This is a genomic window from Brevundimonas aurifodinae (assembly GCF_040195595.1).
Taxonomy (GTDB): Bacteria; Pseudomonadota; Alphaproteobacteria; order Caulobacterales; family Caulobacteraceae; genus Brevundimonas; species Brevundimonas aurifodinae.
On sequence record NZ_JBEGDD010000004.1, the window covers coordinates 220,935 to 265,092 of the forward strand.

Consider the following 44,158-nt stretch of genomic DNA (forward strand, 5'->3'; position numbering starts at 1 on the left):
CCGCCGTCTCGACCCGCACCACCTCGATCGCCGGGTCCGCCGCGAAGGTCAGGCGGGTGGTCTTGTCCGCGCCCCGCTGACGGTAGGCGATCTCCACCGTATCGCCGGGTTTGCGCGCCGCCACCACGGCCGCCCAGTCGGCGTCGGCGTTCATCTCGACGCCGTCGACCGAGACGATCTCGTCGCCCCGGCTCAGCCCCGCCTCGAACACGGGCGAGCCCCGGGCGGGCACGTTCGTGACCATCAGCGCCGTCCCTGTGGCGCGGATGGGCGGCCCCCCGATCCAGGCCGCCTCCGGCCGCGCGGGTCTCAGCACCAGACCCGCCTGTCCCAGCAGGGGTCCGAAGTCCGGCAGTTCGCTGGCCTCGACGTGCCGGGCGAAGAAGTCCTCGGCGAAGGCCCGGTCGCCCGTGGTCACCGCCAGGGCCTCGACCAGGTCGTCGGGCGTGAACGGCTGTTCCGTCACCCCGTGAACCCGCCACATCCGGCGCATGTAGTCGTCCAGGGTCACGCCCGGGAACCGCTGGCGCAGCGTCAGGTCCAGGGCCAGGGCGATGATCTGGCCATAGGGGTAGTAGGAGGTGAAGATGGTCGGGTTGGTCGGATCGATCGCCGTCGCCGCATCCACGAACGGCGCGCGCAGGCTCATCTCCTGCGGCGAGCCATAGGCCCGGCCCGGGTTGTTGACGATGAAGCCCAGCGTGCCGCCCAGGTCCGCCAGGAACCCGTCGACCGACTGCTCGCCCGCCCGCCGGATCGTCAGCGGCCCGTAGTAGCTGGTGAACCCTTCCGCGAACCAGAGCGACGGCGTCGGATTGGCGTCCGTGAAGTCGAACGGCTCCAGCTCCGCCGGCCGGATCCGCTCCACGTTCCAGGCGTGGATGAACTCGTGGCTCAGCGTGCCCAGCTGGTCGAAATCCGCCTGGGCGAAGGACCGGGTGTCGGTCAGGATGGTCGAGTTCCGGTGCTCCATGCCGTCGCCTGAGACATAGGGCAGGTAGTCCGCGATGAAGGTATAGGTCCCGAAGTCGAAGTCCGGCACGTCGCCGAACACCGCGATCTGCTGATCCACCACCTTGCGCGCGCTGGCGGCGAACCGGTCCAGCTCGGCGTCGGTGCCCGCGTGATGCACCGCCAGCCGGATGGTGCGCGGCGTGCCCGCGTCATCGACGGTCCATTCGCGCACGGCGTGGGCGCTGACCTCGGTCGGGCTGTCCATCAGATACTGCAGGTTCGGCGCGGTGAAGACATAGGGGTCCTCGGTCGGCCGCAACTGGGTCGCCACCCGCCAGTCCGGGGCCACAGGCCGGAACCGCACCGTGGCGGGCCGCGCCTCCTGCCCTTCGGCCCACATCAGCGACGCGGGGATGTTCAGATGGGCGTGGGTCGCGTCGATCTGGGCATAGGTGCCGTCGGCCCGATCGCCGAACAGGGTGTAGGTCACGCTGACCGTCCCGTCGTGCCCGGGGATGGTCCAGCCATAGGGATCGGTCCGCCCGATCGTCAGCGCCCGGCCCGCCCCGTCGACCGCCGAGACCGAATAGACGTTCTTGGCGAATTCGTGGATCGCATAGCGGCCGGGCGAGGACCGCGACATCCGCACCCGCAGCGGCTCGGTCCCCACGTCGCGCCAGGTCACGGTGATCCGCGCCTCGTGATGCACCGCGTCGTCGAAACGCAGGTCGTACTCGACCGGGGCCGCCGTCTGGGCCTGGGCCAGCCCCGCCGACAGCGCCAGAACCGACGCGGCCAGAGCCAGCGTCGCGCTCCGGTTCCGCCTCACACCGCCCCCCCTCACGCCGCCACCTGCGCCGCGGTCCATTCCGTCATCACCCGCTCCAGCACGGTCAGAGGCACCCCGCCGGTGTTCATGCCCGCATCGTGGAAGGCGCGGATGTCGAACCGGTCGCCCAGCGCCGTCTGGGCGTTGGTTCGCAGCTCAGCCCATTTGGTGTGACCCAGCTTGTAGGAGCAGGCCTGGCCGGGCCAGACGCAATAGCGTTCGATCTCGGTCGTGACCGCGCTCTCGGCGTCGCCCAGGGCGTCGACCATGAAGCGGATCGCCTCCTCGCGGCTCCAGCGCTTGGCGTGCATGCCGCTGTCGACCACCAGGCGCGTGGCCCGGAACATCAGCGACTGCAGATAGCCGATCTGACCGACCGGGTCGTTCTCATAGACCCCCATCTCGTCGGCCAGCTGCTCGGCATACAGGGCCCAACCCTCGGAATAGGCCGAGAAGCCCAGCACCTTCATCAACAGCGGCACGTCCGGCCGTTCCTGCGACAGGGCGATCTGATGGTGATGACCGGGCGCCGCCTCGTGATAGGTCAGGGTCGGCAGCTGGAACTTGGGCCACTCCGCCGTGTCCCGCAGATTGATGTAATAGGCCCCCGGCCGCGACCCATCCAGCGACGGGCTGTTGTAGTAGCCGCCCGGGGCCCCCGCCTCGATCGCCACCGGCACCCGCCGGATCTCGACGCCGGCCTGCGGGATCCGCCCGAAATATTCGGGCAGGCGACGCGCCATGTCCGCCATCTGGGCGTTCAGATCGGCCAGCAGCTGTTCCTTGGCCTCGTCCGTGTTGGGATAGAGGTATCGCGGATCGTCCCCCAGCGCCGCGATGCGGGCCCCGACCGACCCTTGCGTCAGGCCCTGCGCCCTCAGCAGCACATCGGCCCGCGCCGACAGCTCGGCCAGCTGCGCCAGCCCGATCTCGTGGATCTCGTCGCCCGACAGATTGGTGGTGGTGTAGCTCTGGATGCCGAAGCGATAGAAGGCTTCGCCGTCCGGCAGCCGCCACACGCCCGCGTCGTGGGTCGCCCCGGCCTGCCGCGCCCGCAGCGCCTCGGCCTGACGGCTCAGCGCGGGGAAGACCGCGTCATTGACGATGGCCTCGGCCCGGCTGCCCCATTCGCCGGCGAGCGACTTCTCGGCCGTCCGCCGCGCGACGGACTGGACCAGCGTCGTGCCCGTGGCCCCGCCGGCCATCAGACCGTCCATCTGGGCCAGGGTCCTGGCGATGACGAAGTCCGGCGGCACGGCCCCGGCCTCGAAGTCCAGAAGCATCCGCCCGGTTTCCTGATCCAGCGCCGTGGCGAAGGCGGACACCCGGCTCAGATAGGCCTCGGCGTCCTCGGCCGTGTCGATGGAATGGACGCTGTCCAGGAAGTCGGGGATCGACTGGTACGAGCCGGTCAGCTGGCTGATCGTATAGGGCGCGGGCCCGAAGCCGTTGCCACCGTAGGGAAAGGCATAGCCCGCGATGGCGGTGTCGCCGAAATACTCCAGCGAATCGTACCAGACGGCCTCGTCCGCGCTCAGCCCGGCGCGATCCACGGCCTTCAGCTCGGCCATCTGGCTTCGGAAGATGTCGCGGTCGGCCAGGACCTTGGCCTGGGACCGATCGTCCAGCCGCGCCTTCATCGCCGCGTTCGCGCCCCGGTCGAAGCCCAGCTGGGTCAGGGTCTCGGGCGAGGTCATCAGGGTCTGCTGCACGACCTTGTCCATCACCGCCCGCAGCGCCGCGCCCGCGGCCGTCGGCGTGGCACCCTGCGGCGCGGCCAGGGTCTGGCCGGACGCCATCAGCCCGGCTCCGGCGGCGGCGGTGAACATCAGGCGGCGACGATCGATCATGACGGGACTCCAAAATCAGATTCGGCGCATTGGCCATCAAGTTCGGAGCCGGGGCAAGACCACGCCTCTCCCTCCCCCTGCGGGGGAGGGTCCTCGCGCAGCGAGGGGGTGGGGGCGGCAAGGCAATACAAGCCGATGCCCGCGCCTGGCCCACCCGGCCGACCCCACCCGGTCTCCACTTCGTTCCGACCACCCTCCCCGTTCCGGGCAGGGAGAAACTCCGCCCGCGCGTGCTGCCTGCGACCGATCCTGACGCAACCCGCCCCTACAGTGGCTCAACACCCTCGCGCCACTGATCAACCCATCCGGATTTCGCACTATTCAGACGGTTCGCACCATCTTTCGTCCCGACGAAGCCAGGCCTAAGAGACGCCCCATGAACGCCCCTGTCTCGTTGCCGCTCGCGTCCTCCAGCCTGACCCAGGATTGGGAGACGCTCGATCACGGCAAGTTCGCCGACGAGCCGACGGTGGTCCGTTCCCTGCTGGCCGCCGCCCCGCTCGACGCCGCCGCCCGCCCCGCCGTCGTGGCCGAGGCGGTCGCCCTGGTCGAGCACGCCCGCGCCAGCCAGAAGAAGCAGGGCGTGGTCGAGAGCTTCCTGCAGGAGTTTTCCCTGGGCACCCGCGAGGGCCTGGCCCTGATGTGCCTGGCCGAGGCCCTTCTGCGGACGCCGGACGAGGATACCCGCGATCGCCTGATCGCCGAAAAGATCGGCTCGGCCGACTGGGCCAGTCACCTGGGTCAGTCTGACAGCCTGTTCGTCAACGCCTCCACCTGGGGCCTGATGCTGACGGGCAAGCTGGTCGACGCCGACGACGAGGCCAAGTCCGACCTGCCCGGCTTCCTGAAGCGCATCGCCGGCCGTCTGGGCGAGCCCGTCATCCGCCAGGCCGTCGCCACGGCGGTCAAGATCATGGGCGAACAGTTCGTCGTCGGACGCACCATCGAGGCGGCCCTGAAGCGCGCGAACCGCGAGGGCTGGCTCTGCTCCTTCGACATGCTGGGCGAAGGGGCCCGCACCGAGGCCGACGCCGTCCGCTATGAAAAGATCTACGCCGACGCCATCACCGCCGTCGGCAAGACGGCGGGGGGTCAGGGCCCCGAGAGCGGCCACGGCGTCTCGGTCAAGCTGTCGGCCCTGTCGCCCCGCTATGAGGCCACCCACGAAGCCCGCGTCTGGACCGAGCTCTATCCGCGCGTCCTGCGGCTGGCGAAGATCGCGGCCGACGCCGACATCAACTTCACCATGGACGCGGAAGAGGCCGACCGGCTGGCTCTGTCGCTCAAGCTGCTCGACCGGCTGGCGCACGAGCCGTCGCTGGGCGACTGGCAGGGCCTCGGCCTCGCCGTTCAGGCCTATCAGAAGCGCGGACCGGAGGTCATCGCCCGCGTCGCCGAGCTGGCCCGCACGTCGGGTCGCCGCCTGATGGTCCGACTGGTCAAGGGCGCCTATTGGGACACCGAGATCAAGCGCGCCCAGGTCTTCGGCCGCACAGACTACCCCGTCTTCACGACCAAGGCGGCGACGGACCTGAACTACCTCGTCTGCGCGCGGGCCATGATCGAGGCCGCGCCGCACCTCTATTCCCAGTTCGCCACCCACAACGCCCATTCACTGGCCGCCGTCCACCGCATGGCGCGCGACAAGGCGGTGAAGATCGAGTTCCAACGCCTGCACGGCATGGGCGAGGCGCTCTATGACGCGGCCAAGGAGACCTTCGGCGAGGTCACCGTGCGGGCCTATGCTCCCGTCGGCGGGCATGAGGATCTGCTGCCCTATCTGGTGCGTCGCCTGCTGGAAAACGGCGCCAACTCCTCCTTCGTCCACGCCCTGCTGGACGAGCGGGTGCCGGCTTCCGCCGTCGCCGCCGACCCCATCGCCAGCGTCGAGGCCCACCCCGACCGCCACGCCAAGATCCCCACGCCCAAGGACATCTACATGGATCGCCAGAACTCGCTCGGCCGCGACTATTCCCAGAAGGCCGACCGCGAGCGCCATGCGGCCGCCCTGGCCCGTGTCGATGCCGAGAAGCTGACCAGCGGCCCCCTCATCGGCGGCAAGCTGCGGGCGGGAACGAACCCCCAGGCCGTGACCAATCCCTTCGACACGAGCCGGGTCCTCGGCCACGTCTTCGAGACGACCGCAGCCGACCTCGACGCCGCGATCGACGCCGCCGCCCGCGCCCAGGTGGCCTGGGATCGCAAGGGCGGCGCGGGTCGCGGCCCGGTGCTGCGCGCCATGGCCGATGCGCTGGAAGCGGACCTGGATCGCCTCGTCGCCCTGCTCTCCCGCGAGGCGGGCAAGACGCTGAACGACGGCGTCGCCGAGGTGCGCGAGGCCGCCGACTTCTGCCGCTACTATGCGATGCTGGCCGAGCGCGATTTCGGCGGCCCCCAAACGCTGAAGGGCCCGGTCGGAGAGATCAACCAGCTGGTCCTGCACGGCCGGGGCGTGTTCGCCTGCATCAGCCCCTGGAACTTCCCGCTCGCCATCTTCACCGGCCAGATCGCCGCCGCCCTGGCCGCCGGCAACGCGGTGCTGGCCAAGCCCGCCGAACAGACGCCCCTGATCGCGGCGGAAGCGGTCCGCCTCTACTACAGGGCCGGTCTCGATCCCGACCTGCTGGCCCTCGTGCCCGGACGCGGCGAGACGGTGGGGGCCAAGCTGGTCGCCCACCCCCGCATCGACGGCGTCGCCTTCACCGGCGGCACCGACACGGCCACGGCCATCAACCGGTCGCTCGCCGCCCGCCCCGGCCCGATCATCCCCTTCATCGCCGAGACGGGCGGTCTGAACGGCATGTTCGTGGACACCACCGCGCTCAAGGAACAGGTGATCGACGACGTCATCCTGTCGGCCTTCGGCTCCTCGGGACAGCGGTGCTCGGCGCTGCGTTTGCTCTACGTCCCGCACGACGCCGCCGACGCCCTGATCGAAGGCCTGAAGGGCGCTCTGGCCGCCCAGGTCGTCGGCGATCCGTCCGATCCGTCCACCGACATCGGCCCGGTCATCGACGCCGACGCCAAGGCCATGCTGGAGGCCCACCTGAAGCGCCTGGAGAGCGACGCCAGGATCATCGCCCGCGCCGCCCTGCCTGCCGGCGCCGACAAGGGCCACCTGTTCGCCCCCACTATCGCCGAGGTGCCGACGCCGGACTATCTGGAGCGGGAGGTCTTCGGTCCCATCCTGCACGTCTGCCGTTATGAGCCTTCGAGACTGAGGGAGACGGCATCGAAGCTGGCCGCGCGGGGCTACGGCCTGACGCTGGGCGTCCACTCCCGTATCGAGGCCTTCGCCGAGGAGGTCGCGCGCCTGGTCCCGGCCGGCAACGTCTACATCAACCGCTCGATCATCGGCGCGGTCGTGGGCGTCCAGCCCTTCGGCGGCGAGGGCCTCTCGGGCACCGGTCCCAAGGCAGGCGGTCCCTGGAGCCTGATCCGCTATGCGTCGGAAAAGGCCATATCCAACAACATCTCGGCCCAGGGCGGCGATCCGGCCCTGCTGAATTTGTAAGGATTACCTTACGTCTTCAGGATCCCGGCCACGATCCGCTCCGCCGCCTCGACGGCGCTGACGGTCGTGGTGTCGATGACGATCTCGGCCTGTTCGGGGGCCTCGTAGGGGCTGTCGATCCCGGTGAAGTTCTTGAGGGTCCCGGCCCGCGCCTTGGCGTAGAGGCCCTTCACGTCCCGCGCCTCGGCGAGGGCCAGAGGCGCATCGACGAACACCTCGATGAACTCGCCTTCGGCCATCATCTCGCGCGCCATCCGCCGCTCTGCGCGGAAGGGCGAGATGAAGGCGGTGATGACGATCAGGCCGGCGTCGGCCATCAGCCTTGCCACCTCGGCGACGCGGCGGATGTTCTCGACCCGATCCTCTTCGGTGAAGCCCAGGTCGCGGCTCAGGCCGTGCCGGACGTTGTCGCCATCCAGCAGATAGGTGTGGCGCCCCATCGCGTGCAGCCGCCGATCGACCAGATTGGCGATGGTCGACTTGCCCGCCCCCGACAGGCCGGTCAGCCAGACGACCCGCCCCTTCTGCCCCTTCATCGCCGCCCGCGCGTCGCGGTCCACGTCGATGGCCTGCCAGTGGATGTTGTCAGCCCGGCGCAGGGCGAACCGGATCATGCCCGCCCCCACCGTCCGGTTGGTGATCCGGTCGATCAGGATGAAGCCGCCCAGATCGCGGTTCACCTCATAGGGCTCGAACGCGATGCCCCGATCCAGCGACAGATTGCAGACGGCGATGTCGTTCAGCTCCAGCCGCGTCGCCGCCAGCTTCTCCAGGGTGTTGACGTTGACCCGGTGCTTGATGGTCGTGACCTGGGCCGTCGCCGTGCGCGCCCCGGTCTTCAGCAGATAGGACCGCCCCGGCGACAGGGCGTCCTCGTCCATCCAGACGACGGTCGCCTCGAACTGGTCGGCCACGGCGGGCGGGTCCTCGGCCGAGGCGATGACGTCGCCGCGCGACACGTCGATCTCGTCGGTCAGGGTCAGGGTGACGGCCTGTCTGGCGCGGGCCTCGGTCAGGTCGTCCGGCATGGCCACGATGCGCGCGACGCGGCTCTCGCGGCCCGACGGCAGGACGCGCACACGGTCCCCCGGCCGCACCGTGCCCGCCGCGATCAGGCCGGCGTATCCCCGAAACTCCGAATCCGGACGATTGACCCACTGAACCGGCATGCGGAAGGCCCCGCCGTCGGCCAGGGCATCGATCTCGACGGTCTCCAGCCAGTCCAGCAGGGTCTGGCCCGCCAGCGGCGACGGGGCCACGACACCCTCGCCCGTCAGGCCGGACAGGGCGATCGGCGTCACCGAAGTCAGGCCGATGCTCTCGGCGAAGGCGGCGAAGTCGGCGGCGATGGCCTCAAAGCGGGCCTTGTCCCAGCCCAGCAGGTCCATCTTGTTGACGGCCAGCGCGACCTTGCGGATGCCCAGCAGGGCGCACAGGAAGCTGTGCCGCCGGGTCTGGACCAGCACGCCCTTCCTGGCATCGACCAGGATCACCGCCGCGTCGGCGGTCGAGGCCCCGGTCACCATGTTGCGGGTGTACTGCTCGTGGCCCGGCGTGTCGGCGACGATGAATTTGCGCCGTTCGGTGGCGAAGAACCGATAGGCGACGTCGATGGTGATGCCCTGCTCGCGCTCGGCGGCGAGACCATCGACCAGCAGGGCGAAATCAAGCTCGGACCCTTGCGTCCCGACGCGGGCCGAATCCGCCTCCAGCGCCGTCATCTGGTCGTCCAGCACGGCGCGAGTATCGTAAAGCAGCCGCCCGATCAGGGTCGATTTGCCGTCGTCCACCGACCCGCAGGTCAGGAAGCGCAGCAGGGTGGAGTCCACCAGAGGCACCATCAGAAATAGCCCTCCGCCTTCTTCTTCTCCATCGAGGCGGACTGGTCGCGGTCGATCATCCGGCCCTGGCGCTCGGAGGTGGTGGAGGCCTTCATCTCGGCGATGATGTCGCCGACGCTCGCCGCCTGGCTCTCGATCGCGCCCGACAGGGGATAGCAGCCCAGGGTCCGGAACCGCACCGACCGCATCTGCGGCACCTCGCCGGGCAACAGCCGCATGCGGTCGTCGTCGATCATCAGCAGGGTGCCGGCGCGCTCCACGACCGGTCTCGGCCGGGCGAAATACAGGGGCACGATCTCGATGCCTTCCTGCTCAATGTATTGCCAGACGTCGAGCTCGGTCCAGTTGGAGATGGGGAAGACGCGGATGCTCTCGCCCGCCCCGATCCGGGTGTTGTAGAGCCTCCACAGCTCCGGTCGCTGGGTCTTGGGGTCCCAGCGGTGGCCGGCGGCGCGGAACGAGAAGACCCGCTCCTTGGCCCGCGACTTCTCCTCGTCGCGCCGCGCGCCGCCGAACGCGGCCTGATAGCCGCAATGGTCCAGCGCCTGCTTCAGCCCTTCGGTCTTCCACAGATCGGTGTGCAGGCTGCCGTGGTCGAACGGATTGATGCCGCGGGCTCGGGCGTCCTCGTTGATCCAGACCTTCAGGTCCACGTCAGGCGCGGCGGCGACCTTGTCGCGCAGGGCGTACATGGCCCGGAACTTCCAGGTCGTGTCGACATGCAGCAGCGGAAACGGCAGGGGCCCGGGCCAGAAGGCCTTCTTCGCCAGATGCAGCATCACGGCCGAATCCTTGCCGATCGAATACAGCATCACCGGCCGTTCGACCTCGGCCACCACCTCGCGCAGGATGTGGATGGCCTCGGCCTCCAGCGACTGGAGATGGGTCAGGCGGGGCGAGGTCGACGTGATCATGCAAGCGCGGGCGTAGCACCCAACCCCAGACCCGTCATCCTCGGTCCGTCCGAGTCGTCCTTCTCCCCTTGAGGGAGAAGGTGGCAGCCGAAGGCTGACGGATGAGGGGTGACACTCGGTTCTGCCGATGAGGGACCGACCGATCAGCGGATGTGTATCTCCGTACCCCTCATCCGGCCCTCCGGGCCACCTTCTCCCGCAAGGGGAGAAGGAAACTTGGTGACGCCCATCTCCCTGCTGGCTACGGTCCGGGTGCGATGCAGCATCCTCCCGCAACCTATGTCTCCACGCGCGGCGCGACGGCTCCGACCGACTTCGCCGAGGCCCTTTTGCGCGGCATGGCGCCGGACGGCGGTCTCTACATGCCGGTCGCCTGGCCGTCGCCGTCGCCCGAGAGCTGGGCGCCTGACCGGACCTATGCCGGGATGGCGCGGACGGCGATGGCCCCCTTCATCGGTGACGCCCTGCCCGACGGTGCCCTGGACCGCGCGCTCGATCGCCTCATCGCCGGCTTCGCCCCGCCCGAGGTCACGCCGCTCCGCCGGCTCGAGGACGGGCTCTATCTGCTGGAGCTGTTCCACGGCCCGACCGCCGCCTTCAAGGACCTGGCGATGCAGCTGGCCGCCGCCCTGTCGGCCGAGGCGCTGGCGGCGTCCGGTGAGCGGCTGACCCTGGTCACGGCCACCAGCGGCGACACCGGCGCGGCCGCCGTCGCCGCCTTCGCCGACCAGCCCCGCATCCGGCTGATCGTGCTGCATCCGCACGAGCGGGTCTCGCCCGTCCAGCGTCGTCAGATGACGACCACCTCCGCCGACAACGTCCTGAACCTCGCCGTCCGGGGCGACTTCGATGATTGCCAGCGTCTGGTGAAGGGCCTGCTGGCCGACGAGAGCCTTCGCGCCCACGGCCGCTTCAGCAGCGTCAACTCGATCAACTGGGCCCGGCTGGCGGGACAGATCCCCTACTACCTCTCGGCGGTCTCGCAGCTGGCGGCGCAGGGCGACACCCGGCCGCCCGTGTTCGTCGTGCCCACCGGCAATTTCGGCGACGCCTTCGCCGGCATCGCGGCGTCGAAGATGGGTCTGCCGATCCGGGGCTTCGTCGCGGCGGTAAACGCCAACGATGCCCTGGCCCGCGCCATCAACGAGGGCGTCTATGCCCGCCGCGCCGCGGTGGAGACGGCCAGCGTCAGCATGGACGTCCAGGCCCCGTCCAACTTCGAGCGGCTGGTCTATGAGGCGTCGGGCCGGGACGCCGACCTGACGCGCGGCCTGTTCGCCGACTTCGCCCGCGAGGGCCGGGTCGTCTTGCCCGACGAGCTGCTGAGCGCCCTGCGCGCCGAGGTCTCCGCCGTCTCGGTCGACGAGCCCACCACGCGGGATCAGATCGCCCACGCCCACGCCACCTGGGGCGAGGTCGTCTGCCCCCACACCGCCGTCGCCCTGTCCGCCGCGCGCGGCATCGACCGCGCCACCAACCCGGTCGTCGCCCTCGCCACCGCCCACCCCGCCAAGTTCGGCAAGGACGTCGCCCCCGTCATCGGCTTCGACCCCGACCCGCCGGAAGTCATCCGCGCCCTCGGCGACCGGCCGGAGCGGTTCGAGGTGATCGGAGCGGATGCGGGGGATGCGCTGGCGGCGGTGCGGGGGTTCGGGGGCTAGATCAGCGTCTCCTCCCTGTCGCGAAGCGATGGGGAGGTGGATGCGAGCCCTTGCGAGCAGACGGAGGGGTTCTTGACGCGGCGACATCGCCTGCGCGTCACCTCATCGGATCGCTGCGATCCTCTCGACCCCTCCACCCCTTCGGGGTCCCCCTCCCCATCGCCAAGCGGCGACGGGGAGGAGACGGCTAGGCCTCCGCCCACCACGCCGCGCGCCTGAGAAACGCCGCCGGGTCCTTGGGTGTCACCAGCTTGGTCGGGTCGTGGAAGATGCGGTCGTGCAGGCGGGTCAGGGTGAACCGGACGGCGGCGGCCTGGCCCAGGCGCGGCAGGGCGGCGGACTCGGCGGGGGTCAGAGGGCGGACGCTTTCGTAACCCCGGCGGAAGGCCTCGACCGCGCCGGGGATCGGCCTGCCCGCGCCGTCGAAGCCCCAGGCGCTCAGCGCGACGGCGAGGTCGTAGGCCAGGACCCCTGTGCAGCCGAAATAGAAGTCGATCACGCCGGACACTGCCCCGTTCGCGAACAGGACGTTGTCGGGAAAATAGTCGGCGTGGATGGGGCCGGTCAGCAGGTCCTCCGCCCACGGATCGAGACGGGCCAGAATTGCTTCGACCTCGTCCAGGATGGCGTGGTCCTCGCCCGTCGCCACCGTGGCGCAGCGATCGGCCAGCGTTCGCCACGCATCCGGGCCGACCGGGTTCTCGCGTGGGACCGGGAAATCGGCCGCCGCCAGATGCAATCGCGCCAGCATGGCCCCCGCCGCCTCGACCTCTGACGCGGAAGGGTCGCGCAGCCACGCCCCGCCCAGCCATTCGATCACCGCCGCCGGTCGCCCATTCAGCGTCCCGACCCAGCCCCCGTCCCGCCGCCGGACCGGCCGGGGCGCGGGATAGCCTCGCGCCGCCAGATGATCGGTCAGGCCGAGGCAGAACGGCAGGCTGCCCGCATCGGTCCGCGCCTCGAACAGCGTCAGGACATGGCGCGCCCCGACCGTCTCCAGCCGGTAGTTGGTGTTCTCCACCCCCTCGGCGATCGGATGCAGCGCCACGAGATCGCCGAGGTCGTAGTCCGACAGGAAGGCCTCGGCCTCCCCGTCCGAGACCGGAGTAAAGACGGCCAATCAGTGATGCCCCAGCGACGCGTGCCGCGCCCGGACGATGTCGTTCAGGTCGGCCAGCACGCTCTCGGTCGTCGGCCAGCGGCCCGCGCCGCGCCCGCCGCAGGACCAGACCCGCCCGTCCTCGCCATAGACCTTCACGCCGTTCCGCTCCCCGTTCAGGGCGAGGAAGAACGGGTCGTCGAGGCCGACGTCAAGCGAAACCGACGCCTTCAGCGCCTCGCCCTCGCGGAAACAGGCCCCGATCTGGCGCACGGGGCCCGAGGGGTTGAAGTCCTCCGACAGGGCCGCGCAGGGCACCTCGTCCTCGGGCGTGCGGCCGAAGGCCTCGAAGGCCAGCAGCCGCACCTTGGCCGCCGAATCGCGGCCTTCCAGGTCCGACGACGGATCCTCCTCGGCGAAGCCCGCGACCCGCGCGTCGGCCAGGGCGTCGGCGAAGTCGGCGCCCGCCTGGATGCGGCTGAGCATGAAGTTGACCGTGCCGTTCAGGATGGCCTCGAACCCCTTGACCGGCCCGGCGGCGCGGGCGGCGCGCACCGTCTCGATCATCGGGGCCCCGCCGCCGACCGCCGCCGAATAGGCCAGGCGGGCCCCCTTGGCCCGGGCCAGATCGGCCAAGCCTTGCGGGTCCCGGCTGATGGCCTGTTTGTTGGCGCTGGCGACGTCGACGCCCCGTTCCAGCGCGGCCCGGATCAGGTCATGGCCCGCCCCACCCTCGGACAGGGCCTCCAGCAGGATGTCGGGCTGGAGCGCCAGCAGGGCCTCGCGGTCGGCTGTGAACAGCTCGGCGGGGGCCTCGACGTCACGCGGCTTCTGCGGATCGCGGACCAGGACGCCCACGACCTGGAACCGGTCGTCGGCCAGCAGCCGTTTCAGCAGCCCCCCGCCCACCACGCCGCATCCGGCGATGGCGACCTTCAGCGGGGCGTCGGGCACCGAGGGCCCCGGAGGCGCCGACTGTTCGCCCACCACCGTGCAGTCCGACCGACCCAAGGCGGCGACCTCGATCTCGACCGACCGCTCCTGTCCCAGGTCAATGGCGTCGTGCTGGACCAGGGCCCCGCCATGGCGGCGCGCGTCGTCCCAGTTGGCGCGGCGAAACCGCAGGGGCTTGCCAGACGCGGAGGCCGGGTCGCGGTCGTAGAGTCCGTCGACGTCCTTCACCAGCCGGGCGCGTTTCAGCCCCAGCTCGGCCGCCAGAAACACTGCCGTCAGGTCCGATCCGCCCCGGCCCAGCAGGACGACGCGGCCGTTCGGGCGCACGGCGCCGAAGCCTGGCACCACCACGACCTGATGCGACGCCAGGGCCCGGTTCAGCGCCTCGGCGTGCAGCGAGACCGGGTGCGCGTGCTCGACCGGGCCCTCGGCCACGATGCCGAGCTCGCGCACCGACAGTGCGCAGGCGTCCAGCCCGATGCGGTCGCAGGCGATCGCCACCAGAGCCGCCGCCTTTTCCTCGCCGAGGGCGACATAGGCCGGGAGCAGGTCGTTCTCGTGATCGAGGCCCAGTTCACGGGCATCAGCGAGCAGCCGATCGGTATGGCCGCCGAGGGCGGAGACCACCGCAACGACCTTCCGCCCGGCACGGACGTGGCCATAGAGTTCCGACGCCACGGCAGGAGCGCAGGACTGATCCTTGAGGATCGAGGAGCCGAACTTGAGGACCACGACCTCGGGTGCCGGCGCGGGCGCCGGAAGCGGTTTTTCGACGACGGCGAGATGGGCCTGGGAGAGGGGCATCGGAGTGTTCCGTGAACTGAGAGGGTGGATTTCGGGCGAAAGAAAACCCGCCGGGCCGGGGCCGGGCGGGTGGGGTTTGCTGGGCTGTCTGTTCGACCGCGCGTGCTAACCTGTCCCCGCCCGCGAGGGGCCGGTGGTGGTCATACCGGTGGTGGTCGAAATAAGGGTCGCAGGCGTCATCGACCGCGCCGCTAGGGCGGAGGTCGAGGTCGAAACGGCGATGCGGCCGAGACGGGACACGGGCGAGACCTTGTGAATAACGTCGATGCAAGGGTGTCGAGCCGGGATGCGCCCGTCAACCCGTCTGCGCATTTTTCTTTCGTCGAAGGGGCAGGCTGAGGCTCCTTGGTCACGCATTTGGTGCGAGGCGGGCGCATCGAGGTGAATTTTTCCTCTTGACCGGCGGTCTTCGCAACCGCAACGTAACTCCACTCATCAAGACCGGCGGAGGGATAGGCCCTTTGATGCCGGGGCAACCATCGGGTTCCGCCCGAACGGTGCCAACTCCTGCGGGGAGGGTTCCGACCTTCCGCGAGAGATGAGTGGAGCGTCGATGAGGCGGCGTCTCCACGGTCTGTCACCGTCCGGGGTCTTGCATGAGCAGGACGATGCGGACGACGATCATGGCCTTCGACATCCAGACCCTCCCCGACCTTCCAGATTCCCTCTGTCGCCACCCAGCGCTCGACGCCAGGACGCGCGTGCCGAAGATCGCACGTGGCGGCGTCGCCGTGGACCTGCCTGTCCAGATCCCGGCCGATTTCCGGCTCCAGTCCGGCGAGCGGCTGGCGCAAGGCCGCCTCGTCGGGCGGCTGCACGGTCGCGAGGGCGCGCCGCTGGTCGTCGTCGCCGGTGGGATCTCGGCCGGGCGGTTCGTGCACCGGACCGAGACCAATGGCCTCGGCTGGTGGTCGGGTGCGGTCTCGATCCGCGGCCCCATCGACCTGAACCGGTTCCAGGTCCTGGCCTTCGACTATGCGCCCGAGGCAGCGGACGGCGGCCGGCCGGTCACCATCACCACCCACGACCAGGCCCGGCTGCTGGGGCTGATCCTCGACGCGATCGGCGATCCGGTCGTTTCGGCGTTCGTGGGTTGCTCCTATGGCGGCATGATCGCACTGGCCTTCGCCGAGCTGTTCCCCGAGCGGGTCGAACAGCTGGTCGTGGTCTCGGCCGCCCATCAGGCACACCCCCAGGCGACCGCCTGGCGCGGCATCCAACGGCGCATCCTGCAGCTGGCCGAGGCGGCGGGACGCCCCGAGGATGGCGTCGCCCTGGCCCGCGAACTGGCCATGACCACCTATCGCACGGCCGAGGAGTTCGGCGAGCGGTTCGAGAGCGCCGCGCCCAAGTCCGTCGGCGGGGCCTATCCGGTCTGTGATTATCTGACGGCGCGGGGCCGGGCCTATCGGACGCACACCACACCCGCGCGCTGGCTGTCGCTGTCGGACTCGATCGACCGTCATGCCGTGACGCCCGAGGCGATCCGCACGCCCACGACCCTGGTGGGCTTTTCCTCCGACCGGCTGGTGCCGATCGAGGACGTCCGCGAACTGGCCGCACGGCTGCCGACCCTGTTCCGCTTCGTCGAGGCCCCGTCCCTGTACGGCCACGACGCCTTTCTGAAGGAGGACGAGGCGGTCGCCGCCATCCTCCGCGCCGCCCTGAAGGAGATCGATCAATGACGATCGCGCGCCGCCCGCATCACGCCCACACCACCTGCGCTCGCTCGGGCGTCGACACCGACACGGCCCACGGCGCCGTCATGCCGCCGCTGTATCTGTCGTCGAACTATTCCTTCGCCGGCTTCGAACAGAAGCGGAAATACGACTACAGCCGGTCCGGCAATCCGACCCGCGACGTCCTGGCCGAGACCCTGGCCGAGCTGGAGGGCGGGGCGGGCTGCGTCGTCACGGCGACCGGCATGGCGGCGGTCGATCTGCCGCTGAGCCTGCTGGAGCCCGGCGACCTGCTGATCGCGCCGCACGACTGTTACGGCGGGACCCATCGGCTGCTGTGCGCGCGGGCCCGGAAGGGGCATTTCGAGGTGCTGTGGGTCGATCAGGGCGATCCCGCCGCGCTGGAGGCGGCCCTGGCCCTGAACCCCAAGCTGGTGCTGGTCGAGACGCCGTCGAACCCCCTGCTGAGGGTCGTCGACATCGCCGACATCTGCGCTCGGGCGCACCGGGTCGGAGCCAAGGTGGTGGCCGACAACACCTTCCTGTCGCCCGCCCTGCAGCGGCCCATCGAACTGGGCGCCGACATCGTGGTCCACTCGACGACGAAATACATCAATGGCCATTCGGACGTCGTCGGCGGCGCGGTGATCGCGGCCGATCCGGCGGACCATGCGGAGCTGGCCTGGTGGGCCAACTGTCTGGGGGTCACGGGATCGCCGTTCGACGCCTATCTGACGCTGCGCGGGGTGCGGACGCTGTTCGCCCGGATCGAGCGGCAGCAGACGACGGCCGGCAAGGTGGCGGCCTTGCTGGAGGCCCATCCGGCGGTGTCGGCGGTGCATTATCCGGGCCTGGCCTCCCACCCCGGACACGCCCTGGCGGCGCGCCAGCAGCGGGGACCGGGGGCGATGCTCAGCTTCGAGCTGGCGGGGGGCGTCGAAGCGGTCCGCCAGCTGGTCGAGACGCTGGACACCTTCACCCTGGCCGAGAGCCTGGGCGGGGTCGAAAGCCTGATCGCCCATCCGGCGACCATGACCCACGCCGCCATGACGCCGGAAGCGCGGGCCGTGGCCGGGATCACCGAGGGGCTGCTGCGTCTGTCCGTCGGACTGGAGCACGAGGACGACCTGATCGCCGACCTGGTTCAGGCACTGGATGCGTTGGTGCTGGAGGAAGCGGCGGCGGCCTGATTGGACTCGGGAGGGACCGGGTGCAATGAGTCCAATTCGTAAGAGGTTACTGTTAGAGTCTTCAACAAGTTATTGGATCTAGGAAATAACTCCTAGAGATGGACTTTTGGTGTTCATCTGGCACCTACTCCAAAGTGCTGGCTCGGGACGAGGGTTGAAGATTTGTGAGCCGGCTATTCGGTCCGCAACTTGCCTTTCAAGACAAGCAATAGGCAAAGCGCGTGCTTGAAATCGCGATCCGCAGCGGTCCGAGCAGTGGACCAATCCGATATGGCTCGCTCCACGCGGGTCGCAAGCACCAGGGCATCTGTCTCGCTCAGCGAAGCATTCATATCGTAGTCGGCATCGTGGCGTTTCGCCTGAGAGTCAGAAAACGCGGCCGCCATCGTTCGAATGAACGGCGGAGCGACAGTGACGGGCGCGGCTGCATGCTGAAAGAATCCAGACACGTTCGCTTCAATCTGACCACCGCGGCATTTGGACAAGGCCGACAAAAGTCCTGCATGGGTCAGCACGCGAGAGAACATCCGTCGTCTCACCGATAATGCGCCGCCCGTTCCCACAATCCGATCAGACACTTCCTTCATCAGGAAGCTGAAAAGCGCATAGTACGATGTCGATATCGAGCGGCGAACTCTGGCGCCGCTCAAGCGGCCGCGTTGCCCAGGTTGCCGAGCCAGCAATTGACGGGCCGTATCCAGAAGCTCGACATGATGGGCCGCCATTAAGCGGCTTCGGCCAATCTGACACTCGCAAACCGTTCGTCGATTTCCGCGACCGCGTCTTCGATCGACTGAACCAGCGGCGTCATCTGGTCCAGTTTGAAAGTGTTCAGACCCTTTACCTCAAGAACCACCCTCAAAAACTCACCGCCGAGTTCATCGTCGTTCTCGTCGACCGAAATGCCGCTGAGCCGATCAGCAAGCGGCGAACGGAAAACCGTTTCACGGACCTTTTCGGTCACTTCGCTGAATGTCGCCTGTTTCATTCTAAAGATCATATCACAACGTCGGCGGCAGCGAGCGCCTTGTTTCATGATGCCGGTCGTGCCTGGGTCTGCATGGCGCCGGTCATGGGGATGAAGAAGACGCCGACGTCGCGGCGGCTGCGGACCCGGCCGTCGGCGTCCTTGGTGTAGACGTACAGCACCTGGCCCCGGCGGAAGGGTTGGCCGATGGGGATGATCAGCTTGCCGCCGGGCTTCAGCTGGCGGAACAGCTCGGGCGGGGCGTACTGGGCCACGCAGGTCAGCATGATGGTGTCGAAGCCCTCGGTCACCTCAGGCCAGCCGAAATAGCCGTCGCCGACGCGCGAGTGCACGTTGTCGTAGCCCAGCGGGTCGAAGATCTTGCCCACCGCTTCGCCGATCGGCTGGATGATCTCGATGGTGTAGCTGTCGCGCACGATGCGGCTGAGCAGCGACGACTGGAAGCCCGAGCCGGTGCCGATCTCCAGCGTGACGTCGGTCGGCTTGGGCGCCGCCAGCTGGGTCATATAGGCCTGGCCCAGATAGTCGGACAGGACGCTGCCGTGGCCGATGGCCCAGGGTTTGGGGTCGGCCTCATAGGCCTGGTAGGCGGTCGAGGCGTCGGACGCATAGGCATAGTGGAAGAAGTCGCGTGGCACGCTCTCGAAGGCGCGGACCACGTTCGGATCGTGCGCGCCGAAGCGGCCGTCGAGATAGGTGCGGATGCGGTCGATGGCGGCGGGCTTCCTCGCCTGGATCGCGTCGAACTGCGCTTCGGTCAGGGCGTGCGGACGCTCCGAGGCCTGCATGGCGGCGTTGAAGCGGGCCCAGGACCAGGGTTCCGTCGGCATACGGACGGTCGGGGAGATCGCCGAGGCGGAGCCCGCGTCGGCGGCGGTGTTGGCGGCGGGCGCCGCCGCGCCCGAGGCGGCCGGGCCCGTGGCTTGCGTCGGATTCAGCCGGGCCTGGACCGACTTCATCGTCTGCTCGTCGCAGGCGGCGAGACCCCCGAGCGCAGCGGCTCCGGCGGTGGTCAGGAAGGAACGTCTGCCGAGGGTCATGCGGGGCTCGTCTGGGTCTTGGCCGGGAAGGGATCGAGGGCGGCGGGCGCGGGATCGGGCAGGTCGGCGAAGGGGTCGGCGGGCGCAGCGGGCTCGAACAAGGGAGCGGCGCGCGGCCGGGCCTGGGCGACCGGCAGGACCAGGAAGGCGAGGCTGTAAAGCACCGCCCCCGCCACCAGCAGGGAGGAGAAGCCGATGTCGCGGCTCATGAGGTTCGCCAGGGGCGTGGCGACCACGGAGAAGGCTCCGTTCAGCCCCCAGGCCCAGGGCAGGGCCCGGCCGTCGCCGACCTGGATGAGGCCCAGCGGGAACGGCAGGCCGAGCGCCAGCGAGACCGGCGCGGCGGCGATCACAACCATCGCGCCCTTGATGGCCCAGGGCTGGTCCAGGGTCCGCATCATGAAATCCTCGGCCCCCACCCACATGGCCGCGATCCAGGCGAGGACGACGATCAGGCCGATCATGGAGGCGGCCTTGGGCATGGCGGCGCAGCGCCCGGCGATCATACTGCCCAGGCCCGAGAAGATCAGCATGGACGTCAGCACCAGGGCGAAGGCGGAGGAATAGTCGTTCAGCCAGAAGGCCGCCTTGTCGATCAGCCAGATCTCGATCAGCAGGAAGCCGAGGCCGAGGGCGGGAAAATAGAGGGCGGGCCAGGCGCGCGGCTTATCCTTCGCGCCGCTGGTCCGTCGACGGAACAGCAGCGGGGCGGCCAGCACCAGCAGGGCGATGACCATGGCCTGGCCCAGGACGGCGATGTTCACCAGGGCCCCGATCTCGGCCTGGGGCAGGACTTCCAGCCGCCGGATCAGGGTGGGCAGGTCCTCGAGCCGAAGGGAGGAATGGAAGGCGGGCAGGTCCAGAGTGGCGGGTCGGATGTGGAAGGCCTCCGAAGACGGAGACGGACGGCCGGCCAGCACCGCGGCGACCTCGTTGGCGATGGCGTCGTTCGGACCCGTCGAGACGATCTGGCCGCTGGCGAAGGAGACGCTGGGCAGGTCGTTGAACAGGCCCGCCCGGGCGGCCGTCACGTCCAGCCCCGGCCGCCAGGAGACGTCGAACGAGCGCGCGGCGGCCCAGGCTTCCAGCGCCGCGACGTCGGCCGGGGACCATGGCGTGGGGCTGATCAGGATGCGGGCGTTCCAGGCCGAGCGATAGACCATGACGTGGGCGGACGGATCGCCCACGCCCATGCCGGTCAGGGCGTGCCGCCCCGTGGCCAGGACGCGCAGCGCATAGACGGGAAAGTCGCGGATCGAGACGGAGACCGAGACCATGCCGCCGGGCTTCAGGGCGGCCAGATAGGCGCGCATCGCCTCGGCCGTGACGCCGGTGACGTTGGCGGGGGCCGCGTCGACGAAGTCCGAGGACAGGTCGATGACGTCGTAGCTGGCCGGGCCCGCCCGCCAGGCCGCGGCGATGGGGCCGCCCTCCAGCAGGGTGATCCGAGGGTCGGGCGCGAGGGCGGGCGATGGACCCAGGCCGCTCTGGAGCGCCAGGGCGAGGACCGGCTCGCCCTCCACGCCGTCGACGCGGGACGCGCCCAGCGTCAGCGCCTCGGCCGCGCGATAGCCGCCGGACAGGCCGACCAGCAACGCCTCCGCACCCGGGCGCAGGGCGTAGGGGGCGGCGGACAGGGCGCTGGGGGCATAGGCGGTGTCCAGCGATCCGGCCCTGGGCAGGGCGGCGACGCGGTTGCCGTCGCGGTACAGGCCATAGGTCGAAGGTGGGCCGGCGACGCCCATCATGCCGGCGTTGTTGGACACGTCGGCGTCGACCCGCTCTGTGAAGTTCTCGAGCAGCAGATAGTGGCCGCGCGGCTGGCGCACCTCGGCGACGACGGCCGCGCCCGGTGTGTTCAGGGGCGCGTAGATGGCCTTGAACTCGGAGAAGGCGGGAGCCGCGCCGGTGAACAGAACATACTGGGCCCCCACGAAGGCGACGGCGGCGAGGGCGATACCGGCCCATCGGCCCTTGCCGGGCTGAAACACCGGCGCGAGCGCCAGGGGGATCATCAGCACCGGAGCCAGCAGGAAGGGGTGGACCACGAACATCAGGCCCAGCGCCAGAGCCGCGCCGATCCCGGCGCCGATCAGGTCGTAGCCATAGACCCGGCCGATCTCGCGGTGATTCAGGATGAAGATCAGGCTGATGTAGAGCCCGGCGAGGAAGAAGAAGGGCAGCAGGACCGCATAGTAGAGCCCGATGTTGCGAACCTGATCCGGCCAGGTCGTCGGGTTCTGAAGCTGCAGCGGATTGAACGGGTTGGCCGTGACCGCCTGGTATCCCAGAGCGGCAGCGATCACCATGGCGGCGGGCAGGACGGTCCGGAGGATCACGCCGTGCCGGGCCACCGTGTCGCGGAACAGGGCCACCACGACGCCGCTGAGGGCGAAGCCGGCCATGACGATGGAGATGATCCAGTATCCGTACTCGGACCATTTCGCGACGGCGAAGTAGCGCGTCAGGGCGTTCTCGATCCCGACCACGCCCATGGCGATCAGGAACAGCGGGATCAGCGCCGTGCGGGTCTTGTCGGCGGCACCGGTCATTGCAGCGGCCTCGGCGCGGCGACGCGACGGTCCATGAAGTGGGTCAGCAGGGCGTTGAAGCGGTCGGCCTCGTCAACGAACAGGGCGTGACCGGCGTCCTCGAACACCACCATCTCGGCGTCGGGATGGGTGGCGATCAGGGTCTCGCCCTGCGTGCGCCAGCGGGGGCGCACGGCATAGAGGACGGGCTTCGTCGTCGAATGGACGGCGGCGCGCCAGTATGCGCGGGGGGCGTCGTAGGCCAGCAGGCGGCGCTCGTCCTCGGGCGTCATTCGCAGCGCCTGATCGGTCAGACGCTCGCGCCAGTCCGGGCCCGGATCCCGGGCGAACATCCCAGCGACGAAGGCGGCGCGGCGGGCGCGGCGCTCGTCGGGCGACCGGGTGGGTGGCTCGGCGGGCCGCGTGGCTCCGGCGGCGGGGCGGGGCGCGGGTCCCTCGCCGATGGAGTTGTCGATCAGGACCAGGCCGGCGATCCGGTCGTCTCCGGCCTGGGCCACCCAGGCCAGGCTGTCGAGCACGCCCAGAGACCATCCGACCAGCACGACAGGGCCGGTCGCGGCCTGATCGATCAGTTCGCCGACGTCGCGGCCTCGGCGCTCATGGGTGTAGCCGAAGCGTGTGACCTCGCTGTCGCCCTGCCCGCGCGGGTCCAGCGCCAGGACGTGGAAACGGTCCGACAGGGCGGCGATCTGACGCTCGAAGATCCAGCCGGGCATGGTCCATCCGGGCACGAACAGGATCGTCGGAGCCCCCGAAGGGCCCGCCTCCAGGTAATGAAGACGAGCCCCGTCGGAAGTGATGAGGCGGCGGCTCTGTGCCGCCTCGACCGCGCCCCCCGACGCGGTCGTAGCAAACGCGAGAACGGCTCCCCCCATCACGCCGACCATGGCCGCCCGTGTCCATGTCGGCAGGGTTTGCGAACCGTTGCGCCCCATCGCGGGGCATGTGAGCCGGACCGCCGTTCGCTGTCGAGAGCCTTCCCCGGACGCGGGAGCGATAGGGTTAAGAGCGTTGCGGAGGAGCACCGGTTTCCTTCTCCCCTTGCGGGAGAAGGCTGGTTCAGCGTGGCCCGAACGGCACGACCTTGTTGTTGCGGTCGTGGGCGATGTCGGCGGGGCCGAGGTAGGGGATGCCGGAGCGTTCGCACCAGTGCTGGACGATCTGTTCCGCCGTCAGGCCGAAGTCCGGCTCGTTGACGGTGACGTCGGTGAACCGGCCGGCGCGGATGCCGGCCACGCGGCGGATCGAGGGCTGGCTGGTCAGATGGAACATCATCCGGTCGATGCGATAGGCGGCCTCCGACACATCCTCCAGCATCAGCACATGGCCGGTCAGATCGGGCTCCAGCGGCGTGCCGAGCAGCTGGTCCAGAACCGTCAGGTTGAAGGCGACGGCGGGCCGTGGGTCGTCGACCAGCGACGGCTCCAGCCCCTCTGTCACGCCCTTCCTCAGCCAGTTCAGTGAGCGGAAGCCGGTGGGGTCGTTCCGGACGCCGTCCGACGCCATGGGTCCGTGGGCCACGTCGAAGCCGGCCTTGTACAGGATGGCCAGCATCGATCCGACGTCGGAGTATCCGAGGTAGCGCTTCTTCCTCGCCATACCGGTCAGGCGCGGCATGACCGTCTCGGCGATGCGGCACGAGCCATAGCCTCCGCGCGCGAACCAGATGTGGTCGATGCGGGGATCGTTGGCGAACGCCACGAAGGCGTCGGCCCGCTCCTGATCGGTGCCGGCGAAATGACCGGACTTGGCGAAGCTGTTCGGGTGGAGGGCGCAGGTGACCTCGCCCGCCGGGAACTGCAGGTCAAACCAGGCCTGGATCGCCTCGCCCCGCTCGCGGGCGAAGCGGGAGGAGACGGCGACGATGCCGATCTTCATGCCGGGGGTCCCATGACTTGGAGCATTTTGGGGGGCGTGGCCTTGTGCGCGACGCGTGCTAGTCACGCGAACCGTGTCGGACACTCCCCGCATTTGCCCTTCAAGATCAAGATGACGCCAGAAAAGCCTTCCTATTTCTTCTGCGGCATCGGCGGGTCCGGCATGCTGCCGCTGGCGATGATCGTCCAGGCGCAGGGCGCGACCGTCGAGGGCTCGGACCGGTCGCTGGACCAGGGGCGGACGCCGGAGAAGTTCGACTGGTTGAGGGCGCACGGCGTGACCCTGCATCCCCAGGACGGATCGGGCGTGCGGGCGGATCACACGGTGGTGGCGACCGGCGCGGTCGAGGACACGGTGCCCGACATCGGCGCGGCCCGGCGGGTCGGCGCGCCGATCGTGACGCGGCCCGAGCTGCTGAGCCGCATCTTCAACGCCGCCCCGACCTCGATCGGCGTGGCAGGCACCAGCGGCAAATCGACCATCACGGGCATGATCGCCTGGATCCTGGATCAGGCGGGGCGCGCGCCGACCGTCATGAACGGGGCGGTGATGAAGAATTTCACCGACGCCGACCATCCCTTCGCCAGCGCCCTGATCGGCGGGCCAGACCTGTTCGTGGCCGAGGTGGACGAGTCGGACGGCTCCATCGCCCGCTACGATCCGACGGTGGCGGTGGTGTCCAACATCTCGCTGGACCACAAATCGATGGAGGAACTGCGCGAGCTGTTCGGCGGCTTCACGGGCCGGGCGCGGACTGCGGTGCTGAACCTGGACAATGTCGAGACGGCGGCCCTGGCGCAGACGATGGTCGCCGAGGGGCGGGGCGAGGCGGTGGTGACCTTCGCGCTCGGCCGCGTCGACGCCGACCTGTCGGCCCACGACCTGAGCCCCCTGCCCGCCGGCATGACCCTTACCCTGACCGACCGCGCGAGCGGCGACAGCCACGCCGTGACCCTGAACGTGCCGGGCGCGCACAATGTGGCCAATGCCCTGGCGGCGCTGGGGGCCGTGCGCGCGCTGGGCGTGCCGATGGATCAGGCCGTGGCGGCGCTGGAGACCTTCGCCGGGATCCGGCGGCGCATGGACGTGGTCGGCACGGCGAACGGGATCACCGTCATCGACGACTTCGCCCACAACCCGGACAAGATCTCGGCCACGCTGAAGACGCTGCACGCCTTCGACGGGCGATTGCTGATCCTGTTCCAGCCGCACGGGTTCGGGCCGCTGAAGCTGATGAAGGCCGAGTTCATCGAGACCTTCGTCGGACTGATGAAACCCGACGACGTGCTGCTGATGCCCGAGCCCGTCTACTACGGCGGCACCACGGATCGCAGCGTGGGGTCAAAGGACATCGCGGCGTGCGTGCGCGCCGAGGGACGCAGGGCCGAAGCCCTGGGCGACCGGGCGGCCTGCGGCGACCGGATCGTGGAGATCGCGCGGCCCGGTGACCGGGTGATCGTCATGGGCGCGAGGGACGACACCCTGTCACAGTTCGCGGCGGAGCTTGTGGCGCGGCTGCGCGCTACACACCCCGCATGATCCAGGACACTCCCCAAGACCTTCCCGACATCGTCGTCACCGCCGCCCGGTTGCCGCCGGCCGCTGCCGAGGCGGCGTTCAGTGTCATCCGCATCGGTGAAGAGCGCCTGTCGCGCGAGACGCGGCTGGACGAGGCGCTGCGGTCGGTGCCCGCCGTCAGCCTGTTCCGGCGAACCTCCAGCCTGGCCGCCAATCCGACGACCCAGGGGATCTCGCTGAGGGCCATCGCGCCGTCGGGGGCGGGGCGGACGCTGGTCACGCTGGACGGCGTGCCCCTGAACGACCCGTTCGGAGGGTGGGTGATCTGGAGCCAGGTGCCGACCGAGAGCCTGTCGGGGCTGGACATCATCCGTGGCGCGGGCGCGGGGCCATACGGCGCCGGAGCCCTGACCGGCGTCATCGCCTTGCGCGAACGGGACGGCGTCGGGGGCGCGGTCGAGGTGTCGGGCGGCGAGTATGGCGGCCAGAGGCTGGGCGCGGCGACGACCCTGTCGGCGGGGCGTTTCAGCCTGACGGGAACCCTGCAGCGCGAGATCAGCGACGGCTATGTCCCTGTGCGTGGCCCGGCGGCGGGCTCGGCCGACACGCCGCTGGATCTGCAGACCCTGGCGGGGGCGATCCGGGCGGACGCGGCCCTGAACGGCGACATCGCCCTGTCCCTGCGGGCCTCGGCCTATGAGGAGGATCGGGGCTCGGGCCTGGCGCGCGCGCGCTCCTCGGCGACGGGCGAGAGCTATGCAGCGACGGCGTCGCGGGCGCCCGCCGAAGACCGCCTCGGCTGGCGAGCCCAGGTCTGGCGGCGGACCAGCGACTTTTCCAACACCTCGGCGGCCGTGGCGGCCGGGCGCGGATCGACCACGGCTGCCAACGACCAGTTCGCCACCCCCGCCGAGGGCTGGGGCTGGAACGCCGCCCTGCGAGGGACAGCCGTTCCGCTCGCGGGTGGCCAGCTGGAGTGGGAGGTCGGTGGCGACGCTCGTTTCGCCGAGGGCGAGACGCGCGAGCGGTTCCGCAATCTCGGCGGTGGCTTCACGCGCAGCCGGGTGGCGGGCGGCGAGACCTCGGTCGTAGGAGCCTATGGCGAGGCGTCGTGGACGGCGGGGCCGTGGCTGATCGCGGGCGGCCTGCGTCTCGACGGCTGGGAGAACGCCGGCGGGCGGCGGATCGAGCGCGATCTGGCCACGGGTCTGCCGACGCTGAACGAGACCGATCCCGACCGGTCGGGGGAAGTGGTCTCGGCGCGGCTGGCGGCGCGGCGCGACCTCGGCAGCGGCTGGGCCGGGCGGGCGGCGGCATACACGGGGTTCAGGCCTGCGACCCTGAACGAGCTCCACCGGCCCTTCCGCGTCGGCAACGACCTGACCGAGGCCAACGCGGCGCTGGTGCCCGAGCGGCTGCAGGGGCTGGAGAGCGGTCTGGCCTGGACGGGCGGCGCGACCGAGGTTCAGGCGACCGTCTTCTGGAACCGGATCGAGGAGGCCATCGTCAACGTCACGATCGGCGCGGGTCCCGGCACCTTCCCGCGTGCCGGCTTCGTCCCGGCAGGCGGGGCCCTGCGCCAGCGCCAGAACGCGGGAACCATCGAGGCGGTCGGGATCGAGGCGTCGATCGAGCACCGCATCGACGACCGCCTGTCGCTGGACGGCGCGGTCTCGATGACCGATGCCGAGCTCGACGGTGGCACGGCGGCGCCTCAGCTGACGGGTCTGCGCCCGGCCCAGGCCCCGGTCGTCAGTGCCTCGGCGGGGGCGGTCTGGCGCGCGACGGAGCGGCTGACCCTGGTCGGTCGCGTCCGCTACGAGGGCGACCGGTTCGACGACGACTTGAACAGCCGGACGCTGGATGAGGCCGTCACGCTGGACGCCCGGGCGGAGTGGACGGTGCGCGACGGCGTCATCGCCTTCGTCGCCGCTGACAACCTGTTCGACGCCGAGGTCGAGGTGTCGGAGACGGGCGACGGCGTCGAGGGTTATGGCCCGCCGCGCATGGTTCGGGCGGGACTGTCGCTGCGGTGGTGACGGCCCGGCGCTCGGCCGCTAAACCGCGCCCAACGGGAGACGAGAGATGACGCAAGACAGCGCACAGTACCTGACCGGCTTCGGCAACCATTTCGCGACCGAGGCGGTGCCGGGGGCCCTGCCGGTGGCTCGGAACTCGCCGCAGAAGACGCCGATGGGCCTGTATGCCGAACAGCTTTCGGGCACGGCCTTCACCGCGCCGCGTAGCGAGAACCGCCGCAGCTGGCTGTATCGCCTGCGCCCCAGCGCCCAGCATCCGGCCTATGTGCCCTTCGACCAGGGCCGGGTGCGATCGGGCCCGTTCACCGACGCGCCGCCCAGCCCCAACCGCATGCGCTGGGACCCCCTGCCCGTCCCCGAAACGCCGACCGACTGGGTCGAGGGGCTGGTGACCTATGGCGGCAATGGCGATGCGGAGACGCAGGGCGGCGCGGGCATCCATCTGTATGCCGCCAACCGGTCGATGACCGACCGGGTCTTCTACTGCGCCGACGGCGAGCTGCTGATCGTGCCGCAACTGGGCCGGCAGGTGTTCGTCACCGAACTGGGGCGGATCGAGGCCGAGGCCGGCCACATCGTCGTCATCCCGCGCGGCGTGCGCTTCCGCGTGGAGTGCCCAGATGGCGAGGGGGCGCCGATCCGGGGCTATGTCTGCGAGAACTATGGCAGCCCCTTCCGCCTGCCGGACCTGGGGCCCATCGGCTCGAACGGCCTGGCCAATCCGAGGGATTTCGAAACGCCGGTCGCCGCCTTCGAGGACGTGGATCGCCCGACCGAGTGCGTGCAGAAGTTCGCGGGGCGGCTGTGGACCACGACCTTCGATCACAGCCCGATCGACGTCGTCGCCTGGCACGGCAACAACACGCCCTGTCGCTATGACACGGCCCGGTTCAACACCATCGGCACGGTCAGCTTCGACCATCCGGACCCCTCGATCTTCACCGTCCTGACCAGTCCGTCGGACACGCCGGGCACGGCCAACGTGGACTTCGTCATCTTCCCGCCGCGCTGGATGGTGGCCGAGGACACCTTCCGTCCGCCGTGGTTCCACAGGAACGTCATGAGCGAGTTCATGGGGCTGGTGACCGGGGCCTATGACGCCAAGGAGGGCGGCTTCGCGCCGGGCGGCGCGTCGCTTCACAACTGCATGAGCGGCCATGGCCCGGACCAGGCGTCCTATGACAAGGCGGTCGCAGCCGAGCTGAAGCCCCACAAGCTGGACAACACCCTGGCCTTCATGTTCGAGACACGGTGGCCGATCCGGACCACGGATTGGGCGCAAACCAGCCCCACGATGCAGCTGGATTACGATGACGTCTGGACCGGCTTCGCCAAGGGCGACGTCTCGCTCAAAGGATAGACCATGCGCCTGTTGATCGCCGCCATTGCTCTGCTCGCCTCGGCCTGTTCGCCGATGACGGCCCCCGACGCCACCGCCCCGACCCGGACGGCGGCCGAGGCCTGCGCCGCGCGCGGCGGCGACTTGATGCGGGTCGGGCGGCTGCAGACCGAGCGGTGCGTGGTGCCGTTCTCGGACGCGGGCCGAGTGTGCCGCGACGGCGACGACTGCATGGGTGACTGCCGCGCCAAGGAGGCGGGCCCGAACGCGGGCGAGGTCACCGGGGTCTGCGCCCCGAACGACCTGCCCTTCGGCTGCAACACGCCGATCGAGAACGGTCGCGCCCAGCCGACCCTGTGCGTCGACTAGGCGGGACCATGATGGCTGACGCCCGGGTGGCCATGACATGAGCCTGTCCGAGATCGCCCCTCTGCTGGGCCTCAACCTGCTGGCGATCACCGTCATCATGACCCTGCTGACCCGGCTGGCGGTGCGGTGGGGCGACGTCAGTTTCATCGACGGGGTCTGGCCGCTGGGGATGCTGTTCCTGGCGCTGATCACCTTTCCCCGGACCGACGGCGATCCGGTCAGAAAGGGGCTGATCCTGTGGCTGGTCGGCGTGTGGGCGATCCGGCTGGGCTGGCACCTGCTGAAGCGGTGGCGTGAACACGGCGCGGACCGGCGCTACACGGCCATTCTGGAGGGGCAGGCGAGGAAGGGCTGGAGTTTCCGCAGGACCGCCTTCCTCTTCGTCTTCCTGCCACAAGGAGCGCTGGCCTGGCTGAACAGCCTGCCGGCGCAGCTGGGCCAGATCGCCTATGCCCCGCCGATCGGCTGGATCGGCTGGACCGGGGCGGTGATCGTCGTCATCGGCATCGCCTTCGAGAGCATCGGCGACAGCCAGCTGGCGGCCTTCAAGAAAGACCCCGCCAACAAGGGCCAGGTCATGGATCGGGGTCTGTGGCGCTATACCCGGCACCCCAACTATTTCGGCGACGCCTGCGTGTGGTGGGGGCTTTGGCTGATCGCGGCGGAGACCGGCTGGGTCGGGATCGTCTCGATCGTCGGACCGCTCTTCCTGACCTTCACCCTGACGAAGTGGTCCGGCATCGGCATCACCGAAAAGGCGATCCGGTCGTCCCGGCCCGGCTATGAAGACTACATCCGCCGGACCAGCGCCTTCATCCCCTGGCCGCCTAAAAAGGGCTGAAGACCGGAGAGGTGGTCGCGTGGCTGAGAGGGCAAGAAAGAGGTTCATCACAGCGAACACAACGATACCGAGCTCGCGGTCCGGCCGCCGACCGGTCCTTGACGGATCGAGTTCACGAATCGGCGGCGAAGCCGCCCATTCTGGGCCCCGGTGCCTCAGATGAGCGAGCGGCGACCTCGACGTTCACTCGGTCCCGTCGTGTCCGTTGTGCCTTCGTTGTGCTCGCCGTGATGAACCTCTCGCCTACCGCGAGGCGGTCCTTCAGCGCCGGTAGGTCAGTTCGCAGCCGGCGGCGGCGGCGGCTTCCAGCGCGCCGGGCTTTTCGATGCGGACGGTGACGCCCAGCACGCGGGGGTCGAGCAGGCAATCCAGCGCCAGTCGTTCGGCGAAGGTCTCCACCAGGCCGACGTGGCCCTCGGCGACGATGCGCCGGCAGGCGGTGGCGACGGTCTCGTAGTTGATGGTGTCGGCCAGGCCGTGGACTTCGGCGGGGCCCAGATCCAGCGTCACGTCGATCACCAGCGTTTGTAGCCGACCGTGCTCATGGTCGTAGACGCCGATGCCGGCCTGGACCTGAAGGCCGCGCACGAAGACCCTCAGCCCCTCGCGGCGGGCGAGCGGGACGGACGCGGGAACGGCGGCGGGAAAGGACACAGGCGTCAGGGCTCCGGGAGGATGTCGGGCGTCTGCCACGCCAGATGCTGGCCCCCGTCGACCGCGATCATCTGTCCGGTCACCGAGCGGGCGTCAATCAGATAGAGTACCGCCGACGCGATGTCGTCGGGATCGGCCCCGTGGCCGAGCGGAACGGCGGCGGCCTCGACGGCGAACTCGGCCTCGGTCTGGTGGATGGACTTCAGGGTCGGACCCGGGCCCACGCCGTTGACGCGGATACGGGGAGCCAGGGCCTGGGCCATCGTCCGGGTCGCCCACCACAGGCCATTGCGCGACAGGGCATAGGAGACGAAGCGGGGATCGGGCTTCAGCACCCTCTGGTCCAGCAGATTGACCACCGCCGATCCGTCCGGGGCCTGGGCGGCGAAGGCTTCCATCAGCACGAGGGGCGCGCGGAGATTGGTCTCCATGTGCCAGTCCCAGCTCGCACGCTCCAGGGAACCGACGCGGTCGTCCTCGAACACCGAGGCGTTGTTCACGAGAACTGAGAGGGGGCCCAGAGCCTGGGTCGCGGCGGGGGTCAGGGCCCGGACCTGGGCCTCAACGGTCAGGTCGGCCGCCACGACGGCGGCGCGGCGGCCCAGGGCCCGCACCTCGGCGGCGACGGCTTCGGCGTCTTCAGCCGATGACCGGTGGTGGATGGCCACGTCATGACCACGTTCGGCCAAGGCCAGCGCGATGGCCCGGCCGATCCGGCGCGATCCCCCCGTGACGAGCGCCGCGCCGCGTGAAGGCTCAGTCAACCCGGCCGAACTCGATCGCATTGATGGCGGCGAGAACGACGACGAAACCGATGATGATGCCGAGGGCCAGCATGGGGATGCTCCTGTTCGCGGGACGGCATAGAATGACCAGACCCCCGCATCAAGCGTGCACAGGCCCCGGACGATCCATGAGCGAGTTTCCCGTCACCGTCTTTCACAACCCCGCTTGCGGCACGTCCCGCAACGTTGTGGCCGCGATCCGCCAGGTGGGGCGGGAGCCCGAGGTGGTCGAGTATCTGAAGTCCGGCTGGACCGAGACCTGCCTGCGCGACCTTCTGGCGCGGATGGGCGAGGGGCCGCGCGCCATCCTGCGCGACAAGGGCACGCCGGCGCAGGAGCTCGGCCTACTGAACGACGGGGTCTCCGATGACGACCTGATCGCGGCGATGGTCGAGCATCCGATCCTGGTGAACCGGCCGATCGTCGAGACCCCCCTGGGGGTGGTCCTGGCGCGACCCTCCGAGCGGGTGTTCGAGGTGCTGGACGTCCGGCCGGAGAGCTTCGTCAAGGAAGACGGCGAGGGCGTCCTCCTCTGACGCCGCTATCGCCCGGCCCGCCGGGTGTGGCAGCGTGCGCCGATGAACTGGCGCGTCCGAATCGAGCCCTACAGCCGCCCGCTGTTCTTCGCCTTTTCGCGCGCCAGCCGGGGCATGACGCTGGGCGTGCGCGCCGTGGCGGTTGACGCAGGCGGCCGCGTCATGCTGGTGCGCCACACCTATCTGGCGGGCTGGTGGCTGCCGGGCGGGGGCGTGGACCGGGGCGAAACCATCGGCGACGCGGCGGCGCGCGAGCTGTTCGAGGAGACGGGGCTGAGGGCGACCGCGCCTGGGCGACTGGTGTCCGTCCACTCCAACGAGCGGTTCTTTCGCGGCGACCATGTGCTGGTCTATCGGTTCGACGCCTTCGAGGTCGGCGAGCTGACCCATCGGGGCGAGATCGCCGAGATCGGCTGGTTCGCTCCCGATGCCCTGCCCGACGATGCCCACCGATCCACCCGCGCGCGCCTGGCCGAGATGTTCGCCGGCGCGCCTGTCGATCCGCTCTGGTAAGGACCCCGCATGAATCTCGGACCCTGGATCGCAATCTTCGCCGTCGTGCTGGCCGGAGGCGCGACCGCGCTCCAGGCGCCGACCAACGCCAAGCTGGCCGTGGCCGTCTCGGGCCCGGTCAACGCCGCCTTCGTTTCGTTCGCCGTCGGCACGGCGGCGCTGGGCATACTCGCGGCCATTCTGCACGCAAGGCCGGACATGGTCGCGGTCAAGGGCCTGCCGCCCTACGCGTGGATCGGCGGGCTCTACGGGGCGGTGTTCGTGGTCGCGGCGGCCTGGGCCGTGCCGCGTCTCGGTGTCGCCACGACCATCACCCTGATGGTGGCGGGCCAGTTGCTGATCAGCCTGGTGCTGGACCACTTTGGCGCGCTGGGCGTGCCGCGCGCGCCGATCAGCCTGACCCGGCTGGCGGGGGTGGCCCTGGTCATCGGCGGGGTCGTTCTGGTGCGGCGAGGCTGAGCAACGAAGCGTAACCCTGTGCGGCCGGCGAGCGAACGGTAGGCATCCTTCGCGCCGAGACCCCTGACATGACGTTCGCCAACGACCCCGCGCCGCCGACCGGCCGCCTCGACGCGCGCGCCTTCCTGCGCGCTGGGATCGTGCTGATCCTCCTGTGGTTCGGCTATATGAAGTTCCTGCCCTATGAGGCCGAGGGGGTTAAGGGGATCGCCGAGACCTATTGGCTGTTCGGCTGGATGTATCCGCTGATCGGCGTGCAAGGCGCGTCGATCGTCATCGGCGTGCTGGAGATCACCGCAGGACTGCTGATCGCGCTGGGGGGTCGATTTCCGTTCGCCGGTCTGGTCGGGGCGCTGATGGGGGTGGCGACCTTTGTGGTGACGCTCAGCTTCTTCTTCACCGCGCCGGGCATCGTGGCCGAGGGCTATGCCTTCCCGGCGCTCGGGGGGACGGGGCAGTTCCTGGCCAAGGACATCGGCCTGCTGGCGATCTGTCTCTATCTGTTGTTCGACGCCCAGAACCGGCTGGAGCTTTAGCACACGCCGTCACCCTCGGACTTGATCCGAGGGCCGGACGTTCCGCGCCGGGCATGCCGGCCGCTTGGCAAGATCTCGCGCTACGCCCGCGAACGCGCCGCTGACAATCCGATCCTCGGATCAAGTCCGAGGATGACGGCGGTGGTGGGGCCGGGGCCGGGGGTGCTATTCCACGGTCATGTCCGCCCCCCTCCCCGACGCCGGCAAGAACTGGGTCGACCTGCGCGCCCCCGAGGCGCTGAAGCCCTGGCTGAAGCTGGGGCGGTTCGACCGGCCGGTGGGAATCTGGCTTCTGCTGCTACCGGGGTGGCAGGGGATCGCCCTGGCCTTGGCGCAGAACCGCAAGACGCCAGACCTCTACGACGCTTGGCTGTTCCTGGGGTTCTTCATCGGAGCCTGTCTGATGCGGGCGGCGGGCTGTGCCTTCAACGACATCGTCGACCGCGACATCGACCGGCAGGTGGCCCGCACGGCCGCCCGACCCGTGGCGTCGGGCCGGATCAGCGTGAAACAGGCCCTGGCATTCGTGATCGGGTGCAGCCTGGTCGCCTTCCTGATCCTGCTGACCCTGGGCGGGACGGCCATCCTGCTGGGCTTCGGCTCGCTTGCTTTGGTCGCCGCCTATCCCTTCATGAAGCGGATCACCTGGTGGCCTCAGGCGTGGCTGGGCATCACCTTCAACTGGGGCGCGCTGATGGGCTATGCGGCCGTGACCGGAGAGGTGACGGTGGTGTCGGTCCTGCTGTGGGTCGGCGGCGTGTTCTGGACGCTCGGCTACGACACCGTCTACGCCCTGCAGGACATCGAGGACGACGCCATGGTGGGCGTGAAATCGACGGCGCGGCGGCTCGGCTCGGGCGTTCGGGCGGGCGTCGGCGTCTTCTATGCGGGCGCGGTGCTGTGCGCCGGTGTGGCGGGCGTGGCGGCGGGGCTGTGGCCGCTGTTCTTCCTGGGCCTTGGGGCCTACGCCCTGCATCTGGCCTGGCAGGTCTGGCGGTTGAGGCCCGACGACGGGGTTCTGGCGCTGAGGCTGTTCAAGTCCAACCGCGATGCGGGATTGATCCTGCTGGCGGCCATCACCCTGGGTGCGCTAACCCTTGGGGCCTGACCGGAGACCTTCGACCATGACCGCGCGCCGCCCCTTGATCGCCGTTTCCCTGCTGGCCCTGGCCACCCTGTCCGCCTGCGACCGCGACCGGGTGGAAGACGCCGCGCCCGCGACGCCCGCCCCCGGAACCGCCGCCGTCATCACGCCCGCCGAGGCCGCCGCGCCGATGGCGTTCGAGTCCAAGACCCCCTATGCCGAGGTCAGCCTGACCCTGCCGGTGGCACTTCGCAGCCAGCCGGACCTGCACGCCCGCCTCTATGCCGCCAACGTCCGCGACCTGCGCGCCTTCGCCGAGGGGGCCCAGGCCGACCGCACCGAAGCGGGCGGTGACGAAGGCCTGCCGCCCTACGACAAGACCATCGAGATCACCCCGGGGGCCGAGACCGCCAAACTGTTCAGCCTGATGCGGACGGCGTCGGAATACACCGGCGGGGCCCACCCCAATGCCCAGTTCAGCGCCATCCTGTGGGACAAGGCCCTGAAGCGCGAGATCGCCGCCGCCGATCTGTTCACCAAGCCCGCCGACATGACGGCCCTGGACCAGGCCCTGTGCGCCGCCATCAATGCCGAGAAGCGTCGCCGCGACCCGGCAGCCCAAACCGTCAGCCTGACCGGCACCGGAAACTGGAAATGCCCCCGGGCGGCCGAGACGCCCTTCGTCCTGGCGGCCTCGACCGAGCCTGGCAAGGCGGGGGGGCTGACCTTCCTGGTCGGGCCCTATGTCGTCGGGCCCTATGCCGAGGGGACCTATGAGGTCAGCGTCCCGGTGACGGCGTTCCGGGGCCTGATCGCCCCCGCCTATGCCGGCGAGTTCGGGGGGGCGTTGAAGGTGGGGTGAGCCCTATTTTCTCCCTCCCCCTCGGGGGAGGGAGAGCGATGACCGCCTACCTCAGGAACGCGTCCACCGCCGCGCCGAACAGGGCGGGTTGATCAGCCATGATGAAGTGGCGCGCGCCATCGATACGGACCAGTTCGACGCCCGGCAGGGTCGCATACTCCCGTGTCCACAAAGCTTCGGCCATGGCGGGCGGTGGGCCGCCGTCGGCGTCGGTGGCATAAAGGGCCGTCACGGGGGTCGTCATGGCGGCGAGACCCGGTCGGGCGTCGGTCGTCACGACGTCGGAGAAGGCGGCGGCCACGGCGCGGCGGTCGCTGGCCATCGACCAGGCCACCATCGCCTCGCGGATCGCCGGATCGCGAGCCAGGCCCTGGGCCGCCTGCTCCTGCTGGGCGCGATAGGTGGCGTCGTCGGCCGCGAGCATGGCGGCGGCCATCCGGGCGGCGACGGGCCGGGCCGTCTCTGCGGTGACGGTGGGCCCGAACAGGGCGGAATAGAACGGCAGGGCATCGACGATCATCAGCCGTCCGACCAGATCCGGCCGGCGCTGGGCCAGCAGCAGGCCTGACAAGCCGCCCATTGAGTGGCCGATGACGGCCGGGCGCTCCAGCCCGGCCTCGGCGATGTAGCGAGCCAGTTCGGCGACCTCGGGCTCGACGAACGGGCCGTCGCCGTGTGTCCAGGGCTCGCCCGCGAACCCGGCCAGTTGCACGAGGTGGACGCGGTGGGTCCCGGACAGACGATTGGCCAGCGGTCGCCAGACCTCGCGCGAGGAAGCCAGGCCGGGGATCAGGATGACGTCGGGACCCGCGCCGACGACCTCGACTGATAGCCGGTCGGAGGCGAAGGTCGGGCTCACCTGGGCATGGGCATCTCCGGGCGTGACGGTGGCGGCGAGCGGCGCGGCGACCAGAGCGGTGGCGAGCCCCAGGGCGCGCAGGATCGCGCGCCCGGGGTGGGCGGTGTTCAACATGGCGATGTCCTTTGGGTCAGGTTATCGTGACAAATGGTCAGGTGTGTGGATTGGTGAAGATCGCCTCGACCGGCTCTTCGAAGACGGCGGAAATCCGGTAGGCGAGGTCGAGTGACGGATCGTGTTTTTCGGTTTCCAGGGCGTTGACGGCCTGGCGCGAAACCCCGATGGCGCGACCCAGCTGGTCCTGGGTCCAGCCGCGCGCAGAGCGCAGGTCCTTCATGCGGTTCTTCATCGGCTGGTCCGGATGAAGGGAGTGACCAGACCGAACAGGCCCCAGAACAGGGGATAGATGATCCAGCCGGGCGCATGCGGCGCGTCGCCGTAGCTCTCCATGAAGCCCCAGCCCGAGAACAGCGCCATCGACAGGCCCGACGCGACGATGAAGCGCTTGGCTGTGATAGCCCGCAGAAACTCGTCGGACTCGTTCATCAGCGACAATGTGGCCCACATCTGCCCGGCGATCGGCGCGGCGATGGCGAGGCCGAGGAAGACGCCCGCCCGCTGACCGATCATCTCGTCAAACGCGCCCAGAATGGCCGCGGTGTTGACCGCCACATAACCGGCCATGAAGGCCATGGTGCGAATGACATAGCGTCGATGCGCCGGGTCCGCGTTCGCCAGGGATGTCATTCACCGCCTCCTTGATGTAAGGTCAGCATGACAGACGTGATAATGTAATGTCAACCTTACATTCTGAGTCGCCCTCGCGTGAGCGTGTAGCGTGCGATATCCTGCCGACCATGTCCGCAGCACCGCGTATCTCGCCGTCTGATCTTTTCGCGCCGAAAGCCTGGGCTCCGTTCCAGTCCCGCTCGACGTGGAAGGGGCCGCTGCTGGTTGCCCACTGCTGGGGCGTGATCGCGCTCGCGATCGGGGTTGGCGTCTGGCAACCGATCCTGATCCCCCTTTGCGTCATGGTGATCGGCACGCGCCAGCTGGGCCTGGCCATCCTGATGCACGAGGCCGCGCACGGGGCCCTGGCGCGGAACCTGAAGTTCAACGACTTTCTCGGACAGTGGCTCTGCGCCGTGCCGGTCGGAGCCTCGCTGACCGCCTATCGGCCCTATCACCTGGCGCACCATCGGTTCGCCCAGCAGCCGGAGGACCCGGACCTGATGCTGTCGGCGCCGTTCCCGGTCAACGGCGCGTCCCTGCGGCGCAAGATGGTCCGCGACCTGACCGGCCAGACCTTCTTCAAGCAGCGCGTGCTGCTGCCGCTGGCGGCCCTGCGCGGCCGGGCGGCGGAGGGGGAAAAGGCGCACGACTATGACGCCGCGGTCACAGGCCGATCGGTCGCGGCCTTCCTGCTGTTCAACGCGGCGCTGCTGGCGGGCCTGACCCTGCTCGGCGTCTGGTGGGCCTTTTTCGCCCTGTGGCTGCTGCCCATGGCGACCTGGTTTCCGCTGGTGACGCGGCTGAGGAACATCGCCGAACACGCCTGCGTCGAGGGCTCCGCCGACGACGCCTTTCGCGCCGCGCGCACGACCCGGGCGTCGTGGTGGGAGCGCGCCTTCATCGCCCCCTACTGGGTCAACTTCCACGCCGAGCATCACCTGTTCATGCATGTGCCCTGCTGGAACCTGCCGCGCCTGCACCGGGCGATCCGCGCGACCGAGCCCGGTGGACGGATGGAGGTAGCCGGCGGCTATGTCGAGGTGCTGACAAAGGCGGCGTCGCGGGTGGGCTGATCGGCCGTCTTGTCGCGGCTACCCCATGCCGCATTGCCGCGACCGCGTGGCGAGCGCCTGTTCGCTGGATGCGTCCGCCCCCGCCCTCGCCTCGCGGCTCGTCACCGTCCCGCGGCCTGTCCGTGCCGACCGGCCGCCTGTCGCGGCTGGCGCGGTTCGGCGGGATGGCGACGGGCATCGCGGGCAATGTGCTGGCCGAGGGCGCGGCGCAGATGGCGCGGGGCGGCCGGCCCAGAGTCAGCGACCTGTTGTTGACTCCCGCCAACGCGCTTCGGGTCACCGAGGAGCTCGCCCAGCTGCGTGGGGCGGCGATGAAGGTCGGGCAGCTGATGTCGATGGACGCGGGCGAACTGCTGCCGCCCGAGCTGTCGGACATCCTGGCGCGGCTGCGGTCCGACGCCCGGCCCATGCCGCCGGTCCAGCTGACGGCGGCGCTGAACCGCCGCTGGGGCCGCGACTGGCCGGAGCGGTTCGCGCGGTTCGACATGGAGCCCGTCGCCGCCGCCTCGATCGGCCAGGTCCACCGCGCCCTGACCCGCGAGGGCCGCGATCTGGCGATCAAGGTCCAGTACCCCGGCGTCCGACGCAGCATCGACAGCGACGTCGACAATGTCGCCACCCTCATGCGCGTCTCGGGCATCCTGCCGCGCGAGATCGATCTGGCCCCCCTGTTGGTCGAGGCCAAGCGACAGCTGCACGAGGAGGCCGACTATGCGCGCGAGGCTCAGCACCTGGCGCGCTTCGGCGCGCTGCTGGCGGGCGATCCGGACCACGTCGTGCCCGGCCTGTGCGCGGAACTGACCCGCCCCGACGTCCTGGCCATGGACTATGTCGAGGGCGGACCGGTCGAAGCCATGACGACGGCGTCGCAGGCCGAGCGCGACAGGATCGCCACCCTGATGATCCGGCTGTTGCTGCGCGAGCTGTTCGAATTCGGCCTGATGCAGACCGATCCCAACTTCGCCAACTACCGGGTCGACGTCTCCGGGCGGCTGGTGCTGCTGGACTTCGGGGCGACGCGGGCGATCCCGCCGGAGCTGGCCGAGGGTTATCGCGGGTTGATGCGTGCGGCGCTCGCCGACGACCGACAGGCGGCGATCGCGGCGGCGCGGGCCATCGGCTTCTTCGATGACCGGGCCATGGCCCGCGACGCCGAGCTGGAGGCCATGTTCGACCTGGCCCTGGCGCCGTTCCGCGGCGAGGGTCCCTTCGACTTCAGCGACACCTCGGTGACGGCGAAGCTGCGCGACCGGGGCATGGTCTTCGCCCAGGACCGCAGTGTCTGGCATGTGCCGCCGGTCGACACCCTGTTCGTGCAGAGAAAGCTGGGCGGGGTCTATCTGCTGGCCAGCCGCCTGAGAGCCAAGGTCGAGGTGCGGACGCTGCTGGAGCCCTGGCTCTAGGCATTCGTTCGCAGAGTTGATCTGTTCCTCACTTTTCCGCTCATCCCCGCGAAAGCGGGGACCCAGTGTTTAGGTGAGGCACGACGTCCGGGATGACGATCAGCGTTGGATGGCAACGGTCATCGCCCAAAGAACTGGGTCCCCGCTTTCGCGGGGATGAGCGGAAAAAATCAGTGAGCCAAAGGAGGCCACGGTTCCTCTAGCCGTCCGGGACGACGGGGCTCATACCCCAGACGTGCCCATCCCCGATGCGACCGCCTTCATCCGCGCCAACACCCGGCCGCAGACCGTGCCTCATGCGCCGGAGATCACCCTGTGGCTGGCCGATGAGGTCACGCCGATCTGGCGGCTGACGGAGGAGGAGCTGGAGGCACTGGGTCTGCCGCCGCCGTTCTGGGCCTTCGCATGGGCGGGCGGACAGGCGCTGGCCCGCTGGCTTCTGGACCATCCGGCCGAGGTGGCGGGCAAGCGCGTGCTGGACTTCGCGGCGGGGTCGGGCCTCGTTGGCATCGCGGCGATGAAGGCGGGCGCGACGAGCGTCCTGTGCGCCGACATCGACCCGTTCTGCGCCGCCGCCGTCGCCTTGAACGCCGAGGCGAATGGGGTGGAGATCGCCTTCACCGACGCCGACCTGCTGGTCGCCCCACCGCCGGATGTGGACGTCATCTGCGCCGGGGACGTCTGCTACGAACAGCCGATGGCGGGGCGGGTGCTCGACTGGCTGGGGCGGGCGGGGGCCAACGGCACAAGGGTGTTGATCGGAGACCCGCACCGGACCTATTTCCCCCGCGAGGGCCTGACCTTCCTGGCCGAATACCGGGTGCCCACCACTCGCGAGCTGGAGGATTTCGAGATCAAGCGCACCTCGGTCTGGGCCCTGCCCTGAACCCGCTCGCGCAGGCGTGAGAAAGGCACCGCTTGGCCCGCCGCCGCCTTGCGCCCATGTTTCGTCCATGCGCGTCGCCCTCGCCCTGATCGCTCTCGCAGTCGCCAGTCCGGTGACGGCCCAGACCTGGCTGGGGCCGGGGGTCTCCCCCGGTGAGGTGCAACGCTACCGCATCGAACAGCAACGCCTGCGCTCGGCCGAACAGGCCGCCTTCGCCCGCCAGCAGACGCTGAACAGCCGCCTGACCCGGCTGGAAGTCGAGGCCGCCCGCCAGCCCGAGCCCTACATCCCCCATGTCCAGCCCCTGCCGCGGACATCCGGCGCCCCCTCCGTCGCCGGGGCCACCCAGCGGCGCGAGGCGGTGTCGAGCGGCGTAGGACAGATCGACGACTGGCTGGATCGCCAACCCCGCTAAGCATCCCTTTCCCCAGACCCGCGTTCCGGCTTAGCTTGGGATCAGAGGGCGAGGGAGAACGGCATGCGCTGGCAGGGTGGACGCAGGGGCGGCGGGGTCGAGGACCGACGCGGCATGGGCGGTGGCGCGGTCGCGGGCGGCGGCATCGGCGTCGCGGTTCTGGCCATCATCGGCTATGTCTTCTTCGGCATCGACCCGACCACCACGACCCAGGTCGCCAGCCAGTTCGGCGCGGCCGGGGCTTCGCAGGAAGGCCGCGAAGGCACGCCCGAGGATCAGGCCGGCCTGTTTATCGACGTCGTGGGCCGCAACATCAACGACGTCTGGGCCCAGAAGCTGGACGGCTACCAGCCGCCCGCCAACATCGTCCTGTACGAACAGGGCACCAACACCGGCTGTGGCTATGGCCAGGCGGCGTTCGGCCCCTTCTATTGCCCGGCCGATCGCCAGGTCTATCTGGACCTCAGCTTTTGGCAGGAGATGGAGACGCGGCTGGGCGCCTCCGGTGCCGACTTCGCTCGCGCCTATGTCCTGGCCCACGAGGTCGGCCATCACATCCAGACCCTGACCGGGGCCTCCGAACAGGTTCAGCAGGCGCAACAGCGCGCCTCATCCGAGGCCGAGGGCAACCGCTATTCCGTGGCGCTGGAGCTCCAGGCCGACTGCTACGCCGGGGTCTGGGCCGCCAACGCCGCCGCCGTATCCGGAGGCGAGGTGGCGCTGGAACCGGGCGATCTGGAAGAAGGTCTGCGCACTGCCTCGGCCATCGGCGACGACGCCCTGCAACGCAACGCCGGGCGCGGCGTGAACCCCGAAAGCTTCACCCACGGCTCGTCAGCCCAGCGCATGGAATGGCTCCAGCGTGGCTATCAGTCCGGCGACCCGGCGGCGTGCGACACCTTCCGGGGTCTCTAGACCGCTTGTTGCGGCGCACACGGCGCGGCATGGTCCGGATGTGACCCCCGTTCCGACCGCCGCCTCCGCTCTGAAATCCGCCCGCCGCATCGTGGTGAAGGTGGGCTCGTCGCTGGTGGTCGAGGCCGACAGCCGGGGCGCGGCCCTGTCGTGGATGGCGTCCCTGGCCGAGGATCTGGCCGGGCTGCGCGCCGGCGGGCGTCAGGTGATCCTGGTGTCGTCCGGGGCCGTCGCGCTCGGGCGCGGGCGTCTCGGGCTGGAGAAGAACGCGCGGCTGGACGAGAAACAGGCCGCGGCCGCCGTGGGGCAATCCCTGCTGATGCAGGCGTGGGATCAGGCCCTGTCGCCGTTGGGCATGACCCCGGCCCAGATCCTGCTGACCCGCGACGACACCGAACGCCGCCGCCGCTGGCTGAACGCGCGCGCCACGATCGAGGCCCTGATGAAGCTGGGGGCCGTGCCGGTGGTCAACGAGAACGACACCGTGGCGACCGAAGAGATCCGTTACGGCGACAACGACCGGCTGGCGGCGCGAGCGGCCCAGCTGGCGCGGGCGGACCTCTTGATCCTGCTCTCGGATGTCGATGGTCTTTATACGGACGATCCGCGCCGCAACCCTTCTGCGGGCCACCTGCCGCTTATTGAGGCGCTGACGCCCGAGGTGCTGGCCATGGCGGGTGGGGCGAACGCCGAGGCCGACGTCGGCACCGGCGGCATGGCGACCAAGCTGGAGGCGGCGCGCATCGCTCGTTCGGCGGGATGCGCGACCCTGATCGTCTCGGGGCTGACCCATCGGCCGCTGGCGGCGGTCGGCACGGGCGCCAGGGCCACGCTGATCACCGCACCGGCGAGCCCCATGGCGGCCTACAAGTCCTGGATCGCGGGCAGTCTGGAGCCGGCCGGCAGCCTGACCGTCGATGCGGGCGCCGCCGAGGCCCTGGTCGCGGGGCGCAGCCTGCTGGCGTCGGGCGTTCGCGGCGTCGAGGGCCGGTTCGACCGGGGCGATTGCGTTCGCGTGACCGGCGAGAAGGGCCAGGCGCTGGGCGTCGGCCTCGCCGCCTATGCCGCCGAGGAGATGGAGCGCATCCGGGGTCGACACTCCGGAGAGATCGAGGCCATCGTGGGCTACAAGGGCCCGGGCGTGGCCATCCACCGCGACGACCTGGTGCTGAACCGATGACGCTTGACGCCACGATGCTGGAGATGGGCCGCCGGGCGCGGACCGGAGCCGAGGCCCTGCGCACGGCGACCGCCGCGACCCGTTCGGCGGCCCTGTCGGCCATGGCCGCGGCCCTGCGCGACCGGGCCCAGCCGATCCTCGACGCCAATGCCGCCGACGTGGACCGCGCGCGGTCGAGGGGGGTCACCGAGGCGCTGATCGACCGCCTGGCCCTGACCCCCGCCCGGATCGCCGCCATGGCCGGAGCGGTCGAGGAGGTCGCCGCCTTTCCCGACCCCCTCGGACAGGCGACGGCGAACTGGACGCGGCCCAACGGCCTGGCGTTCAGCCGGGTGCGGACGCCGCTGGGCGTGCTGGCCATCATCTATGAGAGCCGGCCGAACGTGACGGCGGACGCGGCGGCCCTGTGCATCCGCTCGGGCAATGCCGCGATCCTGAGGTCGGGCTCGGACTGTCTGGACAGCGCGCTCGCCATCCACGCCGCCGTGACGGAGGGGCTGACCGCAGCGGGCCTGCCCGGGGAGGCCGTGCAGCTGGTCGACACCCCCGACCGGGCCGCCGTCGGAGCCCTGCTGACCGGGCTGGGCGGGACGATCGACCTGCTGATCCCGCGCGGCGGGCGCAGTCTGGTCGAGCGGGTCCAGGCCGAGGCGCGCGTGCCCGTGCTGGGCCATCTGGAGGGGATGAACCACACCTATCTGCACGCCTCCGCCGATCCCGACATGGCGGTGGCGGTGGTTCTGAACGCCAAGATGCGGCGGGTGTCGGTCTGTGGCGCGACCGAAACCCTGCTGGTCGATCGCGAGGCCGCCGGGCGCCTGCTGCCCCCGGTCGCCGAGGCTCTGATGGCGGCCGGGTGCGAACTGCGCGGCGACGCCGGGGCCCGCGCCCTGATCCCCGGCATGGGCGAGGCCGAAGAGGCCGACTGGTCCACCGAATATCTTGCGCCGATCCTGTCGGTGAAGGTCGTGGAGGGGCTGGACGAAGCGGTCGAGCATATCAACCGCTACGGCTCGGGCCACACCGAGGCGATCGTGGCCGAGGACAGTTTCGCGGCCGCCGCCTTCCAGTCGGTGGTCGACGCCTCAATCGTGCTGTGGAACGCCTCGACCCAGTTCGCCGACGGCGGAGAGTTCGGCTTCGGCGGCGAGATCGGCATCTCCACCTCGCGCCTCCACGCCCGGGGTCCGGTCGGGGCGGAGCAGCTGACCAGCTACAAATACGTCGTCACCGGGACGGGGCAGACGCGGCCGTGATCCTCCCCCGTTGGGGGAGGTGGATCCGTAGCGAAGCGGAGGAGACGGAGGGGGTGACCGCGAACGCCGTCATGCGCGGCGGGGGCCCCCCCCCCCCCCCCCGGGCCCCCCCCCCCCCCCGGGGGGGGGGGGGGGGGGGGGGGCCCCCGCCCCCCCC

The 44,158-nt window shown here is 70.0% G+C and carries 39 protein-coding genes and 1 riboswitch (1 of these 40 running past the window's edge); of the genes, 22 read left to right on the forward strand and 17 right to left on the reverse strand.

All coding sequences use genetic code 11. The features are described from left to right. Both ABN401_RS06785 and ABN401_RS06790 read right to left on the reverse strand, forming a co-directional pair. A protein-coding gene (locus ABN401_RS06785; protein ID WP_349684071.1) for a M61 family metallopeptidase crosses the window boundary here: on the reverse strand, window positions 1–1,783 show its 5' portion. The gene continues 62 nt to the left of window position 1, outside the view; 1,783 of the gene's 1,845 nt are visible here — the first part of the coding sequence; it begins with the start codon at window positions 1,781–1,783; its stop codon lies beyond the left edge, outside the window. Window positions 1,784–1,794: 11 nt separating this feature from the next. Continuing rightward, the gene (locus ABN401_RS06790; RefSeq protein ID WP_349684072.1) at window positions 1,795–3,633 is read right to left on the reverse strand and encodes a DUF885 domain-containing protein; all 1,839 of its coding nucleotides are present in this window, start codon (window positions 3,631–3,633) and stop codon (window positions 1,795–1,797) included. 376 nt (window positions 3,634–4,009) lie between these two features. On the opposite strand from ABN401_RS06790, the gene putA reads away from it, so the two are divergent. Continuing rightward, window positions 4,010–7,147 carry a bifunctional proline dehydrogenase/L-glutamate gamma-semialdehyde dehydrogenase PutA gene (putA, locus tag ABN401_RS06795; protein WP_349684073.1) on the forward strand — a complete coding sequence of 1,046 codons (3,138 nt, stop codon included), beginning with the start codon at window positions 4,010–4,012 and terminating at the stop codon, window positions 7,145–7,147. Window positions 7,148–7,155: 8 nt separating this feature from the next. Here putA and cysN read toward each other — a convergent pair whose 3' ends face one another. Next, window positions 7,156–8,988: a sulfate adenylyltransferase subunit CysN gene (gene cysN / locus ABN401_RS06800; RefSeq protein WP_349684074.1), complete on the reverse strand. Its 1,833-nt coding sequence runs from the start codon at window positions 8,986–8,988 to the stop codon at window positions 7,156–7,158. Beyond that, window positions 8,988–9,902, reverse strand: a complete 915-nt coding sequence (cysD, locus tag ABN401_RS06805; protein WP_349684075.1) for a sulfate adenylyltransferase subunit CysD — start codon at window positions 9,900–9,902, stop codon at window positions 8,988–8,990. The genes cysN and cysD overlap by 1 nt, the downstream gene beginning before the upstream one ends. Window positions 9,903–10,159: 257 nt before the next feature. Here cysD and thrC point away from each other — a divergent pair, with 257 nt between their 5' ends. After that, window positions 10,160–11,563 carry a threonine synthase gene (gene thrC, locus ABN401_RS06810; protein ID WP_349684076.1) on the forward strand — a complete coding sequence of 468 codons (1,404 nt, stop codon included), beginning with the start codon at window positions 10,160–10,162 and terminating at the stop codon, window positions 11,561–11,563. A 187-nt stretch (window positions 11,564–11,750) separates the two neighbouring features. Here thrC and thrB read toward each other — a convergent pair whose 3' ends face one another. Both thrB and ABN401_RS06820 read right to left on the reverse strand, forming a co-directional pair. Next, complete coding sequence (thrB, locus tag ABN401_RS06815; protein WP_349684077.1) at window positions 11,751–12,683, reverse strand: homoserine kinase; 933 nt, start codon at window positions 12,681–12,683, stop codon at window positions 11,751–11,753. Beyond that, window positions 12,684–14,420, reverse strand: a complete 1,737-nt coding sequence (locus tag ABN401_RS06820) for an amino acid kinase family protein (RefSeq protein ID WP_349684078.1) — start codon at window positions 14,418–14,420, stop codon at window positions 12,684–12,686. It abuts the gene before it with no gap. Between the two features lie 429 nt (window positions 14,421–14,849). Beyond that, window positions 14,850–14,965: riboswitch (SAM riboswitch) on the forward strand. Between the two features lie 63 nt (window positions 14,966–15,028). On the opposite strand from ABN401_RS06820, the gene metX reads away from it, so the two are divergent. Both metX and metB read left to right on the forward strand, forming a co-directional pair. Then, complete coding sequence (gene metX / locus ABN401_RS06825; protein ID WP_349684079.1) at window positions 15,029–16,105, forward strand: homoserine O-succinyltransferase MetX; 1,077 nt, start codon at window positions 15,029–15,031, stop codon at window positions 16,103–16,105. After that, window positions 16,102–17,289, forward strand: a complete 1,188-nt coding sequence (gene metB, locus ABN401_RS06830; RefSeq protein ID WP_349684080.1) for a cystathionine gamma-synthase — start codon at window positions 16,102–16,104, stop codon at window positions 17,287–17,289. The genes metX and metB overlap by 4 nt, the downstream gene beginning before the upstream one ends. Window positions 17,290–17,462: 173 nt before the next feature. On the opposite strand, the gene ABN401_RS06835 is transcribed toward metB, so the two are convergent. The 6 genes from ABN401_RS06835 to ABN401_RS06860 all read right to left on the reverse strand — a co-directional run bounded on the left by ABN401_RS06835 (window position 17,463) and on the right by ABN401_RS06860 (window position 23,747). Continuing rightward, window positions 17,463–18,014, reverse strand: a complete 552-nt coding sequence (locus ABN401_RS06835) for a hypothetical protein (protein WP_349684081.1) — start codon at window positions 18,012–18,014, stop codon at window positions 17,463–17,465. After that, window positions 18,014–18,277, reverse strand: a complete 264-nt coding sequence (locus ABN401_RS06840) for a hypothetical protein (RefSeq protein ID WP_349684082.1) — start codon at window positions 18,275–18,277, stop codon at window positions 18,014–18,016. The genes ABN401_RS06835 and ABN401_RS06840 overlap by 1 nt, the downstream gene beginning before the upstream one ends. A 44-nt stretch (window positions 18,278–18,321) precedes the next feature. Then, window positions 18,322–19,317 (reverse strand): protein-L-isoaspartate O-methyltransferase family protein, encoded by a 996-nt coding sequence (locus tag ABN401_RS06845; protein WP_349684083.1) that lies wholly within the window; start codon window positions 19,315–19,317, stop codon window positions 18,322–18,324. Continuing rightward, a complete protein-coding gene (locus ABN401_RS06850; RefSeq protein ID WP_349684084.1) occupies window positions 19,314–21,869 on the reverse strand; it encodes a hypothetical protein in 2,556 nt (851 codons plus the stop codon). Before ABN401_RS06850 ends, ABN401_RS06845 begins: the two co-directional genes overlap by 4 nt. Next, window positions 21,866–22,804: an alpha/beta fold hydrolase gene (locus tag ABN401_RS06855; RefSeq protein WP_349684085.1), complete on the reverse strand. Its 939-nt coding sequence runs from the start codon at window positions 22,802–22,804 to the stop codon at window positions 21,866–21,868. Before ABN401_RS06855 ends, ABN401_RS06850 begins: the two co-directional genes overlap by 4 nt. A 124-nt stretch (window positions 22,805–22,928) precedes the next feature. After that, complete coding sequence (locus ABN401_RS06860) at window positions 22,929–23,747, reverse strand: LD-carboxypeptidase (RefSeq protein WP_349684086.1); 819 nt, start codon at window positions 23,745–23,747, stop codon at window positions 22,929–22,931. Between the two features lie 111 nt (window positions 23,748–23,858). Here ABN401_RS06860 and ABN401_RS06865 point away from each other — a divergent pair, with 111 nt between their 5' ends. Genes ABN401_RS06865 through ABN401_RS06885 form a run of 5 tightly spaced genes read left to right on the forward strand, consistent with a single transcriptional unit; the run spans window position 23,859 to window position 29,853 of the window. After that, window positions 23,859–25,286, forward strand: a complete 1,428-nt coding sequence (locus tag ABN401_RS06865; protein ID WP_349684087.1) for a UDP-N-acetylmuramate--L-alanine ligase — start codon at window positions 23,859–23,861, stop codon at window positions 25,284–25,286. After that, window positions 25,283–27,304, forward strand: coding sequence for a TonB-dependent receptor (locus ABN401_RS06870; RefSeq protein WP_349684088.1), 2,022 nt, complete (start codon window positions 25,283–25,285; stop codon window positions 27,302–27,304). The genes ABN401_RS06865 and ABN401_RS06870 overlap by 4 nt, the downstream gene beginning before the upstream one ends. Window positions 27,305–27,350: 46 nt before the next feature. Beyond that, on the forward strand, window positions 27,351–28,664 hold the full coding sequence (gene hmgA / locus ABN401_RS06875; RefSeq protein WP_349684089.1) for a homogentisate 1,2-dioxygenase: 1,314 nt from the start codon (window positions 27,351–27,353) through the stop codon (window positions 28,662–28,664). A gap of 3 nt (window positions 28,665–28,667) precedes the next feature. Continuing rightward, a complete protein-coding gene (locus tag ABN401_RS06880) occupies window positions 28,668–29,012 on the forward strand; it encodes a hypothetical protein (protein ID WP_349684090.1) in 345 nt (114 codons plus the stop codon). Between the two features lie 37 nt (window positions 29,013–29,049). After that, entirely contained in the window at window positions 29,050–29,853 is an 804-nt protein-coding gene (locus ABN401_RS06885) for a DUF1295 domain-containing protein (RefSeq protein WP_349684091.1), read from the forward strand. 261 nt (window positions 29,854–30,114) lie between these two features. On the opposite strand, the gene folB is transcribed toward ABN401_RS06885, so the two are convergent. After that, the gene (folB, locus tag ABN401_RS06890) at window positions 30,115–30,507 is read right to left on the reverse strand and encodes a dihydroneopterin aldolase (protein WP_349684092.1); all 393 of its coding nucleotides are present in this window, start codon (window positions 30,505–30,507) and stop codon (window positions 30,115–30,117) included. Between the two features lie 5 nt (window positions 30,508–30,512). Further along, window positions 30,513–31,271, reverse strand: coding sequence for an SDR family oxidoreductase (locus tag ABN401_RS06895; protein ID WP_432763526.1), 759 nt, complete (start codon window positions 31,269–31,271; stop codon window positions 30,513–30,515). Window positions 31,272–31,420: 149 nt separating this feature from the next. Here ABN401_RS06895 and arsC point away from each other — a divergent pair, with 149 nt between their 5' ends. The 6 genes from arsC (at window position 31,421) to ABN401_RS06925 (ending at window position 35,282) form a co-directional block, all read left to right on the forward strand. Beyond that, window positions 31,421–31,828 carry an arsenate reductase (glutaredoxin) gene (gene arsC, locus ABN401_RS06900; RefSeq protein ID WP_349684094.1) on the forward strand — a complete coding sequence of 136 codons (408 nt, stop codon included), beginning with the start codon at window positions 31,421–31,423 and terminating at the stop codon, window positions 31,826–31,828. A gap of 42 nt (window positions 31,829–31,870) precedes the next feature. Beyond that, on the forward strand, window positions 31,871–32,341 hold the full coding sequence (locus tag ABN401_RS06905; protein WP_349684095.1) for an NUDIX domain-containing protein: 471 nt from the start codon (window positions 31,871–31,873) through the stop codon (window positions 32,339–32,341). A gap of 9 nt (window positions 32,342–32,350) precedes the next feature. Continuing rightward, window positions 32,351–32,800, forward strand: coding sequence for a DMT family transporter (locus tag ABN401_RS06910; protein WP_349684096.1), 450 nt, complete (start codon window positions 32,351–32,353; stop codon window positions 32,798–32,800). 68 nt (window positions 32,801–32,868) lie between these two features. After that, the gene (locus ABN401_RS06915; protein ID WP_349684097.1) at window positions 32,869–33,336 is read left to right on the forward strand and encodes a YkgB family protein; all 468 of its coding nucleotides are present in this window, start codon (window positions 32,869–32,871) and stop codon (window positions 33,334–33,336) included. A gap of 178 nt (window positions 33,337–33,514) precedes the next feature. Continuing rightward, window positions 33,515–34,444 (forward strand): 4-hydroxybenzoate octaprenyltransferase, encoded by a 930-nt coding sequence (ubiA, locus tag ABN401_RS06920; RefSeq protein ID WP_349684098.1) that lies wholly within the window; start codon window positions 33,515–33,517, stop codon window positions 34,442–34,444. A gap of 16 nt (window positions 34,445–34,460) precedes the next feature. Next, a complete protein-coding gene (locus ABN401_RS06925; protein WP_349684099.1) occupies window positions 34,461–35,282 on the forward strand; it encodes a DUF3298 and DUF4163 domain-containing protein in 822 nt (273 codons plus the stop codon). Window positions 35,283–35,328: 46 nt separating this feature from the next. On the opposite strand, the gene ABN401_RS06930 is transcribed toward ABN401_RS06925, so the two are convergent. Genes ABN401_RS06930 through ABN401_RS06940 form a run of 3 tightly spaced genes read right to left on the reverse strand, consistent with a single transcriptional unit; the run spans window position 35,329 to window position 36,888 of the window. Next, complete coding sequence (locus ABN401_RS06930; protein ID WP_349684100.1) at window positions 35,329–36,255, reverse strand: alpha/beta fold hydrolase; 927 nt, start codon at window positions 36,253–36,255, stop codon at window positions 35,329–35,331. Window positions 36,256–36,292: 37 nt separating this feature from the next. Beyond that, window positions 36,293–36,490 (reverse strand): helix-turn-helix transcriptional regulator, encoded by a 198-nt coding sequence (locus tag ABN401_RS06935; RefSeq protein WP_349684101.1) that lies wholly within the window; start codon window positions 36,488–36,490, stop codon window positions 36,293–36,295. Continuing rightward, window positions 36,487–36,888, reverse strand: coding sequence for a hypothetical protein (locus ABN401_RS06940; RefSeq protein WP_349684102.1), 402 nt, complete (start codon window positions 36,886–36,888; stop codon window positions 36,487–36,489). The genes ABN401_RS06935 and ABN401_RS06940 overlap by 4 nt, the downstream gene beginning before the upstream one ends. Window positions 36,889–36,998: 110 nt before the next feature. Between ABN401_RS06940 and ABN401_RS06945 the strand changes: the two genes are divergently transcribed. The 7 genes from ABN401_RS06945 to ABN401_RS06975 all read left to right on the forward strand — a co-directional run bounded on the left by ABN401_RS06945 (window position 36,999) and on the right by ABN401_RS06975 (window position 44,001). Continuing rightward, window positions 36,999–37,946 (forward strand): fatty acid desaturase family protein, encoded by a 948-nt coding sequence (locus ABN401_RS06945; protein ID WP_349684103.1) that lies wholly within the window; start codon window positions 36,999–37,001, stop codon window positions 37,944–37,946. Between the two features lie 122 nt (window positions 37,947–38,068). Continuing rightward, window positions 38,069–39,349, forward strand: a complete 1,281-nt coding sequence (locus ABN401_RS06950; RefSeq protein ID WP_349684104.1) for an ABC1 kinase family protein — start codon at window positions 38,069–38,071, stop codon at window positions 39,347–39,349. Between the two features lie 235 nt (window positions 39,350–39,584). Further along, window positions 39,585–40,235, forward strand: a complete 651-nt coding sequence (locus ABN401_RS06955; RefSeq protein ID WP_349684105.1) for a class I SAM-dependent methyltransferase — start codon at window positions 39,585–39,587, stop codon at window positions 40,233–40,235. Window positions 40,236–40,302: 67 nt separating this feature from the next. Next, entirely contained in the window at window positions 40,303–40,650 is a 348-nt protein-coding gene (locus ABN401_RS06960; protein ID WP_349684106.1) for a hypothetical protein, read from the forward strand. 63 nt (window positions 40,651–40,713) lie between these two features. Further along, on the forward strand, window positions 40,714–41,565 hold the full coding sequence (gene ypfJ / locus ABN401_RS06965; protein ID WP_349684107.1) for a KPN_02809 family neutral zinc metallopeptidase: 852 nt from the start codon (window positions 40,714–40,716) through the stop codon (window positions 41,563–41,565). A gap of 40 nt (window positions 41,566–41,605) precedes the next feature. After that, window positions 41,606–42,745, forward strand: coding sequence for a glutamate 5-kinase (proB, locus tag ABN401_RS06970; protein WP_349684108.1), 1,140 nt, complete (start codon window positions 41,606–41,608; stop codon window positions 42,743–42,745). Next, window positions 42,742–44,001 carry a glutamate-5-semialdehyde dehydrogenase gene (locus tag ABN401_RS06975; protein ID WP_349684109.1) on the forward strand — a complete coding sequence of 420 codons (1,260 nt, stop codon included), beginning with the start codon at window positions 42,742–42,744 and terminating at the stop codon, window positions 43,999–44,001. Before proB ends, ABN401_RS06975 begins: the two co-directional genes overlap by 4 nt. The last annotated feature ends 157 nt before the right edge of the window (window positions 44,002–44,158 follow it).

Coding starts and splice junctions, on each gene's coding strand:
- ABN401_RS06790 (WP_349684072.1), bottom strand. CDS start 3,633: ATGATCGATCGTCGCCGCCTGATGTTCACCGCCGCCGCCGGAGCCGGG.
- putA (WP_349684073.1), top strand. CDS start 4,010: ATGAACGCCCCTGTCTCGTTGCCGCTCGCGTCCTCCAGCCTGACCCAG.
- cysN (WP_349684074.1), bottom strand. CDS start 8,988: ATGGTGCCTCTGGTGGACTCCACCCTGCTGCGCTTCCTGACCTGCGGG.
- cysD (WP_349684075.1), bottom strand. CDS start 9,902: ATGATCACGTCGACCTCGCCCCGCCTGACCCATCTCCAGTCGCTGGAG.
- thrC (WP_349684076.1), top strand. CDS start 10,160: ATGCAGCATCCTCCCGCAACCTATGTCTCCACGCGCGGCGCGACGGCT.
- ABN401_RS06820 (WP_349684078.1), bottom strand. CDS start 14,420: ATGCCCCTCTCCCAGGCCCATCTCGCCGTCGTCGAAAAACCGCTTCCG.
- metX (WP_349684079.1), top strand. CDS start 15,029: ATGCGGACGACGATCATGGCCTTCGACATCCAGACCCTCCCCGACCTT.
- metB (WP_349684080.1), top strand. CDS start 16,102: ATGACGATCGCGCGCCGCCCGCATCACGCCCACACCACCTGCGCTCGC.
- ABN401_RS06835 (WP_349684081.1), bottom strand. CDS start 18,014: ATGGCGGCCCATCATGTCGAGCTTCTGGATACGGCCCGTCAATTGCTG.
- ABN401_RS06840 (WP_349684082.1), bottom strand. CDS start 18,277: ATGAAACAGGCGACATTCAGCGAAGTGACCGAAAAGGTCCGTGAAACG.
- ABN401_RS06845 (WP_349684083.1), bottom strand. CDS start 19,317: ATGACCCTCGGCAGACGTTCCTTCCTGACCACCGCCGGAGCCGCTGCG.
- ABN401_RS06850 (WP_349684084.1), bottom strand. CDS start 21,869: ATGACCGGTGCCGCCGACAAGACCCGCACGGCGCTGATCCCGCTGTTC.
- ABN401_RS06855 (WP_349684085.1), bottom strand. CDS start 22,804: ATGGGGCGCAACGGTTCGCAAACCCTGCCGACATGGACACGGGCGGCC.
- ABN401_RS06860 (WP_349684086.1), bottom strand. CDS start 23,747: ATGAAGATCGGCATCGTCGCCGTCTCCTCCCGCTTCGCCCGCGAGCGG.
- ABN401_RS06865 (WP_349684087.1), top strand. CDS start 23,859: ATGACGCCAGAAAAGCCTTCCTATTTCTTCTGCGGCATCGGCGGGTCC.
- ABN401_RS06870 (WP_349684088.1), top strand. CDS start 25,283: ATGATCCAGGACACTCCCCAAGACCTTCCCGACATCGTCGTCACCGCC.
- hmgA (WP_349684089.1), top strand. CDS start 27,351: ATGACGCAAGACAGCGCACAGTACCTGACCGGCTTCGGCAACCATTTC.
- ABN401_RS06880 (WP_349684090.1), top strand. CDS start 28,668: ATGCGCCTGTTGATCGCCGCCATTGCTCTGCTCGCCTCGGCCTGTTCG.
- ABN401_RS06885 (WP_349684091.1), top strand. CDS start 29,050: ATGAGCCTGTCCGAGATCGCCCCTCTGCTGGGCCTCAACCTGCTGGCG.
- arsC (WP_349684094.1), top strand. CDS start 31,421: ATGAGCGAGTTTCCCGTCACCGTCTTTCACAACCCCGCTTGCGGCACG.
- ABN401_RS06905 (WP_349684095.1), top strand. CDS start 31,871: ATGAACTGGCGCGTCCGAATCGAGCCCTACAGCCGCCCGCTGTTCTTC.
- ABN401_RS06910 (WP_349684096.1), top strand. CDS start 32,351: ATGAATCTCGGACCCTGGATCGCAATCTTCGCCGTCGTGCTGGCCGGA.
- ABN401_RS06915 (WP_349684097.1), top strand. CDS start 32,869: ATGACGTTCGCCAACGACCCCGCGCCGCCGACCGGCCGCCTCGACGCG.
- ubiA (WP_349684098.1), top strand. CDS start 33,515: ATGTCCGCCCCCCTCCCCGACGCCGGCAAGAACTGGGTCGACCTGCGC.
- ABN401_RS06925 (WP_349684099.1), top strand. CDS start 34,461: ATGACCGCGCGCCGCCCCTTGATCGCCGTTTCCCTGCTGGCCCTGGCC.
- ABN401_RS06930 (WP_349684100.1), bottom strand. CDS start 36,255: ATGTTGAACACCGCCCACCCCGGGCGCGCGATCCTGCGCGCCCTGGGG.
- ABN401_RS06935 (WP_349684101.1), bottom strand. CDS start 36,490: ATGAAGAACCGCATGAAGGACCTGCGCTCTGCGCGCGGCTGGACCCAG.
- ABN401_RS06940 (WP_349684102.1), bottom strand. CDS start 36,888: ATGACATCCCTGGCGAACGCGGACCCGGCGCATCGACGCTATGTCATT.
- ABN401_RS06945 (WP_349684103.1), top strand. CDS start 36,999: ATGTCCGCAGCACCGCGTATCTCGCCGTCTGATCTTTTCGCGCCGAAA.
- ABN401_RS06960 (WP_349684106.1), top strand. CDS start 40,303: ATGCGCGTCGCCCTCGCCCTGATCGCTCTCGCAGTCGCCAGTCCGGTG.
- ypfJ (WP_349684107.1), top strand. CDS start 40,714: ATGCGCTGGCAGGGTGGACGCAGGGGCGGCGGGGTCGAGGACCGACGC.
- ABN401_RS06975 (WP_349684109.1), top strand. CDS start 42,742: ATGACGCTTGACGCCACGATGCTGGAGATGGGCCGCCGGGCGCGGACC.